70 protein-coding genes, 1 riboswitch and 2 other annotated features (1 of these 73 running past the window's edge) are annotated in these 56165 nt (G+C 39.8%); of the genes, 48 read left to right on the top strand and 22 right to left on the bottom strand.

Features of this window, described 5'->3' with window-relative positions:
• The 9 genes from rocF to KC820_RS07095 all read left to right on the top strand — a co-directional run.
• Window positions 1-733 (top strand): arginase (gene rocF / locus KC820_RS07055; RefSeq protein WP_212369672.1); only part of this gene is annotated, 733 nt, incomplete at its 5' end.
• Window positions 734-916: 183 nt separating this feature from the next.
• Window positions 917-1495 carry an RNA polymerase sigma factor SigW gene (sigW, locus tag KC820_RS07060; protein ID WP_212369673.1) on the top strand — a complete coding sequence of 193 codons (579 nt, stop codon included), beginning with the start codon at window positions 917-919 and terminating at the stop codon, window positions 1493-1495.
• 4 nt (window positions 1496-1499) lie between these two features.
• The gene (locus KC820_RS07065; protein ID WP_212369675.1) at window positions 1500-2114 is read left to right on the top strand and encodes a hypothetical protein; all 615 of its coding nucleotides are present in this window, start codon (window positions 1500-1502) and stop codon (window positions 2112-2114) included.
• A 162-nt stretch (window positions 2115-2276) separates the two neighbouring features.
• Window positions 2277-3098 (top strand): diadenylate cyclase CdaA, encoded by an 822-nt coding sequence (gene cdaA, locus KC820_RS07070; RefSeq protein ID WP_212369677.1) that lies wholly within the window; start codon window positions 2277-2279, stop codon window positions 3096-3098.
• Window positions 3091-4332 (top strand): CdaR family protein, encoded by a 1242-nt coding sequence (locus KC820_RS07075; protein WP_212369678.1) that lies wholly within the window; start codon window positions 3091-3093, stop codon window positions 4330-4332. Before cdaA ends, KC820_RS07075 begins: the two co-directional genes overlap by 8 nt.
• A 22-nt stretch (window positions 4333-4354) precedes the next feature.
• Window positions 4355-5701: a phosphoglucosamine mutase gene (gene glmM / locus KC820_RS07080; protein ID WP_212369680.1), complete on the top strand. Its 1347-nt coding sequence runs from the start codon at window positions 4355-4357 to the stop codon at window positions 5699-5701.
• A gap of 384 nt (window positions 5702-6085) precedes the next feature.
• Window positions 6086-7888, top strand: coding sequence for a glutamine--fructose-6-phosphate transaminase (isomerizing) (gene glmS / locus KC820_RS07085; protein WP_212369682.1), 1803 nt, complete (start codon window positions 6086-6088; stop codon window positions 7886-7888).
• A 197-nt stretch (window positions 7889-8085) separates the two neighbouring features.
• Window positions 8086-9507: a sodium:solute symporter family protein gene (locus KC820_RS07090; RefSeq protein ID WP_212369685.1), complete on the top strand. Its 1422-nt coding sequence runs from the start codon at window positions 8086-8088 to the stop codon at window positions 9505-9507.
• A 359-nt stretch (window positions 9508-9866) separates the two neighbouring features.
• Window positions 9867-10925: an RNA polymerase sigma factor gene (locus tag KC820_RS07095; protein WP_212369688.1), complete on the top strand. Its 1059-nt coding sequence runs from the start codon at window positions 9867-9869 to the stop codon at window positions 10923-10925.
• An 11-nt stretch (window positions 10926-10936) separates the two neighbouring features.
• Here the strand turns inward: KC820_RS07095 and KC820_RS07100 are convergent, their stop codons facing one another.
• A complete protein-coding gene (locus KC820_RS07100; protein WP_212369692.1) occupies window positions 10937-11401 on the bottom strand; it encodes a hypothetical protein in 465 nt (154 codons plus the stop codon).
• 92 nt (window positions 11402-11493) lie between these two features.
• On the opposite strand from KC820_RS07100, the gene KC820_RS07105 reads away from it, so the two are divergent.
• The 15 genes from KC820_RS07105 (at window position 11494) to KC820_RS13200 (ending at window position 22702) form a co-directional block, all read left to right on the top strand.
• Window positions 11494-12255 carry a polysaccharide deacetylase family protein gene (locus KC820_RS07105; protein WP_212369694.1) on the top strand — a complete coding sequence of 254 codons (762 nt, stop codon included), beginning with the start codon at window positions 11494-11496 and terminating at the stop codon, window positions 12253-12255.
• Between the two features lie 82 nt (window positions 12256-12337).
• A complete protein-coding gene (locus KC820_RS07110; RefSeq protein WP_212369699.1) occupies window positions 12338-12775 on the top strand; it encodes a GNAT family N-acetyltransferase in 438 nt (145 codons plus the stop codon).
• A gap of 123 nt (window positions 12776-12898) precedes the next feature.
• Window positions 12899-14020 carry a winged helix-turn-helix domain-containing protein gene (locus KC820_RS07115; protein WP_212369702.1) on the top strand — a complete coding sequence of 374 codons (1122 nt, stop codon included), beginning with the start codon at window positions 12899-12901 and terminating at the stop codon, window positions 14018-14020.
• Window positions 14021-14069: 49 nt separating this feature from the next.
• Complete coding sequence (locus tag KC820_RS07120) at window positions 14070-14576, top strand: MFS transporter (protein ID WP_212369705.1); 507 nt, start codon at window positions 14070-14072, stop codon at window positions 14574-14576.
• Window positions 14577-15374: an MFS transporter gene (locus KC820_RS07125; RefSeq protein ID WP_212369708.1), complete on the top strand. Its 798-nt coding sequence runs from the start codon at window positions 14577-14579 to the stop codon at window positions 15372-15374. It abuts the gene before it with no gap.
• Window positions 15375-15765: 391 nt separating this feature from the next.
• A complete protein-coding gene (locus tag KC820_RS07130) occupies window positions 15766-16302 on the top strand; it encodes a hypothetical protein (protein WP_212369713.1) in 537 nt (178 codons plus the stop codon).
• Window positions 16303-16349: 47 nt separating this feature from the next.
• Window positions 16350-17360: a hypothetical protein gene (locus KC820_RS07135; RefSeq protein WP_212369715.1), complete on the top strand. Its 1011-nt coding sequence runs from the start codon at window positions 16350-16352 to the stop codon at window positions 17358-17360.
• A 221-nt stretch (window positions 17361-17581) separates the two neighbouring features.
• On the top strand, window positions 17582-18715 hold the full coding sequence (locus KC820_RS07140) for an ArsR/SmtB family transcription factor (protein WP_212369718.1): 1134 nt from the start codon (window positions 17582-17584) through the stop codon (window positions 18713-18715).
• Window positions 18716-18733: 18 nt separating this feature from the next.
• Complete coding sequence (locus KC820_RS07145) at window positions 18734-19105, top strand: VOC family protein (RefSeq protein WP_212369720.1); 372 nt, start codon at window positions 18734-18736, stop codon at window positions 19103-19105.
• A gap of 32 nt (window positions 19106-19137) precedes the next feature.
• A complete protein-coding gene (locus KC820_RS07150; protein ID WP_212369722.1) occupies window positions 19138-19335 on the top strand; it encodes a hypothetical protein in 198 nt (65 codons plus the stop codon).
• A 105-nt stretch (window positions 19336-19440) separates the two neighbouring features.
• Entirely contained in the window at window positions 19441-20412 is a 972-nt protein-coding gene (locus tag KC820_RS07155; protein WP_236782562.1) for an alpha/beta hydrolase, read from the top strand.
• Between the two features lie 25 nt (window positions 20413-20437).
• Window positions 20438-21301 (top strand): putative RNA methyltransferase, encoded by an 864-nt coding sequence (locus tag KC820_RS07160; RefSeq protein ID WP_212369727.1) that lies wholly within the window; start codon window positions 20438-20440, stop codon window positions 21299-21301.
• 233 nt (window positions 21302-21534) lie between these two features.
• Window positions 21535-22248: a DUF2306 domain-containing protein gene (locus KC820_RS07165; protein ID WP_212369730.1), complete on the top strand. Its 714-nt coding sequence runs from the start codon at window positions 21535-21537 to the stop codon at window positions 22246-22248.
• 11 nt (window positions 22249-22259) lie between these two features.
• Window positions 22260-22589, top strand: a complete 330-nt coding sequence (locus tag KC820_RS13195) for a GNAT family N-acetyltransferase (protein ID WP_236782567.1) — start codon at window positions 22260-22262, stop codon at window positions 22587-22589.
• Window positions 22487-22702 (top strand): GNAT family N-acetyltransferase, encoded by a 216-nt coding sequence (locus KC820_RS13200; RefSeq protein ID WP_236782563.1) that lies wholly within the window; start codon window positions 22487-22489, stop codon window positions 22700-22702. Before KC820_RS13195 ends, KC820_RS13200 begins: the two co-directional genes overlap by 103 nt.
• A gap of 26 nt (window positions 22703-22728) precedes the next feature.
• Here KC820_RS13200 and KC820_RS07175 read toward each other — a convergent pair whose 3' ends face one another.
• The 3 genes from KC820_RS07175 to guaC all read right to left on the bottom strand — a co-directional run bounded on the left by KC820_RS07175 (window position 22729) and on the right by guaC (window position 24780).
• Entirely contained in the window at window positions 22729-22899 is a 171-nt protein-coding gene (locus tag KC820_RS07175; protein ID WP_212369733.1) for a hypothetical protein, read from the bottom strand.
• A gap of 57 nt (window positions 22900-22956) precedes the next feature.
• Window positions 22957-23544: a Ykof family thiamine-binding protein gene (locus KC820_RS07180; protein WP_212369735.1), complete on the bottom strand. Its 588-nt coding sequence runs from the start codon at window positions 23542-23544 to the stop codon at window positions 22957-22959.
• Between the two features lie 85 nt (window positions 23545-23629).
• A riboswitch (TPP riboswitch) is annotated at window positions 23630-23737 on the bottom strand.
• Between the two features lie 65 nt (window positions 23738-23802).
• Entirely contained in the window at window positions 23803-24780 is a 978-nt protein-coding gene (gene guaC, locus KC820_RS07185; protein WP_336511030.1) for a GMP reductase, read from the bottom strand.
• Window positions 24781-24954: 174 nt separating this feature from the next.
• Here guaC and KC820_RS07190 point away from each other — a divergent pair, with 174 nt between their 5' ends.
• Together KC820_RS07190 and KC820_RS07195 are read left to right on the top strand one after the other, a co-directional pair.
• Complete coding sequence (locus KC820_RS07190) at window positions 24955-25221, top strand: ribbon-helix-helix domain-containing protein (RefSeq protein WP_212369741.1); 267 nt, start codon at window positions 24955-24957, stop codon at window positions 25219-25221.
• Window positions 25202-25618 (top strand): type II toxin-antitoxin system VapC family toxin, encoded by a 417-nt coding sequence (locus KC820_RS07195; RefSeq protein ID WP_212369744.1) that lies wholly within the window; start codon window positions 25202-25204, stop codon window positions 25616-25618. The genes KC820_RS07190 and KC820_RS07195 overlap by 20 nt, the downstream gene beginning before the upstream one ends.
• A gap of 84 nt (window positions 25619-25702) precedes the next feature.
• Here KC820_RS07195 and KC820_RS07200 read toward each other — a convergent pair whose 3' ends face one another.
• Window positions 25703-26962, bottom strand: coding sequence for an MFS transporter (locus KC820_RS07200; protein ID WP_212369747.1), 1260 nt, complete (start codon window positions 26960-26962; stop codon window positions 25703-25705).
• Between the two features lie 191 nt (window positions 26963-27153).
• Here KC820_RS07200 and KC820_RS07205 point away from each other — a divergent pair, with 191 nt between their 5' ends.
• The 5 genes from KC820_RS07205 to KC820_RS07225 all read left to right on the top strand — a co-directional run bounded on the left by KC820_RS07205 (window position 27154) and on the right by KC820_RS07225 (window position 29146).
• Window positions 27154-27726: a thioredoxin family protein gene (locus KC820_RS07205; RefSeq protein WP_212369750.1), complete on the top strand. Its 573-nt coding sequence runs from the start codon at window positions 27154-27156 to the stop codon at window positions 27724-27726.
• 121 nt (window positions 27727-27847) lie between these two features.
• Window positions 27848-28255 carry a hypothetical protein gene (locus KC820_RS07210; RefSeq protein WP_212369753.1) on the top strand — a complete coding sequence of 136 codons (408 nt, stop codon included), beginning with the start codon at window positions 27848-27850 and terminating at the stop codon, window positions 28253-28255.
• Between the two features lie 28 nt (window positions 28256-28283).
• Window positions 28284-28646, top strand: a complete 363-nt coding sequence (locus tag KC820_RS07215) for a CBS domain-containing protein (protein WP_212369755.1) — start codon at window positions 28284-28286, stop codon at window positions 28644-28646.
• A 23-nt stretch (window positions 28647-28669) separates the two neighbouring features.
• Entirely contained in the window at window positions 28670-28876 is a 207-nt protein-coding gene (locus KC820_RS07220; protein WP_212369758.1) for a zinc ribbon domain-containing protein, read from the top strand.
• Between the two features lie 90 nt (window positions 28877-28966).
• Window positions 28967-29146 carry a YozQ family protein gene (locus tag KC820_RS07225; RefSeq protein ID WP_212369760.1) on the top strand — a complete coding sequence of 60 codons (180 nt, stop codon included), beginning with the start codon at window positions 28967-28969 and terminating at the stop codon, window positions 29144-29146.
• Between the two features lie 171 nt (window positions 29147-29317).
• Here KC820_RS07225 and KC820_RS07230 read toward each other — a convergent pair whose 3' ends face one another.
• Together KC820_RS07230 and KC820_RS07235 are read right to left on the bottom strand one after the other, a co-directional pair.
• On the bottom strand, window positions 29318-30085 hold the full coding sequence (locus KC820_RS07230; RefSeq protein WP_212369763.1) for an ABC transporter permease: 768 nt from the start codon (window positions 30083-30085) through the stop codon (window positions 29318-29320).
• Window positions 30082-30807, bottom strand: coding sequence for an ABC transporter ATP-binding protein (locus KC820_RS07235; RefSeq protein ID WP_212369766.1), 726 nt, complete (start codon window positions 30805-30807; stop codon window positions 30082-30084). Before KC820_RS07235 ends, KC820_RS07230 begins: the two co-directional genes overlap by 4 nt.
• A gap of 302 nt (window positions 30808-31109) precedes the next feature.
• On the opposite strand from KC820_RS07235, the gene KC820_RS07240 reads away from it, so the two are divergent.
• Complete coding sequence (locus KC820_RS07240) at window positions 31110-31271, top strand: hypothetical protein (protein WP_212369769.1); 162 nt, start codon at window positions 31110-31112, stop codon at window positions 31269-31271.
• A 42-nt stretch (window positions 31272-31313) separates the two neighbouring features.
• Here the strand turns inward: KC820_RS07240 and trpA are convergent, their stop codons facing one another.
• The 5 genes from trpA to trpD are packed head-to-tail and all read right to left on the bottom strand — an operon-like array spanning window position 31314 to window position 35723.
• Window positions 31314-32099, bottom strand: coding sequence for a tryptophan synthase subunit alpha (gene trpA, locus KC820_RS07245; protein WP_212369772.1), 786 nt, complete (start codon window positions 32097-32099; stop codon window positions 31314-31316).
• Window positions 32092-33297: a tryptophan synthase subunit beta gene (gene trpB / locus KC820_RS07250; protein WP_212369774.1), complete on the bottom strand. Its 1206-nt coding sequence runs from the start codon at window positions 33295-33297 to the stop codon at window positions 32092-32094. The genes trpA and trpB overlap by 8 nt, the downstream gene beginning before the upstream one ends.
• Entirely contained in the window at window positions 33294-33911 is a 618-nt protein-coding gene (locus KC820_RS07255; RefSeq protein ID WP_212369777.1) for a phosphoribosylanthranilate isomerase, read from the bottom strand. The genes trpB and KC820_RS07255 overlap by 4 nt, the downstream gene beginning before the upstream one ends.
• A complete protein-coding gene (gene trpC, locus KC820_RS07260) occupies window positions 33901-34695 on the bottom strand; it encodes an indole-3-glycerol phosphate synthase TrpC (protein WP_212369780.1) in 795 nt (264 codons plus the stop codon). Before trpC ends, KC820_RS07255 begins: the two co-directional genes overlap by 11 nt.
• Before the next feature lie 5 nt (window positions 34696-34700).
• Complete coding sequence (gene trpD / locus KC820_RS07265; protein WP_212369783.1) at window positions 34701-35723, bottom strand: anthranilate phosphoribosyltransferase; 1023 nt, start codon at window positions 35721-35723, stop codon at window positions 34701-34703.
• Window positions 35724-35787: 64 nt separating this feature from the next.
• Window positions 35788-36005: a binding site (T-box leader), on the bottom strand.
• Window positions 36006-36046: 41 nt separating this feature from the next.
• Window positions 36047-36292, bottom strand: a binding site (T-box leader).
• A 336-nt stretch (window positions 36293-36628) separates the two neighbouring features.
• Here trpD and KC820_RS07270 point away from each other — a divergent pair.
• The 4 genes from KC820_RS07270 to KC820_RS07285 all read left to right on the top strand — a co-directional run bounded on the left by KC820_RS07270 (window position 36629) and on the right by KC820_RS07285 (window position 38410).
• Window positions 36629-36859, top strand: coding sequence for a hypothetical protein (locus KC820_RS07270; protein ID WP_212369786.1), 231 nt, complete (start codon window positions 36629-36631; stop codon window positions 36857-36859).
• A gap of 55 nt (window positions 36860-36914) precedes the next feature.
• Entirely contained in the window at window positions 36915-37577 is a 663-nt protein-coding gene (locus tag KC820_RS07275; protein ID WP_212369789.1) for a DUF443 family protein, read from the top strand.
• Between the two features lie 89 nt (window positions 37578-37666).
• Window positions 37667-37978 carry a DUF4176 domain-containing protein gene (locus tag KC820_RS07280; RefSeq protein WP_212369792.1) on the top strand — a complete coding sequence of 104 codons (312 nt, stop codon included), beginning with the start codon at window positions 37667-37669 and terminating at the stop codon, window positions 37976-37978.
• Window positions 37979-38002: 24 nt separating this feature from the next.
• A complete protein-coding gene (locus KC820_RS07285; RefSeq protein ID WP_212369794.1) occupies window positions 38003-38410 on the top strand; it encodes a nucleotidyltransferase substrate binding protein in 408 nt (135 codons plus the stop codon).
• A gap of 103 nt (window positions 38411-38513) precedes the next feature.
• Here KC820_RS07285 and KC820_RS07290 read toward each other — a convergent pair whose 3' ends face one another.
• From KC820_RS07290 to KC820_RS07305, 4 genes are all read right to left on the bottom strand, one after another.
• Window positions 38514-38921 carry a secondary thiamine-phosphate synthase enzyme YjbQ gene (locus tag KC820_RS07290; RefSeq protein WP_212369796.1) on the bottom strand — a complete coding sequence of 136 codons (408 nt, stop codon included), beginning with the start codon at window positions 38919-38921 and terminating at the stop codon, window positions 38514-38516.
• A gap of 294 nt (window positions 38922-39215) precedes the next feature.
• Window positions 39216-39542, bottom strand: a complete 327-nt coding sequence (locus KC820_RS07295) for a TIGR04104 family putative zinc finger protein (protein ID WP_212369799.1) — start codon at window positions 39540-39542, stop codon at window positions 39216-39218.
• A gap of 15 nt (window positions 39543-39557) precedes the next feature.
• Complete coding sequence (csaA, locus tag KC820_RS07300; protein WP_212369802.1) at window positions 39558-39887, bottom strand: chaperone CsaA; 330 nt, start codon at window positions 39885-39887, stop codon at window positions 39558-39560.
• Window positions 39888-39987: 100 nt separating this feature from the next.
• The gene (locus tag KC820_RS07305) at window positions 39988-40452 is read right to left on the bottom strand and encodes a hypothetical protein (protein ID WP_212369805.1); all 465 of its coding nucleotides are present in this window, start codon (window positions 40450-40452) and stop codon (window positions 39988-39990) included.
• 265 nt (window positions 40453-40717) lie between these two features.
• On the opposite strand from KC820_RS07305, the gene trhO reads away from it, so the two are divergent.
• The 3 genes from trhO (at window position 40718) to KC820_RS07320 (ending at window position 42819) form a co-directional block, all read left to right on the top strand.
• The gene (gene trhO / locus KC820_RS07310; RefSeq protein WP_212369808.1) at window positions 40718-41698 is read left to right on the top strand and encodes an oxygen-dependent tRNA uridine(34) hydroxylase TrhO; all 981 of its coding nucleotides are present in this window, start codon (window positions 40718-40720) and stop codon (window positions 41696-41698) included.
• Window positions 41699-41825: 127 nt separating this feature from the next.
• A complete protein-coding gene (locus tag KC820_RS07315; protein ID WP_212369811.1) occupies window positions 41826-42476 on the top strand; it encodes an SDR family oxidoreductase in 651 nt (216 codons plus the stop codon).
• A gap of 193 nt (window positions 42477-42669) precedes the next feature.
• Window positions 42670-42819 (top strand): hypothetical protein, encoded by a 150-nt coding sequence (locus KC820_RS07320; protein WP_212369814.1) that lies wholly within the window; start codon window positions 42670-42672, stop codon window positions 42817-42819.
• A gap of 189 nt (window positions 42820-43008) precedes the next feature.
• On the opposite strand, the gene KC820_RS07325 is transcribed toward KC820_RS07320, so the two are convergent.
• Window positions 43009-43434, bottom strand: a complete 426-nt coding sequence (locus KC820_RS07325; RefSeq protein WP_212369816.1) for a cupin domain-containing protein — start codon at window positions 43432-43434, stop codon at window positions 43009-43011.
• 79 nt (window positions 43435-43513) lie between these two features.
• Window positions 43514-43909: an ion channel gene (locus KC820_RS07330; protein ID WP_212369819.1), complete on the bottom strand. Its 396-nt coding sequence runs from the start codon at window positions 43907-43909 to the stop codon at window positions 43514-43516.
• Between the two features lie 146 nt (window positions 43910-44055).
• Between KC820_RS07330 and KC820_RS07335 the strand changes: the two genes are divergently transcribed.
• From KC820_RS07335 to KC820_RS07360, 6 genes are all read left to right on the top strand, one after another.
• Entirely contained in the window at window positions 44056-44691 is a 636-nt protein-coding gene (locus KC820_RS07335; protein WP_212369822.1) for a TetR/AcrR family transcriptional regulator, read from the top strand.
• Between the two features lie 13 nt (window positions 44692-44704).
• The gene (locus KC820_RS07340; RefSeq protein ID WP_212369824.1) at window positions 44705-45604 is read left to right on the top strand and encodes an ABC transporter ATP-binding protein; all 900 of its coding nucleotides are present in this window, start codon (window positions 44705-44707) and stop codon (window positions 45602-45604) included.
• Window positions 45601-47199 (top strand): ABC transporter permease, encoded by a 1599-nt coding sequence (locus KC820_RS07345; protein ID WP_212369827.1) that lies wholly within the window; start codon window positions 45601-45603, stop codon window positions 47197-47199. The genes KC820_RS07340 and KC820_RS07345 overlap by 4 nt, the downstream gene beginning before the upstream one ends.
• A gap of 88 nt (window positions 47200-47287) precedes the next feature.
• Window positions 47288-48163 (top strand): SDR family oxidoreductase, encoded by an 876-nt coding sequence (locus KC820_RS07350; protein ID WP_236782564.1) that lies wholly within the window; start codon window positions 47288-47290, stop codon window positions 48161-48163.
• 126 nt (window positions 48164-48289) lie between these two features.
• Entirely contained in the window at window positions 48290-48616 is a 327-nt protein-coding gene (locus tag KC820_RS07355; RefSeq protein ID WP_144088918.1) for a PadR family transcriptional regulator, read from the top strand.
• On the top strand, window positions 48613-49305 hold the full coding sequence (locus KC820_RS07360; RefSeq protein WP_144088919.1) for a DUF1129 family protein: 693 nt from the start codon (window positions 48613-48615) through the stop codon (window positions 49303-49305). The genes KC820_RS07355 and KC820_RS07360 overlap by 4 nt, the downstream gene beginning before the upstream one ends.
• A 504-nt stretch (window positions 49306-49809) precedes the next feature.
• Here KC820_RS07360 and KC820_RS07365 read toward each other — a convergent pair.
• The 3 genes from KC820_RS07365 to KC820_RS07375 all read right to left on the bottom strand — a co-directional run bounded on the left by KC820_RS07365 (window position 49810) and on the right by KC820_RS07375 (window position 52608).
• A complete protein-coding gene (locus tag KC820_RS07365; protein WP_236782565.1) occupies window positions 49810-50739 on the bottom strand; it encodes a mechanosensitive ion channel family protein in 930 nt (309 codons plus the stop codon).
• A gap of 336 nt (window positions 50740-51075) precedes the next feature.
• Window positions 51076-52014 carry a hypothetical protein gene (locus KC820_RS07370; protein ID WP_212369830.1) on the bottom strand — a complete coding sequence of 313 codons (939 nt, stop codon included), beginning with the start codon at window positions 52012-52014 and terminating at the stop codon, window positions 51076-51078.
• 189 nt (window positions 52015-52203) lie between these two features.
• Window positions 52204-52608 carry a FixH family protein gene (locus tag KC820_RS07375; RefSeq protein ID WP_212369833.1) on the bottom strand — a complete coding sequence of 135 codons (405 nt, stop codon included), beginning with the start codon at window positions 52606-52608 and terminating at the stop codon, window positions 52204-52206.
• 334 nt (window positions 52609-52942) lie between these two features.
• Between KC820_RS07375 and KC820_RS07380 the strand changes: the two genes are divergently transcribed.
• A complete protein-coding gene (locus KC820_RS07380; protein ID WP_212369836.1) occupies window positions 52943-54364 on the top strand; it encodes an amidase in 1422 nt (473 codons plus the stop codon).
• 51 nt (window positions 54365-54415) lie between these two features.
• On the opposite strand, the gene KC820_RS07385 is transcribed toward KC820_RS07380, so the two are convergent.
• On the bottom strand, window positions 54416-54865 hold the full coding sequence (locus KC820_RS07385) for a YaiI/YqxD family protein (RefSeq protein WP_212369839.1): 450 nt from the start codon (window positions 54863-54865) through the stop codon (window positions 54416-54418).
• Between the two features lie 174 nt (window positions 54866-55039).
• Between KC820_RS07385 and KC820_RS07390 the strand changes: the two genes are divergently transcribed.
• Window positions 55040-55420, top strand: coding sequence for a GntR family transcriptional regulator (locus KC820_RS07390; RefSeq protein ID WP_212369842.1), 381 nt, complete (start codon window positions 55040-55042; stop codon window positions 55418-55420).
• Window positions 55417-56165, top strand: partial view of an ABC transporter ATP-binding protein gene (locus tag KC820_RS07395; RefSeq protein WP_212369845.1) — the 5' portion only. 148 nt of this gene lie beyond the right edge of the window; 749 of the gene's 897 nt are visible here — the first part of the coding sequence; it begins with the start codon at window positions 55417-55419; its stop codon lies off the right edge, out of view. The genes KC820_RS07390 and KC820_RS07395 overlap by 4 nt, the downstream gene beginning before the upstream one ends.

The following is a 56165-nucleotide window of genomic DNA, read 5'->3' on the forward strand; positions in this document are numbered from 1 at the left end:
CCAAACTACAGATCACGTTTCAAATTTGAAAAATCTAGATGAGATTGCATCTGCTAATGAACTGGCGGCTAATAAGGTTTCAGAAATTATCGAAGACGGTCAGTTTCCACTCATATTAGGTGGGGACCACAGTATGGCAATCGGAACAATTGCTGGAGTGCAGAAGCATTATAATAATCTTGGTGTTATTTGGTATGATGCACATGCTGATTTTAATACGGAGGAAACTTCACCTTCAGGAAATATCCATGGCATGTCACTTGCTGTTAACTTAGGCATGGGGCATGAAAAGTTGACTTCAATTTTACAAAACAACCCAAAGATTAAACCTGAAAATGTAATTATTATTGGTGCTCGTTCAATCGATTCTGGTGAAAGAGAATTGATTAAAGAAAAAGGAATTAAAGTGTACACAGCACATGAAGTTGAACAACAAGGGATTGAATCAATTATAAAGGAAACCTTGAATGACTTATCGACTCGTACAGACGGAATTCATTTGAGCTTCGATGTCGACTCGTTGGATCCAATTTATGTTCCTGGAACTGGGACACCGGTTGAAGGTGGCTTATCAATAAGAGAATCACATTATGCATTAAGATTGTTGAATGAATCTGAGAAAATCGTTTCAGCGGAATTCGTTGAAGTGAATCCGTTATTGGACGTTAAAAACCAAACGGCTGAGCGAACGGTTGAACTGATTGGTTCGTTATTAGGTGAAAGATATATATAATACACTTTAAGTTAAGGACTACCTGAGTTTGAGCAGGTAGTTCTTTTATTATTCGATGTATTCACAACGCAGTCGGTAGCATGTAAACTTAAAGAAGTACATATTTTAAAACAACTGAATCTTAAATGATTAGTCAAACGTATTACTATTATCTAGCCAACGTGGCGAACAGAGGTCATATTAATGGAGAATGAAATTAATCAAATCGTCAAACAGGTGAAAAAGGGCAATAAGGATGCCTTCGGGGTTATTATCGATACGTATGAAAGGCGGATTTACCAGCATTGTTACCGCTTATTAGGTAGCTTTCATGAGGCTGAGGAAGTAACCCAAGAAGCTTTCGTTAAAGCTTATACAAAAATCCATACATTTAAAAACAAGCAAAGCTTTGCACCGTGGATTTATCGAATTGCGACGAACACTGCAGTTGATTGGATGCGAAAGAAAAAGCCGCTATACATACTAGATCAACCAATGGCTGTCGGCGAAAACATAACATATTTAGATCACATAGAAAATACATCAGAAACACCGGAAGAGACCGTTGAACAGAAAGAAAATCAGGACGAGATGCAGCAATACTTATTACAGTTACCAAGTAAGTACCGCGTTGTACTTGTATTGCGTTATATGGATGAATTTTCGTTAAAAGAAATCTCAGAAACGCTTGATTTACCTACAGGAACAATTAAAACTCATTTACACCGGGGAAGAGAAGCACTACGAAAGTTAATGCATGGACAATCGAAAGGAGGTCAGTGACGAGATGGCTTGTACACATGGATATCAAGAAAAAATCCATCAATATATCGATCAAGAAATGAGCTACAATGAGGAGCTCTCATTGAAAAACCATTTAATGAATTGTGATTTTTGTTTACAACATTTTAGAGAATTGAAAGATGTTGAAAAACAACTAAAAAACTCACCTGCCGTCTCGCAGCCTTCAACATTCAAACAAGACATTATTGACCGTCTGCCGAAAGAATCGAAATCAACAAAATTTGTCAAAACGATTAAAGAACACCCTTTTATTACAGCTTGTGCCGTGTTTTTGGTTATGTTAATGACATCGGCATTCATTGAATTCCAATCCGATCAAGATGTATATGTTTCAAGCTATGAAGGAATTCAGGTAGAAGGGAACAGAGTGATTGTTCCAGAAGGTAAAGTGATTCATGGAGATCTGACGATTGAAAATGCAATCGTTGAAATTAAAGGGCATGTCAATGGAAATGTGACACTTGTAAATAGTGAGCTTGCTCGAGCTAATAACAATATCAGTGGAGAAATTGTACAAGTGAATCGTTTTTTGAAGTGGGCAGCAATCCGTTTTTCGCGGCAAGTCTCTGAGTTCTTTCAGCAATTCAGCTATCAATGAAACACATAGTAAATATACTCAAACGTCCTTTTTCTTATTTGAAGAAATTGGACGTTTTCATATTTAATCTAACGGAAAATGTAAATGAGGGACATAGTTATGCTATAATAAAAGGTACATTTGAGAGAACGGTAAACTGATATTGATGAAGGAAGTGTGGGCATGAGCTGGGAAGAATTTAACCTCCTCGATATTTTGCGAATCGTTGTGGACATTGCCCTCGTTTGGTTTGTTATCTATAAATTATTTTCCGTGATTCGTGGAACGAAAGCGGTTCAATTATTACAAGGGATATTCGTCATATTAGCCATTTGGTTATTGAGTTCATTTTTCGAACTCCAAACCGTGCAATGGTTAGTCTACCAAGCGATTGATTGGGGTTTCTTAGCAGTCATTATTTTATTTCAGCCAGAAATCCGGCGAGCTTTGGAACAATTGGGAAGAGGAAGTTTGTTTTCTCGATATTCGCAATCCGAGGAAAAAACGATTCAAGATTCAATTGAAGCAATTATTAAATCCTGTAATTATATGAGTAAAAGAAGAATTGGCGCATTAATGTCTATTGAGCGCGAGACGGGCCTGAATGATTACATTGAAACGGGAATTCCAGTAGGCGGGAAGCTGACAAGTGAACTGCTAACCAATATTTTTATTCCGAATGCGCCGTTACATGATGGAGCTGTCGTTATTCGAAATGATGAAATCGTCGCCGCCGCATGTTATTTACCATTAAGTGAAAGTCCATTCATTTCTAAAGAATTAGGTACAAGACATAGAGCGGCAATGGGAATAAGTGAAGTGACCGATGCCTTAACGATTATTGTATCTGAAGAGACAGGTCATATTTCTTGCTCAAAAAATGGCGAGCTTCACCGCCAATTGGATGAAGAAAAACTACGTAAGATCCTTGTGAAAGAACTGAATGTGTTGGAAAACTCCTCAACATCCAAGTCGTGGAATTGGAGGGGGAAATCAAATGGATAAATGGTTGAAAAGCCCATGGTTTACAAGAGTTGTTTCACTGTTTTTAGCCATCTTGTTATACGTTACTGTAGCGATTGATGAAGCGAACTCACAAACGCCAAGTAACACGCTTTTACCTTCTTCTTCAACCGATGTGACAACAATCAATGATATCCCTTTGCAAGTATCAATGAATGACGAAAAATACGTTGTACGGGGTGTTCCTGAAACGGTTGATATTTCAATAGAAGGACCTAAAAGTGTTGTCATGCAGACAGCGAGACAGCGCGATTTTGATGTTTACATTGATCTGAATGAATATGAAGCAGGTGTACATAATGTCGACCTGCAGCATAATGGGTTGTCGAATCAGTTAACGGTATATGTTGAACCGGAGACTGTCGAAGTCATTTTAGAAGAAAGAGCAACGGAGACCTTTCCATTGGAAAAAGAGTACATTGGTCAAGGAGATGCTGATATAACAGAAGTGTTTGCTGAAGAGCCAACAATTGAGCCAAAGGAAGTCGAAGTGACTGGTTCAAAATCAGAAATAGATAAAATCGCAACTGTGAGAGCTTTAATCAATTTTAATGAATTAGAGGCGGAAGGTGAAGTCACGAACATTCCGATTCGTGTGTACGATAACCAAGGAAATGAACTGAATGTATTTGTGACACCTACAAATGCATCCGTAAAAGCAGATGTGTCTGTGCGTGACCGTCGTTATCCGATACAATACGAAAAAATTGGGGAACTGGATGATGGCCTTGTATTAGAGTCGATTAATATTCACCCAGTTTCAGCAACACTGCATGCCAAAGAAGAACGATTAGATCAAATAAGCGCATTGGATCCATTGGAAATAGATTTATCTGAAATTACCGAATCGACCACCATCGAAATGGATGTTCCAAGACCATCCGACACAACAAAAATTGAACCGGAAACTGTTGAAGTTGAAATTAACGTATCTGAAGCACAAGAAAAAGTATTTGAAGAGATGGAAATTGAAATTGAAGATGCACCAGAAGATGCAACAATTACATTTGTTGATCGCGATGAGCCAGTTATTGATATAACAGCGATTGGTACGAAAGAAGACTTGGAAAAATTAGAGCGAAAAGATGTACGAGCTTGGATCAACGTCAGTGAGTATGTCGAAGGCGAAGTATTTGCAGAAATAAAATTAGAAGGACCAGAAAACATTCGTTTACGCACAGAAGAAGAAAGAATACGTATACAAATCGAACAATAGTTCAGATGAAGGAGTGAACAATATGGGAAAGTATTTTGGTACGGATGGAGTTAGAGGAGTTGCAAACAAAGATTTAACACCAGAACTGGCCTTTAAGTTAGGTCGTTATGGCGCTCATATATTAACAAAGGATGCGACAGAAAAACCGCGTATTTTAGTAGGGAAAGATACACGAATTTCAGGTGAAATGCTTGAGAGTGCACTGATTGCTGGAATCCTATCAGCAGGCGTAGACGTCATGCGCTTAGGCGTCATCTCTACACCAGGAGTTGCTTATTTAACAAAGGCTTCCGGAGCACAAGCAGGAGTCATGATCTCTGCTTCGCATAATCCGGTAGAAGACAATGGAATTAAGTTCTTTGGAGCAAGTGGATATAAATTAAGTGATGAAAACGAAGAGGCTATTGAACAATTAATTGACGGAGAGGACGAGCTTGAACGTCCAGTTGCTGGTGACGTTGGTCAAATCATCGATTATTTTGAAGGCGCTCAGAAATATATCCAACATTTGAAGGACACGGTTGATGTTGACTTTGATGACGTCAAGGTTGTACTTGATTGTGCACACGGCGCTACCTCATGGATTGCCTCTCACTTATTCGGCGATCTTGAAGCGGACATCCAATCGATTGGTGCAGCACCGAATGGACTGAATATTAATGATGGCTATGGATCAACGAGTCCTGAAAACTTACAGAAAGCTGTACTCGATCAAGGTGCAGATATCGGACTTGCTTTTGACGGTGATGGTGACCGGTTGATTGCTGTCGATGAAAAAGGAAATATTATTGATGGCGACCGAATCATGTACATTTGCGGGAAGCATATGAAAGAAAAAGGTCAGTTGAATAACGACACGGTTGTAACGACAATCATGAGTAATATTGGTCTATATCGAGCGTTTGATGAAATCGGCATTACATCGGATAAAACAGCTGTAGGCGACCGTTATGTCATGGAGGAAATGGTGAAACAAGGCCATAACTTTGGTGGGGAACAATCTGGACACCTTATCTTCCTAGACCATAATACGACTGGTGACGGCATGCTTTCAGGGCTGCAATTGATTAATGTCATGGTGGAAAAAGAAAAATCATTATCCGAGTTAGCTAGTGAGATTGAAATTTTCCCACAGGTTTTGAAAAACGTTCGTGTATTGGATAAAAACGAAGTACTGACAAGTAACGTCATTCAAGAAGAGATTGATCTCGTTGAGGAAAATCTTGGAGATAAAGGCCGAGTACTTGTTCGACCTTCTGGTACAGAGCCTGTCGTTCGTGTTATGGTGGAAGCTCCGACAAAAGAAGAATGTGAAAAAGCAGTCGATCAAGTTGTCGAAGCAATTGAGAAAACGTTTGGCTTAAAATAACATAGGTTATAAGAGAGTGTAGAGTTAAAAAACTCTATACTCTTTTTTAACTTTCTGTTGACGAATCGATTGAATGTATTTAAAATGATAACGTTACACTTATTTGGAAAAAGCAAGGAGGGTAGAAGAGAAAGTTATAATTAAAGCGCCTGGACTATTTTCTGTACGGTTACGAAAATAGTTGACGAGGAGGAGGTTAATCGATGTTTTCGGCGGATGCCTCCCGGTTGCCCATCTCAACTGCTATGTTTGTGGTTAAAGCATGAAGGTGACTTCATGTACAAAGCTGCAGACTAGATGGACATAACAAACACGAGAAAGGGGCAAACGAATGCCCCACATAAAAGGATATTTGTTTGCCTCTTTCCATTGGAGGTAAATAGTATGTGCGGAATTGTTGGATATATCGGGGAAAATGATGCAAAAGGAATTTTATTGAATGGCTTAGAAAAACTTGAATATCGGGGGTATGATTCAGCTGGTATTGCTGTTCAATCGACTAACGATCTCAAGCTTTTCAAAGTAAAAGGTCGGATTGCGACACTTCGGGAAGCGGTCGATGAGACCTTTGATGCAACAGTCGGAATCGGTCATACACGTTGGGCGACCCATGGTGAACCAAGTGAGACGAACGCCCATCCCCATGTGAGTCAATCAGGTCGTTATATACTTGTACACAATGGGGTTATCGAAAACTATCAGGAATTGAAAAATGACTATCTAGCTGACATTGATCTTGTCAGTGAAACAGACACAGAAGTCATTGTGCAGTTAATCGAGCAATTAGCGGATGAAACAGGATCAACCATTGAAGCATTCCGGAAAACGATTGCTCTATTGGATGGATCCTATGCGATTGCTTTACTGGATAAAGAAGACAAAGAAACAATTTATGTGGCGAAAAATAAAAGCCCGCTACTCGTTGGATTAGGAGAAGGATTCAATGTCGTCTCCAGTGACTCCATGGCAATGCTTCAAGTCACCGATCAATTCGTGGAATTAATGGACGAAGAGCTTGTCATTGTTCAAGAAGATCAAGTGACGATTCAAAAGCTCGATGGCACAAACGTTAACCGCGAGCCATTTGAAGTAGATATGGATCTGGATGATATTGAAAAAGGAACCTATCCACATTTTATGCTGAAAGAAATCGACGAACAGCCTTTTGTCATGCGTAAAATCATTCAGGAGTATCAAAATGAGTCCGATCAAATCAAACTCGATGAAGGTGTTCGAAATGCCATGAAAGCATGCGACCGTGTGTATATCATCGCAGCGGGAACGAGCTATCATGCAGGACTTATTGGAAAAGAGATGCTTGAGAAAGTAGCAGAAGTACCGACAGAAGTGCATATAGCCAGCGAATTTTCCTATAATATGCCATTGCTGTCTGAGAAACCATTATTCATCTTTATTTCGCAAAGTGGAGAAACAGCAGATTTACGCGCCGTGTTAGTGGAGATTAAAAAACTAGGACATCCATCCATTACGATGACGAATGTACCCGGATCAACCCTTTCTCGTGAAGCCACTCACACGCTGCATTTACTCGCAGGACCGGAAATTGCTGTCGCATCCACTAAAGCCTATACGGCTCAACTGGCTGTACTCACAATACTTGCTGTCGACACAGCACAGGCAAAGGGAATCGAGTTGGGCTTTGACCCATTGAAAGAACTAGCCATTGTCGGTAACGCAATGGAGGCCCTATGCGATCAAAAAGACCAATTTGAAAAAATTGCTTATCAATTTTTATATACGACACGAAACTGTTTCTTCATTGGACGCGGAATGGATTACCACGTGGCCTTGGAAGGAGCACTGAAGCTGAAGGAGATTTCGTATATCCAAGCAGAAGGCTTCGCAGGCGGTGAACTGAAACACGGAACGATTGCATTAATTGAAGAAGGCACACCAGTTATTGCCCTATCCACGCAAGAACACGTGAATAACTTAATTCGCAGTAACGTTCAAGAAGTGGAAGCAAGAGGCGCAAACGTGTGCATGATAACAAGAGAAGGATTGGAACGTCCAGGAGATGATGTCGTCATCCAAGATGTGCATCCATTGCTCGCACCACTTGTCACGGTTTTACCACTTCAGCTAATGGCTTATTATGCAGCACTTCATCGTAACTGTGACGTTGATAAGCCGAGGAATTTGGCTAAGAGCGTGACGGTGGAGTAGAGAATCGATTAGATTATTCTTGTTGAAATCTCAGTAATTCAATGAACAAAGTTTGAATTTTATCTATGAAGATCACAGTTTAATAAGCTATAATAATAAGGGTTCCCGTGAAAATGGGAACTCTTTCTTTTTTTAGCATTCAATTTTGAAAAAGTCTCTAAACCTATCGTAATTGAATTCAATCAAGGGGTGTCTAAATGTTCAACGGAGAAGAACGAATCATATTAACTGTAACTGTTTTCGTTTACTTTATCTTTTTATTTGTATTGGCCTTATATATGAACCGGAAAACGAAAACGTATGAAGATTATAATGTTGCCGGGAGATCAGTAGGTCTATTTCCGATCATGTTAACGTTTATTGGAACTGGTGTTGGTGGATCAACCTTATTAGGTTATATGGAGAATGGTTATCGTTTAGGCATGGGCGAGCAGTGGATCAATATCACCATGCTCTTTTCTATCATAATTTTTGCTTCATTCTTATTGAAACGAGTGAGGAAGCTTGGCGAAGTACATAACATGGTCACGTTGGGTGACTATACGGCTTTGCGCTATGGTGAAAAGGCTCGTATTCCTACGGTGATTAGTGTCTTGTTTTCCTATTGTGCGATGACAGGCATGCAGTTTGTCGCAATCGGGACCATTTTAAATTTAATCATCGGGCTTGATATGACACTCGGTATTGTCCTTGGTTGGCTTATTTTAACCTTGAAAACATACTTAGGTGGGCTGAAAGCGGTCATTTGGCAGGATGTTTTTCACGGGACCATTCAGACATTGGGTATTGTCATCTTGTTTGTGGTAGTGGTAGTAGCTGCAGGCGGTTGGGAGCTGATTGCTGAGAATGCCCGTTCAATGAATGAAGAAAGCATGATCAGTATCTTAAATATCGAAACAAGCGAGATCTTCGTTTATCTCTTGACGTTGGGTGTTTATCAATTTATTCGCCAGGACCTTTGGCAGCGTGTTTGGGCAGCGAAGAGTATGGAAACAGCGAGAAACGGTTATTGGATTTCAATGATTATCGCCATTGGTTTAGCTGCGTTGGTTGTTGCCATTGGGGTATTCAGTCGTTACGGGTTAAATCTAGAAGGTGTTGACCCAGCACTCATTTATTATGGTGTCATCGGGGAGTTATTTCCTTTCTCTCTAGTAGTTGTGATGATTGTTGTGCTTTTGGCAACGGTCATATCGAGTGCAGACTCGTTCTTTATCGCAGGCTCATCTTCCATCGCGAATGATTTAATCAGACCGAACGTAAAACAATCCGATAACAAGAAGATGTTAGCCTATAGTAAGATTTCTGTGTTAATTGTATCGGTTATTGCTCTTGTATTTTCTTTGGCGATTCCGGGATTAGTGAACCTCATGGTAACAGGGACTGCCATGTCAGTTTCCGGATTGCTCGCACCGGTTTTGTTTGGACTGTTCTGGAAAAGAGTAACGAAGCTTGCGGGGCTTGCTTCCATGTGGGGTGGACTGCTTACGGCCGTCATCTGGCAGGTTTTAGGACATCCTTTTGGCTTGCATCCTATTTTTATCGGGTTACCTATATCTATAGGCATATTGTTGGTTGTTACGTTCTTTACCAAAAATAAACAACAAGTTGTTTTTTAAAGATGTGTTTGAGTCATAAGATCCAATCCTATTGGAGTTTCCGGAAGAAATTTTAACTGAACGGTTACATACGTTTGTTGATGATTCTTGGGCAATAAATACTGCTACAGGCTGGTGTCGGTGTTTGGATGTGTTTGGCCAGATCGTCATGGGTAATCCGATTAATTGGCAAGATAACTCAGCTAGGTACGTGAGGTCTATCGTGAAGCGTTTAGTAAGTGACAAACAATTTAAGCAGCAGTGGAGTCGAGCTATCTATGACAGGTAGCTCTTCTTTTTTTACTTTTGTATAAATAAGAATTAGTTGTAACTTATGGTGGACTTATCCGTCTTTACCGTTGATGAAAGGGGGGGGAAGCATGGATGGTCAATTATTAGAGAAAATCTATCAACAATATAAGCCGTTAATCTACAATTATTTTTATCGCTCGACATTACAGCATCATCTTTCAGAGGAGCTAACACAAGAGACATTCCTTAAAGCATTCAAATCCATAAAACGGTTCAAAATGGAGTCTAGCTTAAAGACATGGTTATTTGTCATAGGAAGAAATACCTATTTAGATTCCATACGAAAGAAACAAAGTAAAGAAGAAATTATAGACCCGACAGAAATTTCACTTCCAGACCATTCTGATGCTTATTCCTCACTCGATGAAAAACTGATGATCAGAAAAGTATTGCTTATGCTGTCAGAAAAGGCGCGAACCTACATAATTCTAAGGGATTACTACTCATTTGATGAAGAATTGAAGAAAAGGTTAAAGAAACAGAAGTTTATCAGAAATATGAAGATCATTTCAATTCTTGTAGTAGCTATCATTGTTAGTTATTTTTTGTTTTTTCGATTTAGTTTCTTGATCGAAAGTACCAATGTAAAGACACCTAGTTTTGAACAGGACTTCGAGAAAATACAGGAGAAATTAACTATAAGTGATGAGGCTGGAATTACAAATTTGTCTCTTAGATTTAATTCAACAGGACAAATGGAAGATTTCCGAACGAGGGTCGTAGACTTTTCTGAAGAGTCACTTGATATTTATGATATAACCTTTTCTCCAAGAATTGAAGGATTTCATATGTATAGAGTAAAACACGACCGTGTCGACGATCCGACGTTCATTTCAAGTTCAGATGCCCAACTACCGGCGAAAAAGGCATTTACAGCTTTGGATCGAATAGACTATGACAGTCTATTAACAGATGATGCAGGTAATCGTTACTTGCTTAGCACAGATGCTCGAATGAAAGATGTGCAGGTGATCCAAGATGTTCATCCAGAGTGGCAATATTTTTTCCTTGAAGATCAACAAATTGAAGAGCTGGAACATGGCCAACGGTTCGATGATGTATTTAGTTTTAACTTGCATACTGATTTAGTAAACGAACGTCCAATACGTAGTTATTTATTCCGGTGATGCATCAACATTTAAACTATAAGTGTTAAGCCAAGAATCATTTTGGGTAGGAGAAGAACTCTCGACGGAGGTGGAGCTGGAATTTCCGGAATAACTCCGTTGAGGACAGCTATCGCCGGAGTTAGAGCTGGGATTTCCGATATAACTCCGTTGAGGACGACTCTCGCCGGAGTTAGAGCTGGGATTTTCGTTATAACTCCGTTGAGGACGGCTTTCGACGGAGATGGAGCTGGGATTTTCGTTATAACTCCATTGAGGACAGCTGTCGCCGGAGTTAGAGCTGGGATTTTCGATATAACTCCGTTGAGGACAGCTGTCGCCGGAGTTAGAGCTGGGATTTTCGATGTAACTCCGTTGAGGACAGCTATCGACGGAGTTGTAGCTGGGATTTCCGGAATAACTCCGTTGAGGACAGCTTTCGATGGAGTTAGAGCTGGGATTTTCGGAATAACTCCGTTGAGAGAGATAATCTCCAAAACAAAACTGATTCATCGCGCATGTGTAACTACCACCCAACATCCCTCATATAGTAAAAAATATATGGGTACATGTGGAGGTTAGTATATAGATGTTTACACGATATGGTGATTTTTGGTTGAATAGGAATAATGGAAATATTCAACAAAGCCAGCCAGAAGGAGGAGGCGAAAATGTTGGCAGAGAGCCTAATTTAATTGCAAATTCACTTTTGCAACGTGAATATCCAAATATTGTTGTTTTGAGAGGATCACTGGATGACAATAAAGTGGCTTTAAGTTTTGATGATGGTCCGGATATTCGATTTACGCCGCAAGTGCTGGATGTACTTGGTCAATATCAGGTGAAAGCTACATTCTTTTTAATGGGCGCAAGGGCCGCAGAGCACTCTGATATCGTCAGAAGAATGTACGGTGAAGGTCATGCGATCGGAAATCATACGTATTGGCACCCGAATTTAACGGAGGAGAGCTTAGGCAGAGTTCAATGGGAAGTGGCCACAACGGAAGAAACCATTGAGCAAATTCTTGGCTTCCGCCCAAGGTTATTCAGACCGCCGTACGGTGCTTTGAATCGAGAGATTGTCGAATTGCTGGGCAACATGGGCAATACCGTGGTTCTCTGGAACGTCGATTCTTTAGATTGGAGGCAATTGGGGGCTGAAATCATTGCAGACAACGTATTAGCCCAGGCGACACCGGGTTCCATCATCCTTATGCATGATGGTGGTGATTGGACAATGGATTTATCAGGTACCGTCAATGCTTTACATGAAATCATCCCACGTCTCCAACAAGAAGGAATGGAATTTGTTACAATTCCGGAGTTAATCGGTGTCAGTGAGGAAAAGTGAATAAATTTGTGAATAGATCTTATTTTGAGATTGAGGCATTTAAGGTAAAATGATAGTTAAAGATTAGAAAGGAACCAATACAATGAATCGAACAAACATTCAAGAGCTTCAATCTCAAAAAGAGATCGTCGAAGCATACCCGATTATGAAACAATTACGAAGTCACCTTGATCAGGAGACCTACGTAGGACTAGTTTCAGAAGCACAACAAAAAGATCGCTACAGAATGTACGCACTCAACCAAAACGAGAAAATTGTTGCAGTCGTTGGGTTTAAGCCTATGATTACCTTATATTATGGTAGATTCATTTGGGTCTGCGACTTAGTAACAGACGATCATCAACGTTCAAAAGGTTATGGTGAGTTATTATTGGAATTCGTTCATGATTGGGCTAAAGAGCATCATTACGAAAGCGTTGCATTGTCTTCAGGATTACAACGAACAAAGGCCCACCACTTTTATGATCACAAAATGGGTTATGATAAGGTGAGTTATGTATTTAAAACCGATTTGAAATGAGGGATCACCAAATCGTCTAATGAAAGTTTCTGTTTTTTATTATGTTGCGCGTACCTTGCCTTCTCTTTTTTAAAACTACCCCATTCATTAGGTTTCGCGCACTTTACGTTGGAGGCATAGAACATGATATTTTCGGATGATGGCTATACCGTTTTGGTCGATGGTGTAAAAGTAGAATTGCTTCGAAAGGAATTCTTATTGTTGAAATTTTTATATATGAATAATGGACGCGCATTTTCGCGAGAAGAGCTTTTGGATGCCATTTGGCCGCACGAGTTTCCGACAGACCGTACGGTGGATGATCATATTTATCGTCTTAGAAAGAAACTTAGTTCGTTTCAAGATATAGGAACAATCAGAACAATCAAGGGGCTTGGGTACCGATTAGAACTAAAAGAACCAGTTGAAGAAACACCAACACCTGTCCCGGAAGAAATTGAAAAGCAGGCGAATGAGCTGTTCGATACTTATTATAAATATGGTCAAGGGAAGGCGTTAAGGGAACTCCTTACGAATAAAGTGCTAGGTTTGGCGTTGAATGAAAAACAAGAAACGGTGTTGCTGTGGCTTTCTAGTGATTTTAGGTCATTGCTGGATCGACTTTCCGATTCAGGCAATGCGTTCGTTCCACTATTACTTTATGGTTTTGTTGAACCCAACACAGAAAAAGTGATTGACATACATAATAAAGTTCTTGATCAAGTTAGGATCGATGAGAAGGAACGAATGGATATTTCTTGTTTCAGTCTGTCGTTATGGTATATGAAGTTCGGGCGTCCAGAAACTTCATTGCAGCTCGTTCAACAGGAAATCGATGGAATTAGAGACATCCATCACGGTTTTTTCCCATTTTTAAATGTGATGAAGTCGGCCATTCTGTTCTACCAAAATAAATTGGATGAAGCCAAGCGATCGATTGAAAATACGGAGATTCTTTTGCGTCAGTTGCCATACTTACGTGAAACAAGTGCTTTACGCTTATTGCAAGGGCTGTTGTTGATTCGTGATGGAGACGAAAAAGCAGGTCGGGAGAAGATTGAAGAAGGCAGGGGTTTGATTCGCCAATCCGGTCATACGTATTATTTGTTATTTATTTATCAATTGCTAAAACTCTTGTTGCCTAACTCGGGTGCAAGCAAAGAAACGATCCAATTCTATGATCAGGCAGGGGAACGATACATAGAGGAAACGGAACTTGAACAATTAAAACCGAAAATTGAATCTCAGCTATTTTCGCTCATTTGATATTCCTCTGACATTCATCACTTATCCTTACCGATAGGAGAGTGATGACATGAAAAATCAAGAAATCGATCAATCGATATGGAATAATAAAATGTATCTTCTATTATTTAGTTCATATACCATTTCTACGCTTGGTAAGTTCTTTGATATGCTTGCTGTGATGCTGATGTTCAGTTATGTGTGGCAGGCAGAGCCGTGGCTGATTTCATTGAATCCCGTTGCTTATGCGGTTCCATATGCATTGTTCAGCCAATTTTCCGGTATTTTTGTGGACCGGGGTAAAAAAGTAAAGATTATACTGGTGGCGGATCTGTTGACGGCTGTCTGTACGATCTCAATGATTTTCACCTTTAATCTCTGGATGATGCTGGGAATCATCTTTGTGCGTGCGACCATTTCTACCGTACATTTTCCTGCTCAGCAAGCCCTTGTAAAGCAAGTTGTACATGAAGACTTGTTGATGAAGGCGGTGACTCTGAATGGAACGGTCAATCAATTGTCCAAAGTGATTGGTCCGTTTGTCGGTGCATCGATTGCTGCCGCATTTTCTCCATGATTGAGTTTTGCCATCTATGCGGTTTTTTTATTGATTTCAGTGGGGATTCTTCTGCTCGTTCGCCATATCGATCGGGAGGATTCCAATAGGTTTTTAGAGAATGGAGATGTAGAGCCAGAAACTTATTGGAAGAGTTGGCGGAGTAATTGGCGCTCGATCTTCCAATCGAAACCACTATGGGTCAGTTTTACGTTTTCGTTGATCGCATTTTTGGCCATCCAACTGATCGATGCTCAATTTGTCGTTTTGACGCGAGAGCTGTTCCCTCTTCATCCGTCGATTTTCGGATGGTTGATTTCGGTCGTTGGCTTGGGTGCGGTTACCATTCTATTGTTTTTGAATCGATTAACGGAAATTAAACGTTACAGCCTGTTTCTCGGAAGTGCAGTTTTTCTGATCGGAAGCGGAATTTTCGCAATGGGAATGATGTGGATGGACACGGAAATATGGATGATCCTTCTGGCAGGATTAATCATTGGGGTGGGAACCGGAATATTCAGTGTCGTTTTTAGCTATATTCTTCAGGTAGAAAGTCCTGAAGGGAAGGTCGGTCAATTGTCTGGCATGTATGAATCGCTTACCGGCATCATTTTAATCGTCGCTCCAGTCACAGGTGGTTTCCTAGTTCAGCTCTTTGGCGTATTCACGATTTTCCAAGTCGTCGGAGCGGTGACATTCGGGATTGGACTGATTGGCTTGGTCTTTCAGAAATGGTTGTGGGGGAGTTGGCGAAGAGGGAGGAGAAAAAATGGTAAAGGTGGCTTAATAAAAAATCTTACTAAAGGGCCCTCTTGTTAGACCGGTTTCAATCATTGTAGTCCATCTCTTAACTTTATTAATCCTACTTATATCTTTTTAGGGTACTGTCTAATTTCAATTTAGTTTAATTTTTGTCTAACTTGTTTCGGATTCCCTATATAGATTGCTTGCAATGTGTATTCGCAAAAAATATATAGCTGGAATAAAACACTAATATAAATGTTGTTTATATAGATAATTTGAAATATTCAAAGGATAATGTTAATATAAGGAATATAAGGTATTAAAGAGAAAAATGAATGTGAAACATTGTAGCCATAGTGAATATTTCTTTATTGTTTAAATTGCAAATGAAGTTTTATAGCCCAAGTAGTTTTTTATCGAATCTAGTTGGTTATCAATCAGTGATAGAAAGGAGGGGAGAATTATTATGAGTAAAATATTAAAAATTCTATTTTTGTCAAGTTTCATTTCAATCAGCTTTGGCTTCAGTACAGTTTCTGCATCGGATTTCAGTAAAGATAATCAATCAACAAAATACTATTGGGATGCCGTGCCATACTTGGCTACAGAAACTGAATTAAACTATGAAGAGAGAGTTGGTACACAGGCAATATGGTATGATGACTGGGGGAAGGGTACGCTAAATTTAACGGCGTCTAATAATGGGATTGCCGGAGAAGCTCAACCCACGGCTTATCCAGTTTCTAGAATAACAGCTAATGCTCAAACTGAAAGAGATGATGCTCTTGGTACATCTTCTGTTGTTGTGATACTAATGAGAGATGGACAGGAAATTGATAGAGACGGTAGTACTCCGCCATTTGCTAAAACTGCTTCTGCCTCTGCTGTTGCTTATCCTGGTATTGTACCGGTTGGAACAGAATATAGAGCTCATGGGACACATACGATAACTAAACCCTATGGACACTCAGTTGGGTATACTGGTGACAGTTTAAGCTATTAAAAAAAGAGGCTATTCTCGGCCTCTTTTTTACTTTGGGGAGGGATATAGTGAAAAAAGGTATCTTGATTATATTTTTTTTAATAGCTATTGCGTTACTGTATAGTTGCAATAACGAAGACACAAGTGATATCTCGTTTACCATCCAAGAGGAAACTCATAAGGATGAAAACATACTTATCCAACCCACAGATCTAGAAGAGCTTGGGTTTAAACCTCATTACAAAATACAAATTGAAGTTGAAGATGAATTTTCCTCTTCAGTAAATTTGCTGGGTGAAGAATTGGAATATCTTCGTCCTGTGGAGCACACTGCAACATTTGATTTAATTGTAGATATAGATAGCCCGGTAAATAAAAATTTCAGACTCATGATTTGGGATAGTGATCGTTTTCTTCCAATACAAGTTAATGATGAGGAAGACGATACAAAGATATATTATGATATAGATTTACCATCAGGAAACCATTCAATTTCTCTAACTAATCTAATCGAGTTTGAAGAGAATTTTGATTTTAAAGAGATTGCATTTATTTTTTTAGATAAAGACGCGCCGGTCGATACGAATCTTCGGTATAGTCCAATACGGATGCATATAAGTAATTCAGATAACTTGTCACTGGTAGAAACAGATAACAAAGATACATATGAAGAAGATTCTTCGTTGTTAGAGCCAAGTGATCTCACAAGTGAACGAGCTGCATTAGAATTGGCGATTTTAGATCATAATAAAAAGAAGTTAAATACAATTGGAATCACTGATCAGAGTCACTATATATCCATTGAGCAAGTGAATACTGACGTGATGGAGAAAGTGGTATTTTTTAATATTGAAGGTGAGGTTTATGAAGAATTTACAACTAAACATCCGATAGGAAAAAAGGCCATCATCCCAATACCTGATGAGATTATTGATAACATAGGCGAAACAGATTATTACGTATTGATTGATCATAATTTTGGAAAGAGCGGATTAAAAAAGATAAAAAATATAATGCAGGGTAGCGCAGAACCATTTGCTAATTATTCTTATATCTACAAAATTGGGGCTGCTGATTAGGAAATCTAAATAAATGCTTTTTGTTATTGAACCACACACTTAATACGGTTCGGCTAAGATGTCATCATCTTGGCCGATTTTTTAGCTTACCCGTCTCAAGACTACTTCTGTCTCATCCTGCCTCCATTATTACCACTATTCTATTGCAAAAAACAATTAAGTCGTTTATCATTTAGTATAACTAATATTTAAATATTGCATAATTGAATGAAGGTGACTGAATGGAAAGAAATTTATTAATCCCAACTTATCCGAAAACAAAATTACGGATGACTGAGTCTGTTGGCGTAAGTGTATTAACGAATATCCAACTACTCGATTATTGTTTAAATAATTCGGCTGTTGAATCGAAATGGGTAAAGGACTTTGCAAAAGCATTACCTGAGAATTTAAAAAAAGATCTTCGCGTTTTGAGGACTATTTTTGCTCATGGTGTTATTCTTCGTGATTATTATTTAAAGCATCAAACTTCGATCAATCAAGATTGGGATGATTTTAGAGAGTGGTGGGAAACGTTTTCCGAAACAGATGTATTGGAACTTGTTATATACGGCATTCAAGAAAATATGGCCTATTATGAAAAATATTTGCCAAGCGATCCTTCAGTCGATGAAAAACTACAAGAAATCAGTTTAGAGTCAGAACAACTAAAAGTTCTTTCCAATCGGGAAAAAGCAATTTCAATCGTATTGGAAAGCTGGTTGGTGAAGGATTTTGAAGAATTAGCTCCTCTATTTAATGATTTAAAAGGGATCAAAGAACGGATCATCCGCCTACTGGATGGAGTTTGGAATTCAGGGTTTCAGGCTTGTTGGCAATCCAGTAAGAGTCGTATTGTTGGATGGAAAGAAAATCAGCTCTCAAAGCTGTCTAATCCTTATGGTATGAATGAAGAAGCCATTTTTGACATAACAGGTTTATACCCGGATACCATGGAAAAAGAAGAGATGAATCGAGTACATGAATTAACGTTCATACCCGTTCCGAATATGGGAAGATTATTGTCTTTTCTCAAGTTCAATCGTCATGGTTTTCTCATATTTGAACCAACGTCGACGAACGATTATGCATCCGCTGAGAAGAATAATTCAGCAGAGGTTAATCTCGCGTTTGAGGGGCTAGGGGATTCAACAAGACTGCAGATCATTCATCTATTGGCCAAAAACGATGAAATGTTCGCTCAGCAAATTGTGAATGAATTGAATCTCAAACAAAGTTCGGTTTCTCGTCATTTGAATTATTTGCACAAAACAAACCTCGTTTCCGTCAGGCAAGAAGGAAACACAAAGTATTATTCAATCAATCAAAATGAAATCAAAAAAGTGATTTACGTATTGGAAAACCTGTTGAAGTAATTGAATGGAGGATGCCATATGTCAAAATTTCATTTAGATAGAGTAAACACGGTCATCATACCTGTAAAGGATTTGAATGAATCGATCCAATTTTACGAGGAAGTACTTCAGTTACGTAAAGGATATGTTGATGAAAGCATGGCATATTTCTCTTTTGGCTCGGATGGGAATGAAACAACGATACTGCTTCATGTCATCGATCAACCTGAACCAGTCGAAAAAGGGATTGTGATCGAGTTATCGGTAGATAATGTGGTATCAGCCATTACATCCATTAAAGAAGCAGGCGGACTAGTCGCACAGGAACCGATTGATCGCGATTGGGGAGTGAAGGAAGCTATCATTACTGATCCAAATGGATATAAATTATGGATCTCTCAACCTATTTAATGAAGATTTCTAGAAGCGGAGGAATAAAAATGATGATTACAAAACCGATTCCAGAGCATACAGAAGCGATTTGCGAAATTTGTTCAGTGGGCTGGCGGCAAACGGTTCAAGGTATTTATGATGAAGAATACCAAGCAAAAAATGTTGCCTCAGTGAAGTCATTCATGTGGCAAGCGTCGCGATCATCTATCTTGTTTTGTTTTCGTTCATCGCGGTCAGATACAAAGTAAAAGAGGATTTGAGATAACACATTTGTTTATCGAAAAGGGGAATTCGTACCACCATCGAATAAGAATAGTAAGAGTGTCTATAAGCTTTCGATGGGTGGGGAGAAAATGAGTGAAAAAGACTTCCAACTGAAAGAGTATGTCCAAATCGATGGACATCAGCATGGTATGATTATTGAGGGTCAAAATAAAGAAAATCCAGTGGTTTTATTTTTACATGGTGGTCCAGGGTTTCCGGCGTATCCAATGATCAAAGCATCTAGGTTGGAGTGGACGAAGTTCGTAACCATATGTTATTGGGATCAACGGGGAGCAGGCATGTCGTTCAATTCAAAAACCCAAGGGCCGTTGACAGTTGAGCGATATATCAAGGATACGCTTGCGATCACTGAATATGTGAAAGAAAAGTTGAACAAGGAAAAGATCTATTTGATGGGTCATTCATGGGGATCCTTTCTTGGGAGTCTTGTCGCATGTAAATACCCTGAGCATTATAGCGCTTATATCGGAATGGGACAGTTGGGTAGATTTAAGGAATCCAATCAGGAAACCATACAATTTTTGCTCGAAACGGCGATTACGAGAGGGGATCAAAAGGCAGAAAAAATGGTCGGAGACATCGTTTTTGATGAAAATTTTTATGTGAACCGAGATTACCAGAAGGTGTTGAGTCGTTATTTAATGAAATATGGCGGTGGAATGAAGCGGAAAAATTACTCGATGTCCCAAGTGTTAAAAGAGGTTTTCAGGTGCAAACCGTATACATGGAAAGAGAAATTCAATATACCGCGTGGAAGTTTGCTATCCTACCAAGCTGTTGGAGAAACGTTGGCGAAAACAGATTTAGCAAAACGAACACCGCGATTTGAGATTCCGGTGTACATCTTACAAGGAGCTTACGATTATCAGACTACCTGCAATGAAGCTAAACGGTTCTATGAAAACATCGAGGCACCTGACAAACAGTTCTTCTTGTTTGAAGATTGTGCCCATACGCCATTCGTTGAGGACCAAAATCGTTTCATAGATATACTGATCAATAGAATTTTGGTGGAGCCGAGTGCGGTTGTGGGAAGTTAATTTTAAGTAAGAAAGGAATCATTCAATGACATCCAAAGAAAAGAGTGCGCAGTTGATCGACCGACATGCTCATAAGCTTCGATGCCCAATTTGCCACGGATCGTTGCAGGTCGTTGAATTAAGAATAATTGTTTGTGGAAATAACCATTCTTTTGACCTGGCGAAACAAGGGTATGTTAATTTTCTCAGTCGGCCAGTCACGAGTCAATATAATCGAGAACTTTTTCTCTCTAGACAAAAGATAATTACCGAATCCGATTTGTATCAATCCTTACATGCTGAAATTGTAGATATTTTGAAACGTAGGATGGCTGATTTGGACATTATCCTAGATGCCGGATGTGGAGAGGGTTCTCATTTACAACAGATTGTGAACGAGTTGGATGGACCAGTCGCAGGAGTGGGGTTAGATATCTCCAAAGAAGGTGTAAAATTGGCTGCTGGTTCATACAAGTCGTCTATTTGGTTTGTCGGGGACCTTGCCAACTTACCGATGGCTGACCAATCGAACGATGTCATCTTAAATATCCTTTCGCCGGCAAACTATGAAGAATTCAAAAGAGTTCTGAAGCCGGATGGAATCGTCATGAAGGTAGTTCCTCGAGACCATTATCTCCGTGAACTTCGGCAAGCCGTCGGCAAAGAAAATGAGACATCGGATTCTACGGTTTCATTGTTCAAGCAACATTTTAATCTAGTAGACCATATTGAACTAAACGAGAAAATCAAGTTGGATCAAACACAGCTGAATGATTTGGTTAAAATGGCTCCGCTCGCTTGGAATGCCTCTCCGGAACAAGTTCATCAATTTACAAGTCAAGAAACCGCTGATATCACAGTTGATTTGGATCTGTTAGTTGGCAGAATAAAACTGCCACCTCGCGGGTAGCCGTGCAATAATCAGTCCAAGCCGTGCAAATATCTCGGGATGCCGCGCAATTATGACGTTAAGCCGTGCAATCTTCTCGAGTAGCCGCGCAATTATCTTGCGAAGCCGTGCAAATCTTCCCGATAGCCGTGCAATCATCATGTTTACCACCTACCCATCCATAAACAGTCATGATATGCTAGAAATATTATTATTTGAAAAGTTAATAAATTTTACAGAAAGAAGGAAATCAAATGACGGTTTTATTTGATTTGGCGCTCTGGCTCCATGTGATTGGTGGCTTTACAGCGATTTTGGTACTTTGGGTGCCGATTTTGACTCGGAAAGGGAGGAAGTTACATAGACAATCTGGCTGGTTATTTGTGTTTTCGATGGCAACCGTTTCCCTGACGGCCATTTACATGGCGGTTTATCGGTTGCTCTGGACACCTGGAGTAGAAGCGGATGTTCTTTCGTTTTCGTGGTTTCTAATTTTTATTGCGATCTTGAGTGGGGCAACCGTCTGGTATGGCCTTCGTGTTCTGCGGTTCAAACGAAGAAAGGAGTCTCATCGAAAAGCAATCGACTTGCTGTTTCCAATTGCTTTACTCGTATCAAGTGTTGGCATTATGGTTTATGGCTGGGTTGTCGGGATTCCTCTACTACAATATTTCCCGATCGTAGGGCTTTTCCTAGGATTAACCCAACTGATGTATTGGTGGAGAGTCCCTACCTATCGCTCACACTGGGTCGTTGAGCATATCGTTGGGATGCTTTCATGCTCGATTGCGGCCATTACCGCATTTGTTGTTTTTGGTGCGCCTCGATTGCTGGAAATTGAGTCTGTCAGCTTATTGATTTGGTTTCTCCCGACCATTGTTTTCACACCATTGATCATAATTTTCACGAATTATTACGGTAGGAAATATGCTGGAGGAGGAACGGGGCCGAAAAAGAAGATCGGTTAGGAGTGAAAGAATTGATTAGGGAAGCAAAACAAGAGGATGTTGCCGATTTGGCACGATTGATGGGTGAATTAGGTTATCCGACGACAAAAGATGAAATGCAGAATCGATTTGAAAAAATAAATTCTGATTCTTCTTATAACACGCAAGTAATTGAAGCGGATGGAAACATCGTTGGGATGATTGGTATGATTCTAGGCTATCATTATGAAAAAACGATAATTACATACGAATCGTTGCTATGGTTGTCGATTCAAAGTTTAGAAAGCAAGGCTTCGGCGGAAAACTCATCGAAAAAGCAGAGGAATGGGCGAGAGAAAAAGGTGCTAGTAAAATCGTTTTGAATAGTGGAAATCGAAACGAGAGAACCGATGCCCACTTGTTTTATGAACGGAAAGGTTTTGAAGGAAAAGCGACTGGGTTTTATAAGGAAATCGCGTTTCATCAAAAAGACTAGCTTCAACGTTGATGTTTAAATTTTTTTTATGAAACTCCCTTATCTACGATGTTAAAATGTCGACCTTTCAGTGTTGATTGGTGAGCCTTCAGTGTTAAAATGTCAATCTTCAATGTTGATTCACCGACCTTCAATGTTAATTCGGCTAGCTTCGATGTTAAATGACAAAGCTTCAACGTTAATTCGTTAACCTTCAATGCTCTTCTCCACAAAAAGAGCGTCAAATCACCTCACGCGATTTGACGCCCTACACATTACCGATTCGAAGGGCTGTTAGCTGAAATCGTAAAGGTCATCGTAACATGTGAGACGACTTGTTGAACCTTATCAAAAGCCTCTTCCATCGCACGGAAAATATCATTGACCTGACCATCCAACCGGGTTGCATAATGTGTCGGCGTGACGGTAACCCCGCGTTCGTTCGACAAATCAATCTGTTCGGTGATTTTCTCCATATATTCCTCCGTTCCCATTGGGTACAATGCGAATTTACACCCGGCCTCTTGATCGATTCCTTCAGATTGCTTTTTATTCATCGGTTCGTCGGTTTCATCCATATAGACATGGCCAGCCGTATCTCCTGGGCATCCGATTGAAAATGTTCCACTCATCGCGACATGTTTGCCAGTTTTTGCGGCATGCAGATAAATGGCATGGGCGACATCGAATACGTGAACCATTTTCCCGCGAATACACGTGCTTACGTCATCGGTATCCTTCCATACCTTCGATGTGTCGGTTTCATCCAGTGCGGACAGAATGACGTCGACAAAGTCATCACTCATCGGAAATAATGTAAGTTGACATCCTGCAATTCGGCTGTTTCCACATTCGTTGGTCATGCTCAATCCCTCCAAAAAAATTTAATAAAATAAAAAACTGCACTCCACAGGGAATGCAGTTGTATACACGAATAAATAGAAACTTATTCAACCAACTACACTTCCCCACGCTAGTATTATCTAGTTCGGGTGATAAGGGTCTGGCAATTTCCATCTCAGCCATCTCAAAAGGACAGCTCCCCTAGTGTTTGTACGTATTCAATTTTCAGGATTCTATTTTTATCGTAAAAGATTTATTAATTTCTGTAAAGGGTTCTCTTATCGATCGCCATTAAAGATTGTGTTTTTGACGACAACATAATCGACATCCCGAATGGCTTCCAACGTTTTCCCGCCAGCATAAGAAATGGAGGATTGAAGGTCTTGCTCTATTTCGTTCAATGTGTCCTGTAAGTTTCCCTTATATTCTACGAGCATTTTCTTTCCTTCGATGTTCTTCTTCTCGCCTTTCTGATATTCAGACGCCGAACCAAAGTACTCTTTATAACGTTTCCCGTCGAGTTCCACGGTTTCACCGGGAGATTCTTCATGTCCTGCAAATAGTGAACCGACCATGACCATCGTTGCGCCAAAGCGAATGGATTTGGCGATGTCACCATGCGTACGGATGCCACCATCTGCAATCAATGGCTTCGTAGCAGCCTCTGCGCACCATTGCAGTGCTGCCAATTGCCAGCCACCTGTGCCGAAACCCGTTTTGATTTTCGTTGTACATGCTTTGCCAGGTCCGATTCCGACTTTTGTAGCATCAGCTCCAGCTGCTTCTAAATCGCGAACAGCATCCGGTGTACCGACGTTTCCTGCAATGACAAAGCTATTTGGTAGGTGCTTTTTGATATGTTTAATCATTTCGATAACGGCATTCGAATGGCCGTGTGCAATATCAATCGTTATAAAATCGGGTGTGACTTGATTGTCTGCGAGGTTTTCAATAAATCCATACTCGTCATCTTTCACGCCGACACTAATTGAAGCAATTAGCCCGCGGGTGTGCATATCTTTGATGAAGTCATTGCGTGTTTCAGGTTCGAAACGATGCATGACATAAAAATAATCATTTTCGGCTAAAAAGATCGCCACTTTTTCATCGATCACTGTCTGCATATTTGCGGGTACGACTGGTAACTTAAATTGATACTTACCTAAGCTTACCGTCGGATTGCATTCAGAGCGGCTCATCACGATACACTTTTTCGGAATCAGCTGAATATCTTCATAGTCGAATACGTTATTCATCATTATTCTCCTTTGAAAACGAACATTATTTTATTATTAACATGAATTGTTCGTCCAATAAGTAATTTACGCTAGTTTCGGTTCAAAGTCAATAGAGAAAAATGCGAGAGTAGAGCTATTTTACTTCACCCTCCTACACACTTATTGTATAATAGGTGTGTAGGAGGGTTCGCGATGGATAATTCAATGAAAAGAAAACAGTTTCATTTAACACATGAAGATGAACGCTTACTAAAAGTACTTGCCTCCGACAAAGGTTGTTCGGAAGCAGAAATCGTTCGGGATGCGATTCGTGAATATGCCTTAAGAGAAAAGCCGGTAAGAAATCCACTACTTGAGATGGCTGAAGAAGCAGAGCGTTATTCGATAGACTCAGCCGGGGACACTTCTGTTAAACATGATGGTTATTTGGTGGAAATTTATGAAAATGAGAAAAAATAAGTGTTTAATCGATACAAGTGCATTGATCGCTTTGAATGATGTGAGCGATCAATATCATGATCAAGCCAAACAACTTGCTTCCTCACTAACTGGACAAGAACTCATCGTCACGGATGCAATCCTCACAGAAACCTACACACTTCTAAGATATCGAATGGGCTATAAAGTGGCTCACCATTTTTTGAAAACGGTGTTAGAAGAAGATGAATTTATGGTTGCTGAAGTTACACCGTCGCTTCGATCATCGGCACTTCAGCTATTAACCAAATTCAACGATCAAAAAATCTCCTACTGTGATGCATTAAGTGTCGTGATCATGAAGGAATTAGGTATTCGGAAGATTTTTTCATTCGATCGTCATTTCGAGATAATGGGAATGAATGGAATCGATTCATAACGAAAGTCAATAGGGATGTTTTTCAAGAACACACAAAGAAACCATGCAGCTTAACAAATCCGCTGCATGGCTTTTTTACATATGTTAGGCAGTTTGTTCTTTCCGAGGGTCTGGTACAAACAAAAGAATGATAAAGCCGATGATGAATAAAATGACTAAGCTGAAGACACCGTAGGCCGAGTTTCCTGTCAATTGGGTCATTCCCCCAACGAGAAACGGTCCCGATACGGCGGCAAAACGTCCGAATACGTTATAAAATCCAAAGAATGAGTTGGATTTTTCTTTCGGAACCATTTGGGCGAAAAAGGACCGACTGAGTGCTTGAATCCCACCTTGTGCTGATGCAACGAGCATGGCTAGAATCCAAAAGTCTACGACGGTATCCAAGAACATGGCGTACACACAAACGATGATATAAATAAAAATACCGACATAAATCATTTGCTTAGCACCAAATTTACGGGCAAGGCGACCGAATAACATGGCAAATGGCGCCGCAACGACTTGGACAGCGAGTAAAGCAACAATCAAATCCGTTGTCCCTAAACCGACATCTGTGCCATAAGCGGTTGACATCGAAATGATGGTTCCAACCCCATCAATATAAAAGAAGTAAGCAATCAAAAAGAGCAAGATTGCTTTATGTTGTTTGATTTCCAAAAAAGTTTTCTTCAATTCTTTGAAGCTGTTCGCGACAATTCGTGGTTTGCGTTCAATCCAGTGCTTTTGACGAACATTTTTTAACAAAGGAATCGTAAATAGAATCCACCAAATTGCCGTGATCAAAAACGCAATTTTACTGGCATTACCGACGGAAAGCGGAAGAATTTCTTGCTGGCTTAAAATGATCACAGAAATCGAGAGGATGAATGGAATGACACTGCCTATGTAACCAACAGCAAATCCTTTGGCAGATAGGTCATCCATCTTGTCCCTTTCCGTCACATCAACCAAGTAAGCGTCGTAAAAAAGATTCGCTCCACGTGCTCCGATGGCTGTCAGTGTGTAAATGATCAGTAAGAGTAGCCACTGGTCTTCGGGCACAAGTACTAAGCCGATTGTGGATAACGAACCGAGTAAAAAGAAGAAAGTGAAAAATTTACGTTTCATATCTTTGAAATCGGCAACTGAACCGAGAATAGGTCCCAGCATGGCCAGGATAAATGTTGCAATGGAGATCGTGTACCCTAAATAGGCGGTTGAATCCGCGGCACTGACACCAGCTTCATTAGCCACTGCTTTATAATAAATCGGAAAGATGGCTGTTGTGATGACGACTGAATAGGCGGAATTTGCCATGTCATACATCATCCAGCTCTTTTCAGGCTTCGTATGCTTGCTCAATCCTCGTCCCCCCTAAAAATGAATGGTTAATTCTAATGTATCTTAATTTCCAAAAATAAGAAACAAAATTCAGAAATATTTACAGGGAATTTAGAATGTTCCTCTATCAAGCGAACTAGTTGCCTAGATTAATCGGCATGGGTCATACTGAATATATCTCGAAAACTACCGAAAGAAAGAGGTTGAATCCGATGAAAACTGAGCAGGAGTACTTTGAAGAAGGACAAACGATTCAGGAATATATGGACAACATGAGTAAACTGAAAGAAGAAAGCTTTCAAGTGTATGAAAACTTTAAACTTCCGGATGATGGCTTTGCTGAACAATTAAAAGATTTTCCAGTTCACTTTTTGATTATCACGGAAGATTGGTGTGGCGATGCGATGATGATTAATCCGGTCATTCGTAAACTGGCTGAAGCGGCGGAAAAAGAGACGCGCGTTGTGTATCGGGATGAAGATACGGATTTGATCGATCGTCATTTAACCAATGGTTCACGCTCGATTCCGATTGTTTTGATTTTGAATGATCAAGGTGAGTTGGTGGGCGAATGGGGGCCGCGTGCTCCGGAAGTTCAACAAATCGTCGATGAATTTCGTGACAGCCTTCCTGACAAAGAGGATCCTGATTTTAAAGAGAAACAAAAAGAAATGATTCAAGAACTGACACGCAGGTACAAAGAAGAGCCTGAGCTTTGGCATTATGTGTATGAAAATTTCAAGGGGACCCTTTTGGTGTTGGATGCAAAAGGCGAGGTTGAATAATTTGAGTGGACAGGAGCTATCGTTTTTAAACGGTAGCTCTTTTTCGAATTTTGGTAAGTCGGACGAAAGAAGTCCGAAGTGAAGTAGGATTTTTTCATCATAAAGGCGAAGAGTATATAGAATGGATATCAATAAAGAAAGAGGTGAAAACATGCCGGATAATTCCGATCGTTATCTTGCATCATTCAATCGGATTGAAAAAGCATTACGCACGCAATTCGGAAGCGATGAATACCAAACATTTAGCTTCATGGTCAAAGAATCATCGAAAAAGAATGCCGTCGTAAAGCGCTATGAAAATGATTTACGTGAATTTGCCGATTTACGTAACGCGATTGTACATAATTCAACGAATCCTGCTTTTACGATCGCCGAACCGCATGACTCGACCGTGGAAAAAATCAAGATGATTGAAGAAGAGATTATTCACCCACGAAAAGTGTTCCCGACATTTCAAAAAGAAGTGGTGATTTTTCAAGCAGGACCTAGCCACGCTTCGTTACCGAAAGTGGCAGCACTAATGCATTGATCTTTGTTGCGATCTTAAGCTTGATTCATTGGCGACGATTTTACAAACCATTCGCGAACAAGAATTTACCCAATTTCCGGTATATGATGGTGAAAAATTCATTGGCCTTCTTTCCGAAAGTGGGGTCACCAACTGGCTATCGAGGAATGTGGAAGATGAGATTGTTTCTTTGGTGGAGACAAAACTGCATCAAGTCATCTCGTATGAGGAAGAACAGCATAATTATGAATTTGTCGATCGCGAAATGTCTGTTTATGATGCAAAGGAAATCTTTAAAGACAACCTGGAAGAAGGTATAAAAATTGATGCCTTATTGGTCACCGAAAATGGTAAAGAAGAGGAAGGTTTATTAGGAATCGTGACAAGATGGGATTTTTTACGAATACAATAAATAACTAAGGGGGAATATTTCTTATGAAATCAGAAGGATGTATTAAATGCGGAAGTACCGATGCAGCCACAAAAGAAATCGCAACAAGCGGGGCAGGGCTATCGAAATTATTTGATGTGCAGCATAATAAATTTCAAGTTGTTTACTGTAAGAATTGCGGCTACTCCGAGTTATACAACAGAAACACTTCCACTGCAGGGAACATCGTTGACTTGTTTTTCGGTGGATAAGATTTCGATTAAAGGATGGATTAAAAGGGAACACGTATAGCATGCGATTCAATTTTCTGTTCACTAACAAAAAATGAATGGAGGCTAAACATGTCCGAAAAGAAATATAACAAAAAAGATAGCGAGAAAATCGCTGAAAAAAATTACGATCCATCCTATGACCAATCGGATGATTCACAGTTTAAGGAAGGACTAGCTGAAACACGCGAGCAGGTTTCTGATGATTATAGCGATGGAACAATTGATCGGAAAAAAGATCAAAAAGACTAAAATAGGAAGGCATGTCAATTTGGAGTGCGATTGATATGCCTTTTTTTATGTCTTATGGATTGTTCAAAAAAATTATAAGGCTAAGTTTCACAGGTTTATTAAATTATAGAGATAAAAGTCGTAAGATGAGTTCTCACGGCCATATCTGAGGTAAATGATGTCGTCATCAGCTTAGGAATCGGTCTTGATTTTTTCCTCGAGCAATTGCATACGTTCATTAAAGAGCGTCGGATAAGACAGGAAGCCAAGCAATGCACTAGTAATTACGGCAGTCGTCAGTAACAAGAATAAAATTAAAAGCTGAAATAAAACGGCTTGAACAGGGTCAGCGCCGGCAATGATTTGTCCGCTCATCATTCCGGGAAGTTGAACGAGCCCGATCGTTTTTTGGCTTTCAATTGTTGGGATAATACTTGCTTGAATCGACGTTTTCAATTGTCGTTGAACAGCTTGTTTCGGCGTTCCGCCAAGAGATAAAATCAGCTCGGTTTCATTGCGTTTGTCATCCATTTCGGCCGTAAACCGATTTAAAAATAAAATTCCAAGCACCATCGAGTTTCCAATGACCATTCCACTGATGGGAATCACATACTGAGCTGTTGGTGGAGTAATCCCCAATCCGATCAGAACACTTTGCGTTAATACCTCGACAAAAATGAATGTCCCCACCAATTTCCAAGTGATACCTTGAATGCTGGTTCCTTTTTTTCTGGCGTTTTGGGTGGCTGCAACAATCATTAAGCCGACCATGAGCCAAATGTAAATGGAGCTTTCCGAGTCGAAGACGAACTGCAAAATATAACCAACCGCAAGTAGTTGGATGATGGAGCGTATCGTCGCAATGATTGTATCTTTCTCAAGCCCAAGATTTAACGTTTTAGATAGAATTAATGGAATTAAAACAAATATGAGTGAAAAAGCTAATGTTAGATAACTCATTGAAATTCGCTCCTTACAAATGCTTTGACCCGTTCATCGTTCGGTTGATTTAGAAATTCGCTCTTTCCTGTCTCAATCACTTCGCCGTCCATCATCACCCAGCTGTAATCACCGATGTTTAAAGCCTGACGTAAGTTATGGGTAATCCAGACAATCGTCGTTTTATATTCTTCATTAATTCGTTTGATCAATGATTCGACTTCTTGTTGAGAAACGGTGTCGAGTGAAGAAGTTATCTCATCGAGCAGCAGGACACTTGGACGATTCACAAGTGAGCGTGCGATCGAGATGCGTTGTTTTTGTCCGCCGGATAAGCTGTTACTATTTTTATCCAAGAAAGAAGCGGGTAGGCCGACCATATCCAACAGTCTTGATGCTTCTTCATCGGTTAATGTCTTGTCCTGTAATTTCAACGGAATAGCCAAATTTTCTCTGACCGTCCCTTTTAGCATCGTCACGCCTTGCATGACCATACCGACTTTTTTCCGGAGATCGACGGGGTTGTATTCATCAATTGGCTGATCATGAATGTAAATTCGTCCTTTAGTCGGTGAAATCAGCCCATTGCACAGCCGGATTAACGTCGTTTTTCCAGCTCCGGAAGGTCCGACAAGTGTTGTGATTTCCCCTTGATTAAATCCGTGATTAATATCTTTCAAAATTTTCGTGTCATCAATCGTGTAATCAACATGATCGAATCGAATAGCCTGTTTTGGTTCCATTTTTTCAGCACTTCCTTTTTTGCAACATCTATTCTTATCTTAAATGAGCGTTTCCATTTCGCAAAATAATTAAGCACGGAATAGTTATAAAGATGCACGGAATAGTTCGAAAAAACCACGGAATCAACTCGATTTAGGACGGAATCATTGGATAAAAGCACGGTATGCCCGGGTAGCAAGACGGAATGAGTCCATTAAAGCGCTTAATTACCCCAAATTCCATCCCATCTATTGTCATACATAGCCTTTGTTTTAGCATCACAAACTATAGATGAATTATAAGGGAAAGGTGTGATAAGAAAATGAAAAACGTCGATTGGTTACCGATCGTTGCATCCATCGGAATTGGAGCGGCTGCCTATAGTATGATGACAGGCAGAGGAGGCCAACTTCAACAAATGATTCCAGGTATCAACAATATGATGGGACAAGGACAGCAAGGAAGTCATTCCTCGAAACATTAGTGGAAAATAAAAGAGCTGTCGCGGTATGACAGCTCTTTTCACCTATACATGTGCAGTTTTTGCTGATTGGATCAACGTCTGGATCTCTTCCTCGTTTCCTTGATGGAGAAGGTCGACAATTTTACTGCCGACGATGACACCATCGCAATACGCGGTTAGCTCCCGCACGTGTTCGGGAGAGGAGACACCGAAACCGGCAAACACGGGTTTATCTGTTTGTTGCTTGATGTTCGTTAAATGGTTGCCCAATTGGTCACCAAACCTATTTTGTACACCTGTTATGCCGTTAATCGTTACGGCATATAAAAATCCTTCCGTCTGCTCGGCAATTTTAGCCAAACGATCCGGTGTACTGGTCAGCGTGGCTAATCGGATAAAGGCAATCTCGTGTTCTTTTAGTGCGTTCGAAACAAGGTCGGATTCTTCCAAGGGAACATCCGGAACAATCACACCATCCACGCCACTCGCCTCACAATCTTCGGCAAATCGTTTAGGACCGTAAGTAAAAACAGGGTTGATATAGGTCATCAACACAATCGGTATATCACGCGATTCTTTAAAACGTTTTAATTCATCCAACACTTTTTTTAACGTGACACCACTCGTTAATGCACGTTGGCCAGCCGCTTGAATGGTTGGTCCGTCAGCGACAGGGTCTGAGAATGGAATACCTAACTCAATGATGGTAGCTCCTGCGTTGGCCAATAATCGAATTTGTGATTCCAGTTGATCTAGTCCGCCATCGCCGGCCATGATATAAGGAACAAATGCTTTATCACCTTTATCCAAAACCCGCTGAATTGCCGTATCAATTGAAAATTTACCCATGAAAGCCACCTCCCAAATGAGCTTTTACCGCTTCGACATCTTTATCGCCACGACCGGATAAACAGGCGACAACAGTATGATCACTCGACAATGACTCTGCCAACTTCATCGTATAAGCGATTGCGTGTGAGCTTTCGAGTGCAGGAAGAATCCCTTCCGTTTTCGACAATAACTGTAAAGCTTCCAATGCTTCATCGTCTGTGATTGATGAGTAAGTGACCCGGTTGGATGCATGTAAATAGCTATGCTCCGGTCCGATACCTGGATAGTCTAAACCTGCGGAGATCGAATGTGCTTCTTGGATCTGTCCGTCTTGATCTTGCAGTAAATAAGTCAAGGTTCCGTGTAAGATGCCAGCAGATCCGCCTGTTAATGTAGCTGCATGCTTTCCGGTTTCAATGCCTGAGCCTCCTGCTTCAACTCCGTATAACTGAACGTCTTCTTCCTCTACAAAGGGTGCGAACATGCCCATTGCATTACTACCACCACCGACACAGGCAACAACAGCATCCGGCAGTCTTCCTTCCTGTGTCACGATTTGTTCTTTCGTTTCATCACCGATCACGCGTTGAAAATCCCGGACAATTTGTGGGAAGGGATGTGGTCCCACAACAGAGCCAATAATATAATGAGTATCGGTTACATTGCTCACCCAATAACGCAATGCTTCATTGACGGCATCTTTCAACGTCCCACTCCCTTGATCAACGCTTTTGACGGTCGCACCTAATAACTCCATCCGAAAAACATTTAGCTTCTGTCGTTCAATATCTTCTTTTCCCATGAAAATGACACAATCTAAATCGAGTAAAGCACACACGGTAGCCGTTGCGACACCGTGCTGACCAGCTCCTGTTTCAGCAACGACTTTCCGTTTACCCATCCGTTTAGTTAACAGCGCTTGGCCGAGTGCATTGTTAATTTTGTGTGCACCGGTATGGTTTAGGTCTTCACGCTTTAAATAGATTTTTGGTCCGCCAAGTGATTCAGAGAGTCTTTCGGCATAATATAAAGGTGTTTCTCTACCGACATATTGGCGTAAATAATGATCTAACTCCTGTTGAAAAGCTGGATCTTGTTTGGCTTGTTGATAGGCTTCTTCTAATTCGAGAACTGCGGGCATTAATGTTTCTGGAACAAATCTTCCACCAAAATCACCATAATATCCTTGAGCGTTCGGTTGTTCAGTCGTAATCATATTTTCATCTCCTTACTTTTTGCTTGCGCCACAAAGGCATGAATTTTTGAAACATCTTTTCTTCCGCCTGTTTCAACACCGCTTGATACATCGACTCCAAAAGGTTTCGCCGTTTTGATTGCTTCCTGTACATTGCCTGGGTGCAGTCCGCCAGCTAAAATAATCTGACTATGGCGCGGAGTTCTTTGATTCAAAATCTGCCAATCAAACGATTGACCCGAACCACCACGATATTTTCCTCCAGGATGGTCCACTAACGAATAAGCAACGTCATACATAGAAATTCGTTCTAGATCATGTAGTTCACGGATTGAAAAAGCCTTGATGACCGGATTATCGATTTGTTCACATTCCGTCGGCGTTTCGTCCCCATGTAATTGGATCATGTCTAAACCCGCGAAAGCAGCGATTTGATTGATTTCTTCAGGCGATTCATTGACAAACACACCTACTTTTTTGATCGTTTGCGGTAAAGAATCGGTTATTTCTTTGACGACCTCTGGTTCCACCCGTCGTGAGCTCTCTGCAAAAACGAATCCGATAAAATCGGCGCCAGAAGCGGCTACGGCTAAAGCTGTCTCTTTATCTTGAACACCGCAAATTTTAACGATCATGCAAGCTCACCTCGTTTATCGGGATACGTAGTTCATCAAATGTTTGTTTTAAATTACTGGACTGCATCATCGTTTCGCCAACAAGAATTCCACGGACACCTGCTTGTTGAACACGCTCAACGTCTGCTGTAGTTTTTATCCCACTTTCGCTAATGAGTAGTGTTGCAGGATCCTGAATCTGTTCGGCTAACCGCTCCGTTGTTGCCAAGTCAACGTCAAATGTTTTTAAATCACGATTATTGATTCCGACGATATTCGCGTTTAAATCATTCGCAATTGTCGCTTCTTCCTGGGTATGAATCTCCAATAAAACTTCTAAGCCTAATCCGGTTGCATAGCGATACAGCTGTTCTAAGCGAGCAGGTTTCATAGCCGCAGCGATTAATAAGATCACATCGGCCCCATAGTCGAGTGCACGGTCGATTTGTATTTCATCTAGAATAAAATCTTTGTTTAAAACAGGAATGTTGATGCCCTGTCTGATACGTTGTAAATCACCCATAGTTCCCTTGAAAAAAGGTCGGTCTGTTAAAACAGAAACAGCGTTGGCACCAAACTGTTCATACATTTTCGTATGAGACTCAGGATTCGCATCAACATTAATCAGCCCTTTAGAAGGGGATGCACGCTTGAATTCTGCAATAATACTCATTCGGTCGGATTGCTGAAAAGATTGATATAAAGAAACGGAGGATTTCTTTTGATCCGAACGTCGATGGTAGGACCGTTTTAACTCAGTAATTTCCTGTTGTTTTTTGATTAAAATTTCATCCAAGATATTCATGGTCTTCACGCACCTCGCTTTACTCGTTGACTATACTCAATCAACATTTCTAACTTTTCATTTGCTGCTCCGGAATCGATGCTTTCTTTTGCTGCAAGAATTCCTGCTTCTACGGACGAAACGTTTCCGTTCGCATAGATTCCGAGTCCCGCATTAAGTAACGTCGTATCGCGATAAGCCCCTTTTTTTCCTCGCAAAACACGTTTTAAAATTATTGCGTTATCTCTCGTATCCCCACCACGAATCGCTTCTAGTGGGTATGCAGGTAATCCAACATCTTTTGGATGTAACCGAAAATCGGAAACGGTTTTCCGGTCTAGCAGAGCAAGTTGGTTATAGCCGGCAAGAGAGGCTTCATCCATTCCTCCTGCACCGTGGACGACGATGGCCCGTTTTCTCCCAAGTTGTCGAAGAACTTCAGCCATTTCCGTGACCATATCTGCACGGTTGATCCCAAGAAATTGAGACGAGAGTGCTACTGGGTTGGTCAATGGGCCAATAAGGTTCATGACCGTCGGAATTCGTAAAGTTTTTCGAACCGTCATCAGCTTTTTCATAGCCGGATGGATGGTCGGGGCAAATAAGAAAGTAATGCCATTTTGTTCGAGTAGCTCCTTTGCATGCTGGCCTGACAACGATAAATTGACACCGAGTTCTTCTAACACATCTGCACTGCCCGTTTTACTGGAAACACTACGATTTCCGTGTTTCGCAACGGTCAGTCCGGCACCAGCCATGACGAATGCAGCTGTCGTGCTAATATTGAAGCTCATGGATCCGTCGCCTCCTGTACCGCAGTTGTCGATAATATCCGGTAAGTCGACTGGTAGTTGCAGTGATTTTTCTTGAATCACGGAGGCTAATCCAGCAATCTCTTCTGGGGTTTCACCTTTTACTCGTAAAGCTGATAAAAATGCCGCGCGCTCAATATCTGTAATCTCTTCTGAGAATAATTGCTCTGCTGCGAGCTTCATTTCATTAAAAGATAAGCTTTTCCGTTCTGTGACCATACGTAAATATTCCAACATCGAATCACTCCTTTTTGTCGTTTAAATATAAAAAATCCCTTATGAACACATTTGATATGCGTTCATAAGGGACGATCGAAACCGCGGTGCCACCTTTAGTTGAAGAGAGAATTCTCTTCCAGCTCTGACCCGTTAACGGAGGGGAACCGTTTTTTCCTACTCTTCGCATTTCGGAAAAACGCTCTGAAGTCCATTCAGCTTACTGATCATGCTGGATTTTCACCGACACCAGCTCTCTTTGATGATCTACATAAGCCTACTCATCTTCGTCATTGATTTATCGTTATATGATTATAGAAAACAAAAAGGTTCCCACATCCTAAATAAAGGACGAGGGAACCCGTGGTACCACCTTTGTTAGCTTCAAAAAGCTCACTTAACGACATCCAGCCATTTGCTTGAATGTGTGTCTCAGATAACGACGAGACATTTCGCCAAAGCCTACTTACGCATTCGTTTCGGTTTGGAAGCTCGGAAGGCCATTCATTCATTTCGCACACTGGTTCACACCGACCACCAGCTCTCTGAAGTACAGAAAACGAACTACTCTTCTTCGTCAACGCATTTCATTCATTTGATTATTCAATAGCATAAAACGAATTTTATTCATTGTCAATAAAAATTTTAAGATAAAATATTTATATCGAATATATAATAAGTTAGTTACTTTTTAAAAGTCAAATTATTTGCTGATAGGAAAAAATAATCCTTTAGGTTCATGAAAGTTATGCGCATACTTTAGAGATTGTCAAACTAAATACATAATTCATGCGTTAAAAATAGAAATTAATGTAAGTTATTCGGGTGTTAATTACTAAAACGACCAAAAAAATTTATTCAACTTTTGAAAGTAGGTAAAATGTTCTGTTTTTTAAAAATTGTCAGCTAACAGTTGAATTTAAATCTTGGAATCTTCTAAGGTAGGTACGGTTGCAACTATGGGCTTTAATTGGGCCTATGATGCAAACTTCCTCGGCTTACAAGATGGTCTCGATTGGGCTGGTCAGCAATTGGACCAAGCGGGAGATTTTGTAGCAGACACTTGGACTTCCGCACAGGAAAAAGTTGACGAAGGATTGGAATTTATCGGTGAGAGCCTTAAAAGCGATCTTGATTCGTTAAATCCTTTCACCTAGCATACAATTTTTCATAACAGATTCGCTAAACTATACACAAAGGATTGATGGCATAATGAAATGTACCGTACAGGGCGTCTATATGAATCTAAGATATAGAATCGTAACGATTGATGAAAAAGATTACATCATAGATTTAGGAGATTCTATATGGAAAATTTTATTCCCATTTTTGTATTGGATTCTGCCAAACACGGCTTACCAAGTTAATCATTATGAATTGATCGAAAAAATAAAAGCACCGAAAGTAAAACAGAAATCAACAACCCGTGAAGGGCTGCTTGCAGGATTAATTGGGGTGCTATTAGCTAGTTTCCTACAACCATTGATGCGTTTTTTTGATGTTGAAGGAACAACACTCATCAATTCATCGATCGTATTGATTTCATTTTTGCTTGTTATATTCGTGTATTTCTATATAAATCAAAAGAATCGAAAAAAATTACTTCAAACCGTCAATCTAAAAAAGTATTCGACAATCCGAGTATGGATCAGACCGCAATCATTTAAGTATATGTTCTTTATTTTATTAACCTACTTATTCTTTTTTGGATTTACCTTGTTGATGTGGGGTGGATTTATACAAGTAGCAGCTAATGTTCTTATCCTTATATTTGGCATGTTGTTTTTATTTATTGCGTTATTTACAGGACTTTTAGCAATCGGAGTAGGAGATTACAACGTTAAGATAAAAAGTGATGAAAAAGTAGCTGTGTAAGCTTGATTCATAGAGGAAATGAGCTGTTATCAATAGAATGGACTTATTCGGTCATTTAATGAATGGATGTGAAAGGGAGGAATAAAACGATGTTACCGATTGGCTCAGTAGTTTACTTAAACGAAGGTAGGACCAAAATAATGATTTTGAATAGAGGGCCCATTTTTTCTGCCGAAACCCCGGACGCAGCAAGAATCATGTATGATTATTCAGGTTGTTTATATCCGCAAGGCCTTGATCCAAACAATGTGTTTTATTTCAACGAAGAGAATATTGACAAGGTTTTATATGAAGGTTATAAAGATGAAGAGGAAGATCGGTTTCAAGAAGTATACCATCATTGGATAGAGGAAAATAAAACATCCATTAAAAAAGGAACGGTCCCAGGACCATTAAGGTAAATAATTGGTGACGAAAGGAAGTATATGTTGGAGGACTACAAAGTAGGTCGATGGAAGGAACTTTTTGAAGCCTTCGAGAAAGCTTTTTTCTTGTTGACGAATGAAGTTGAAAAAGAAATAACGAGTATATCTGAAGCTGCCACTCTCGTTCACTTTCATGAGATGTGCCTGGAACATGCACGAAAAACGTTATACGGTTATTTAGATGCAAAGGGCATATCGGTTAAGACACCAAGGCAAGCGATTAAAGAAAGTTCAAAATTAGGTGTTCTTGCGAATGAGAAATCGTGGAACCGTGCGTTTAATCGGCGCAACCTAGGGTACTTCTTATTTACGGAAAAAGTAGAGAAAGAAATGGTGAAGGATATAAAAGAAGAGTACTATCCAATGTACACAGATTTACAACAAAGAATGAGAGAAGAAATGGAGTGAAGTTCACTTCATATCAAGATGTATGCGTAAAGGCTGGACAAAGCGTTGCTCTTTGTCCGAGCCTTTTTCTATTTGTCGTTTTTTTACGACTATTGGTGCTAATTCAGTCGCTTCGTTCATTGATCTTTACGTAAAAGTTTCTATTCCGTGGCCCATCAAATTCACAGAAGTAAATTCCTTGCCATGTACCTAATAAGATTTCTCGGTTATCGATAATAATGAATTGTGAAGTGCCGACTGTGCTCGTTTTCATATGTGCCGCGGTATTCCCTTCAGCATGTCGATCGAGTTCATGTGCCCATGGGAATATTTCATCAAAGCGTCTCAGCATATCCGTTTTAACATCTGGGTCGGCATTTTCGTTAATTGTAATGCCGGCAGTTGTGTGAGCAGAGTATACAACTGCACTTCCGTTAATTACTTGTTCTTCTATAATGAAATCTTGCACTAGTTTGGTAATGTCGACCATCTCGCTATGATGCTCTGTTTGAATGGAAAATTTTCGTAACATCGTCAAACTCCTTTCAAAATGGTGATTGTACACATATGCATAAGCCGTGTCTATGTAAACCTAACGATGCATTGAAGGAAAGCTCCTTTTCCAAAATCGTTAGGTTTTTTGGTTTATTAAATTAAAGATAGAATTAAACTGATCACTACAATAGCACCAATAATCATTAAAATCGTACGTAACATACCATCACCATCCTTTTGTAGAATGCTCACAAGTCAATCCCCTCAATCAATGAAGTGTAAACATCTTTTCGCAAGGAAATGGGGTGGTGAAGTTTAGTTACTATTCCTTTCAATTTTGTTTTTTGAGTGGTTCTGTGAAATGGTCTTCTTCTTCATCAGCCAACCGCACAAAATATGGGTAGAGGGTAATGTATGTAAGAAGTAGCAGTCCCCATAGAAGAAAAATCAACACCGGCGAAAGGCTGGTTAACGGTAATAGAATAGGAAGAAGCAAAGGTGATGTAAAAATCATAAGTCTACAACGGGAGTTTTTCGTGATAAATTGACTTGATTGGCATTTTGGACAAGGAATGCGAGTATCCAAGCGGAGTGAGGCTTGCCATGTTTCTTTCCATGTCCATTTTTGTTTACAGACCGAACATGCGGGTAAGCGCATACTTAACCCTCCTAACTATAAAACTTTCGTGCCATTCGGAACGTTTTCATCCGGCTTTAACAACACGACATCACCCTGCTCAGGTACACCTCCGATGACAAGCACTTCAGACTTGAACCCAGCGATTCGCAGTGGCTCAAAACCTGTGACGGCAACGACTTGTCGACCGATCATAACATCTGGTGAATAGCGCTTCGTAATTTGTGCAGAAGATTGTTTCGTACCAAGCTCACCAAAATCAATCCATAGCTTGATTGCAGGCTTTCGGGCTTCGTCAAAACTTTCCGCAGCTGTTACTGTTCCGATTCGAATATCTAAAGCGTGGAAATCATTAAAGTCTGGCATGATCAAAAACTCCTTTTGATATGGCTTATTGTCATTATTCTTTATTATAGCAAAAATGATATACAAAAAAACCCAAACCAAAATTGGTATGGGTAAACAACTATTGAATTTCTTCAACGATGACCGGTTTATTTTTTTGTAAGTCGATTAACTTTAGAAGAGCGTTTCTTTTTACGTAAACTGATTTATACAACTGCTTTTCATCATTTGTGAAAATAATGACTCTCTTACCAGGATGGTCAATGATGACATGCAATGTATAGGAATCGATATCAATCTCCTTCAATAACCGGTCCATTTCTATAAATTCCTCAAGATTACTAGGCTCAGAAGCTTCGGTGAGCTCTACTTCGGTTGCCGGTTGAAAATCTGATTGATCGACAGACTCTTGAGTACCGTTTTGATTCGGTTGGGACTCGTTAGATTCGTTAGACGCACTCTTTTCCTGCTCTGCTTCAGTCTCTTTATCTTTTGCAGTAACTTCGGAGTCTGTTGGTTGATCATCACTACAGGCTACCAACGCAATAATCATGGTCAGTAGCAAAACGATTAGCTTCTGATTCATCTTTTCTCTCCTTTACTGTCTATGGCTGTAAATTAATCATAAATGTGTTATTGTCTTGTTTACCCGAATATAGCCCTCGTATCACCATTGTAAAGAAATTTTAATTTAATAGAGCGAAGGGGATGTCGGTAATGTTGCGATGGACATTGATTTATGGTACAATATCTGATTGGAAGGAAGATATTTATTTTTATAAACATATACTTCATATGCTTATGAAAGACATCTTTCCATTAAAAAATTATCATTGCAAGGTGGTTTTGACATGGAAAAAGAAGCATATCGTGTTTTGCTTTACTACAAGTATGTAACAATTGAAAATCCAGAGGAATACGTTGATGAACATTTGACGTTCTGTAAGGATTTAGGGTTAAAAGGAAGAATTTTAATTGCGGAGGAAGGTATTAACGGTACCGTTTCCGGTACAGTTGAACAAACGCAAAAGTATATGGATACGATGCATGCCGACCCGCGATTCAAAGATATGGTTTTTAAAATTGATGAATCTGATGGGCATGCATTCAAAAAGATGCATGTAAGACATCGCGACGAGCTCGTAACACTTCGACTTGGTGAAGAAGACACTGACCCAACCGAAGAAACAGCTGAATTTCTAGAACCAAAGGAATTTTACGAAGAGTTACAACGAGATGATGTCGTTGTCTTAGACGCAAGAAATGATTATGAATATGATCTCGGACACTTCCGTGGAGCAATACGCCCGGATATTCGCTCGTTCCGTGAATTGCCTGAATGGGTCCGCGAAAATAAAGATAAGCTTGAAGGAAAACGTGTACTGACTTATTGTACAGGCGGTATTCGTTGTGAAAAATTCACTGGATGGCTGAAAAAGGAAGGCATTGATGATGTTGGTCAATTACACGGTGGAATTGTCACTTATGGACAAGACCCTGAGGTAAAGGGAGAGCTGTGGGATGGCCAATGTTACGTATTTGATGAGCGAATCAGTGTGCCGATTAACCAAGTGAAACATGTCGTGGTCGGTCGTGATTATTTCACTGGAGAGCCATGTGAACGCTATGTAAACTGTGCCAATCCTGAATGTAATGAACAAATCATTATGTCTGAAGAAAGTGAACATTTCTATATGAGAAGCTGTTCACATGAATGCCGTGTGCATCCAAGGAACCGTTACGCCATTGAGCATAAAATGACGGACGAAGAAATTGATGAAAAGCTTCAAGCAATAGAAGAACAAAAACATGCAAAGAAACAAGCCCAATAGTATTTATATAGCAACCGAATCACCAATAGGTGGTTCGGTTTTTTGAATATGAGGGAAGGGAATTAAGTAGTAGTACCTAAAATTTAATTGAGGATAGAATTCCATTTAGAGAAAGGAGTATGTAACTATGAAAACGCTTGTCGTTGGAGCGAATGGGCAGATTGGTAGGCATGTAACGCAATTGCTCAAAGAAGCAGGGAACCATGAAGCTGTTGCGATGATTCGAAGCGAAGAGCAAAAAGACTATTTTGAGTCAAAAGGTATACAAACGACCGTAGCAGACCTACTCGATTCAGTAGAGTCATTGAAACAAACTGTTGAAGGATTTGATGCAATCATTTTCACAGCCGGTTCGGGACCAAAAACAGGAGCAGATATGACATTAAGAGTCGATTTGGATGGCGCGACTAAAATGATTAAGGCAGCGGAAGTTGCGGGCGTTAACAGATTTTTAATGGTCAGTGCTTTTCAAGCAAATAATCGAGAAAATTGGAATGAAAAAATCGCTCATTACTATGTAGCAAAGCATTTTGCTGACGAAGAGCTAAAACGAAGTAAGTTGGCTTATACAATCGTAAAGCCTGGAGGACTTATTAATGATCCAGGTACGGCTAAAATTAAGATAGGTAGTAAGGATATCATTGAACGAGGTACGGTGTCCCGTGAAGATGTCGCACGCGTGCTTGTAGCTTGTTTGGATAAGAAGTCGACTGAATATAAAAGTTTTGATTTAATATCTGGTGATCAAGGAGTCGAGGATGCTCTCGATCAGTTGTAAAGAAGTGATGATTGTGACTTAGATAAAAGTGTCAATCCTCAATTAGTCAAGTCAACTCGTTCTGGGTTATAGATTAAGAGAGATTCCACAATAAACGCAATTGTCTTCAATGTAATGCGGAATAGTTCATCTAGTAATTAACACTGAAGGAAAGCAAATTAATGTTGAAGGACCACGATTTAATGTTGAAGAATTGCAAATTAATGTTGAAGAACCGCAGATTAATGTTGAAGAACTTCAAATTAATGTTGAAGGAGCACCGATTAATGTTGAAGAGCCGCAAATTAATGTTGAAGAAATATACAATAACACTGAAGAAGTGCGAATTAATACTGAACGTTGAATACTAACCTATCCGGGCCGTTTGAATAACGCGAACTGAATAACCACCTCATTCAAACAAAATGCTAATTTTAGGGAGTTGGAACCATGACTGTGAAAAGCGAAGTGTTTTAACGAAGCGAAAAATAACACCCGTACGATAAACTCTAATCATCGTACGGGTGTTTTGCAATCTCACTATCGAAAAAATCTACTCGTGATTATGGTGCTCTTCAGCTTCCATACCAATCGCTCTTGTTTCATGAACGGTACCGTGTGGATGTTCTGGCGGTGCATAAATGGAATATAGTTTTAAGGGCTTGTCCCCTTTGTTGGTGACATTATGCCACTTGCCTGCAGGTACAAGAACGACATCATCATGTCCTACTTTTTTCTCAAAATCTAGATTGTCTTTGCTGTCACCCATTTGGCAAAGGCCTTCGCCTTCTTCGATGCGTAAGAATTGGTCGATGTGATTGTGGACTTCCAATCCGATGTCCTCACCGACAGCGATACTCATTAACGTTACCTGTAGATTTTTCCCTGTCCAAAGCGCTGTCCGATAGTTCTCGTTTTGTTTCGTGGCTTCCTCAATATCTGTCACGAATGGGTTTGCTCCATAATCTTTTAACTCCATATAAATCCTCCTTATTTATAATGATTATAATTAAAACCTAACTATAATTAATGTACATTAATTATTGAAAAGATACAATTTATTTGGACTCTTTTTGGCCCAATGCCGTCAAAAAATAAGCCGTAGGTAATAAAAATCCGAGCGAGGCTTGAATTAATGAAAAGAAGCGACTAATCCCAACAGGTACATAATCGCCATACCCGACTGATAGCATGGTAACACCACTATAATATAGTGTATTCCAGAAAGTCGTTTCAACTGGTTCATTCGTCGAATTTTTCATTAATGATGTACCCTGTAGACCGATAGCATAATAAAGAAGTGCAAATGCTACAGTGATAATAGATAATACGAAAAATAGTTTAATGAACAATGCTAAATGAAAATAACTTTTTTTATACGATTTATTGGTGAAAAAGTAAAACAGATTAACAACTATTACTAATAATGCGATTACGATGAGGATTGTCGTCATGGTCGGCCACCCCCTAAGTAAATAGTTCACTAAAAGATGGATTGTTAAACCACAAAAACAACCCTTGACCAGAGTGGTCTATATATGGTAACTTTGATAGACCGTAGTGGTCGAATTAGAAAACATCTCAACTTGGAGGGTTAAACTTGCACGAAAAATTTGAGCAATTAGATTCAGATAAAAAATCAAAAATTATAAAAGCGGCTTTAGAAGAATTTAGCGCCTATGATTTTCAGCATGCCTCGACCAACCGGATTGTTAAAAAAGCGGGAATTGGAAAAGGTATGCTGTTTTATTATTTTAATAGCAAAAAAGACTTATACACTTACTTAATGCACTATTGTTTAGATCGAATTTATTCACAAATGGTTATCGAACTGGAAACAGCCATCCAGGAAGCGAAGGGTGACTTCATTGAACGATATTATGTCACCGCGCGTCTAAAAAGTGAATATATGGGTGAAGAGCCGCATGTATTTAATTTCATGAGTACGCTTATTTTACAAGATTTCGCCGAACTGCCGAATGACATTCAGAAGAAGATTAATCTATTACGACAGCAAGCCTATGACCTTTTATATAAAGATATTGATCTTTCATTATTCAAAGATGATATAAATCCAGAAAAAGCATTGAACCTAGTTCGATGGTCACTTGATGGATACCAACAAGAGCTTGAACAAAAATTGAAAGGTAAACAGATTCATTCGATGAACTTGAAAGAATATTGGGATGAGTTTTATGAGTATTTGAATTTGCTGAAAAAAGTATATTACCAATAAGGGGGTTACGAGGATGGAAAATGTAGTAGATATTAAGCGTTTAACGAAGAGATTCGGAGATTTTACTGCACTGAATCAAGTGAATTTTTCCGTTAAAAAAGGAGAGGTTTTTGGCTTTATCGGTCCGAATGGAGCGGGGAAATCGACGACGATTCGTATTTTACTGGGAATTTTAAAAGCAACTGAAGGTCAAGCTACGATTTTCGGAAAGGATGTTTGGAGCGATTCGATGAAGATTCACCGCCGAATTGCTTATGTGCCAGGTGATGTCAATTTATGGCCCAATTTAACCGGAGGAGAAGTCATCGATTTGTTTACTAAGCTGCGTGGCGGACGTCAGACGAAACAGCGTGAAGAATTACTGGAACGCTATAAACTTGATCCAACTAAAAAATGTCGTACTTACTCAAAGGGAAACCGACAAAAAGTCGCCCTCGTTTCAGCGTTGTTGTCTGAAGCAGATTTGTATATTTTTGATGAACCGACATCAGGATTGGATCCATTAATGGAGCAGACTTTTCAAGAAGATGTGCGGAATTTACGACAAGAAGGAAAGAGCGTATTATTGTCCAGTCATATTTTATCTGAAGTCGAAAAGCTTTGCGATCGAGTTGGGATTATACGAGATGGAACAATTATTGAACAAGGTAGTTTAGAAGAATTGCGTCACTTAACACGTCACCAAGTTTTGCTAGAAACGACTTCGAATCTTGAGGGCTTGAGCGATGTCGATGGTGTACATGACGTGAATCAAGACGGGAATACGTATCGTTTTCAAGTAAATGCTGAGCAGATGGACCAAGTAATTAAGTTTGCGAGCCAATATCCGATTCAAAAGTTTGAAAGCGCGCCGCCTACTTTGGAAGACCTGTTTATGCGTCATTATGAAGGAACTGATGAGGTGGTTGAATGAGTGAGTTATTCACACGTTCTTTTCAATTGTTTAAATTAACGATTCGACGTGATCGTTTACGTGCTTCCATCTGGATTTTTGCGTTAACATTTTTCACATTGATCATCCCGAGTTCCTTTCAAAGTCTCTATCCTGATCAACAGGACCGTGATGCAATGGCTGTGACAATGGAAAATCCTGCGATGGTTGCGATGGTCGGCAGAGGGGATTTGGACAATTATACCATTGGTGCTATGTCTGCACATCAAATGGTATTGATTACTGCAGTGTTTGTAGGGATTATGAGTATTCTGCTGTTTGTACGACATACTCGTACGGATGAAGAGGAAGGTCGGGTTGAGTTGATTCGTGCCTTGCCGGTAGGACGGTTAGCAACAATCCATGCAGCGACGATGTACGTTGTGCTTGTAAATGTCGTTCTTGCTGCACTAGTTGCAATTGGTTTCATGGTACAGCCGATTGAAAGTATTGGGATAGAAGGGTCACTTCTTTATGGAGCCACACTCGGGGGAACGGGCATCTGTTTTGTGGCTGTTGCGAGTTTATTTACTCAGCTATCTGATAGTTCTCGCGGAGCTACTGGTTGGTCGATTGGTCTTTTACTATTTTTCTACGTTCTCCGTGCAATCGGTGATATCGGGAATGAAACATTGTCGTTACTTTCCCCGCTCGGTTGGACAACACAAACAATGATTTTTACGGAAAATCATTGGTGGCCCATCTTATTAATGGGGGCATTTTCCTTTGTAATCCTATTGCTTGCTTACCGGTTGAATGCAAAAAGGGATTTAGAGGCAGGGTTATTTCCTTCTAAACCTGGGAATGCCCATGCAGCTAACAATCTGCTGAGTCCTTTTGGTTTAGCATTCCGCTTGCAACGAACAGCTTTTATTTCCTGGGCTGTTGGTATGCTCTTATTAGGAATCTCATATGGATCTGTGTTAGGTGACTTGGATTCATTTTTCCAAGGAAATGAAATGATAGAAAAAATTCTTGTTCAAGAAAAAGGATATTCGATTGCAGACCAGTTTATTTCGATTATCATGACAGTTATGGCAATGATTGCTACGATTCCTGCACTGATCTCAATGAACAAATTATACAGTGAAGAAAAGAAATCTAGGTTAGAATTGCTTTATGCAAAGCCTGTCTCCCGAAAAACAATGATGGCCAGTTACTTATCGGTCGCAGTCATCAATGCGTTCGTGTCTGTTGTTCTTTCAGGAATTGGCTTATGGGCAGCAGGTTCAATGGTTATGGATAATCCTGTTTCATTAGGAACGATAATCGGTGCATCAATCGCATATATTCCTGCCATGTTCGTCATGATTGGCTTATCCGCCTTATTAATTGGTTTGAAGCCGAATGTGCTATCCCTTACGTGGGTTTACTTAGTCTATTCATTCATCGTCGTTTATATGGGGAATCTATTTCAATTAGATGAATGGTTTAGTAACGTAACGCCATTCGGACATGTCTCACAACTTCCTGTTGACGAGTTTGAAGTCATACCGTTTTTGGGATTATCAGGGGTAGTCGTTATCTTTGTTATCGCCGGACTTAGCTTTTATTCCAAACGAGATATTCAAGGCTAATTCTAATGATAGCTGGACGGTGAGATTGATTCTTATCGAAAATGGGTAAAATATTTATGTATCTTATTTTCGATAAAGGAGAGATTACATGTCTGGTATGGAAAAACAAAATGGAAAAATGACACCTCCAGCTCAGAAACAATCTCGTCAACCGGGCTTTGAAAGTGAAATGACCCCAGAGCCTGAATACATTCGTGAAGGCTATAAAGGTAGCGATAAACTGAAAGATAAGGTAGCTATTGTAACTGGAGGAGATAGCGGAATCGGTAGAGCTGTCAGTCTCCACTTTGCCATTGAAGGTGCAAAGGTCGTTGTCGTATATTACGACGAAGATGAAGATGCGCACAAAACAAAGGAATTGATAGAGAAAGATGGCGGCGAATGCTTACTGATTGCTGGGGATATCGGAAAAGAAAAATTCTCCAAGCAAATTGTCGATGAGACGCTTAATCAGTTTGGGAAAATCGATATCCTCGTCAACAATGCTGGTGAACAGCATGTTCAAGAAGACTTCATGGATATAACAAGTGACCAACTAAAGCGCACGTTCGAAACGAATTTCTTTGGAATGATCTATTTAACGCAAGCTGTCATGCCACACTTGAAAGAAGGGAGCAGTATCATTAATACGTCTTCCATCACAGCGTATGAAGGGAATCCGATGTTAATTGATTACTCAGCTACTAAAGGAGCGATTACCTCCTTTACCCGCTCCCTTTCTCAAAATATTGTCGGAAAAGGCATTCGGGTGAACGGGGTCGCACCAGGACCTATTTGGACACCATTAATCCCAGCATCATTTTCTGAAAAACACGTTGACAACTTCGGTGGAAGCCAACCGATGAAGCGGCCAGGCCAACCGTCTGAACTGGCACCAGCTTATGTTTATCTAGCAAGTGATGATTCCTCGTATGTCTCCGGTCAGATGATACACGTAAATGGTGGTGCTATCTTGAACGGGTAGTTATTCGGGAAGAAGAATCCGATTGATGTGTCGGGTTCTTTTTTTTAATCTGCTATCTTGTATTGCAATATACCGAAAGATATACTATCATGTATTACAAGATAGATAAAAAAGGATTTGATACTTGTGTCCATGCGAAGTCAGTTATTAAAAGGAGTTTTAGAAGGTTGTCTGTTAGCCGTTATTTCCAATGAAACGGTCTACGGATATGAACTTTCGAAAAAACTGCAAGATCAAGGTTTGGAGGTTAGTGAAGGATCCATTTATCCAATTCTTTTGAGATTACAAAAAGATGATCTGATTTTTGGCAAGATGGAGAAATCACCGAGCGGACCGAACCGAAAATATTATTACATCACTGACAAAGGTCGAGAAGCACTAGTAGAGTTTCTATACAACTGGGAAGCCATTAAAAAGCCAGTCGATCAATTAATGGGGAGGAAAAAGGGATGAATTCTCAAGAATTAATTAAACTGAATAACGAAAAACGAGAAATGTTGAATGAAGAAAACGAAAAATATTATGAAGACATGCTGGTCTACCTTCGTTTATCATTTCTAAAATCGGAACAGGAAACTGAGGAGTTATTAAATGAGCTTCTTGATCATTTGTTGGAAGCTCAAGAAGAAGGCAAAGAATTCACTGAGGTGTTCGGTGACAATCCGAAACAGTATGCGAATGAGTTGCTTGGAGAAATACCGAAATCAATGACAAAAGAACGGTTCAATCTATTTTTGCTAGGAAGTTTTTCATTTTTTGCGTCCGTGCTCATATTTAACGGATTAATTGATACGATTATGTATTATATTTTTGGTAAAGGAAGCCCGATGGATGAAATCTTTCTTGGCACGGCCATCGTCAAATCCACACTCTCCTTGTTCATAGCATTCTTCTTTTTATTTGTCATTACTGAATATTTAAAGTGGTCAACATTTAAGGACCTCAATAAGTACTTGGATTTCTTTTATTTATGGTTAATTAGCGTTTTTAGTATTGGAGTTTTCTTTATACCAATTTACTTTATGCCTAATTTTGGTGAATCATTTGAAGTTCCGGTTTATAGTTATTTAATTTTAGGACTCATGTTAGGACTTATCGTCTATAGCATATTTAAATTTAATGGAAAAAGTAAAAAAGCGTAGCGAGACTCACATTATGGGTAGGGTAGGAATCTGATAAAGTATAGTAGAGGCGCTATAAATACTTGAACGAGTAGAAAAATATGTCGCAAAGTCGAATAGAAGCGCTCTATCCTCCCGAGTGAGCATAAAAAGAGATCGCAAAGTCGAATAGAAGTGTTCTATCCTCCCGAGGGATCCTAAAAAGAGATCGCAAAGTTGAATAGAAGCGCTCTATCCTCCCGAGGGATTATAAAAAGAGATCGCAAAGTCGAATAGAAGCGCTCTATTCTCCCGAGTGATCATAAAAAGAGATTGAAAAGTCGAATAGAAGTGTTCTATCCTCCCGAGTGATCCTAAAAAGAGATCGCAAAGTTGAATAGAAGCGCTCTATCCTCCCGAGTGATTATAAAAAGAAGCTGGAAAGTCTTATAGGGCATCCTATACCCTCGAGCGGGGGAGAAAAGTCGCTCTGGCTAAGAATGCATATCAAAAAAAGCACCAGCCGGTCAGCTGGTGCTTCATACATTAATTTTCCCCTTTGTTTGAAGGGACTCTTTTCACTTTTAATGGGTTCCTTTTTACAAGGCCTTCTTCTTCTACACGCAAAGATTGTGCTGGAACAGCGACCTTGATGTTTTCTTTGCTGAGGATTTCAAGGATTTTGAAGTTGATTTCTTCTTGAATAGATAAGAAATCTCCCCAGTCAGTCGTTTTCGTAAAGAAGTACAACATAACATTTAAACTATCGGTTTCGTACCGAGTAAAATTCACAAAAATTGTTTCTGGATGAATATCTGGGTGGTTCTCTACATAGCTGCGAATTTGTTTGATCGAATGTTCAAGTTTTTCTTTCGGTGTGTGGGAGCTGATTTTCAGATCATAACTAATTTGTCGTTTGCCCATCTTACTCCAGTTCGTAATCGGTTCATTCGAGAGAGTTGCGTTTGGTATGATGACGACTGAGTCGGCAAAAGTACGTATAGCCGTGCTTCGAAATGTAATATCTTCAACGGTCCCTTCGACACTCGGCGTCATAATCCAATCTCCTAGTGTAAAAGGTTTTTCCGTAATGATGACAACCCCACCGAATAAGTTTTTAATGACTTCTTGAGCCGCAAGCGCAAAGGCTAAACCACCGAGACCTAACCCAGCGACGAATCCATTGACATCGTACCCAAACACTTGTGCAATAATCGAGATACTAATCGCAACGATGACGAAACGGAGTACTTTCGTCAGGAAGGGAACGAGAATTTCATCGATTTTGTTATCTGAATACTCGTTGATTTTTTTAAATACCTCAGATGTTCCCGATGATAAGTTCCATAATCCCCACGTGATTAGAACGATAATTGATGCACTGATTAATCGTTTAAATACATAATGTGTTTCATCGAAATAAGGGAAATATTCTAATGCCACATAAGTTCCGATGATGACAATGAGCCAACGCATCGGTTTCTCAAAGGCATACAATATATTGTTAAATAGCGATGTAGGACTTTGATTCGCTATTTTTAGTATAAGTTTGAATATATATTTGGTAAAAATCTTCCGAAACAAAGAAAATACTATAAAAATTCCGATCGTGATTGCGATAGACTTTAGCACATCGAAATCATCCAATTGCTTTAAAAATGACCAATCAATCAAGGTGAAGTCTCCTTTTCAATCAAAATTCATATTATTAGTTTGTTCGATACATAGGTATACGTCAAACGTTTTTCCGAAGATCACGGTATAAAAATGCCTCAAAAGCCAATCGGCTCTCGAGGCACCCGTTCAGTCTTACTAGAAACCTTGCATTTGGAACATTTGAAGTTCTTCTGGAGTAATGATTTCTTCTTCTTCAGGATTGATCGAAAATTCGACATCTCCATTAATGTTTTTGTATGTTGTATCAAGCGTTAACCCAATACGCATGTCTTCACCGTTTTCACTTACTTCTACATCAGCAACGAATGTTTGATTTTTGATTAAATCGTCGTCGATTGTCAATTGAAGTTCAGATTTGTGAATGGTCGTTTGCTCTGCAGCTTCTTCTAGATCAGCTCTCATTTGTTCGATTTCTTCTCCGCTCAGTGCATCACCAGACAATTCACCACTTTTTTCAATTAAGCTAATTAAGTCTTCTTTTGTTAATTGAATCGTGTATACATCGTCATCTTTTGAAAAATCATCTTCATTCTTTTCATTGATGATATCCGTAATGATTTTTTGTGCTTGTGCCGACAATTCTTCTGGATCCAATTGTTCTTCAGTACCTTGTGCTTGTTCTAGTTCAGCTAAATCAACTTCTAGTAATTTTCCATTCAACTCCTGTGGTAATGGAAACATCATGCCAAAGTTTTCAACTAAGCTGTCCGTACGGATGTAAATTTTCTCACTTTCTAAATCTTGTAAGAAAGGTACACTCAAGTTGATCGACATTGGCGCCATTTGGCCACTTAAGTTAAATGTCACTTGTTGCTTTCCAGCCTCTTTATCATAGATACTATCGAAGCTAATTTCCATATCATTGATCATCTGTAAGTATGGATCAACAGTTGGGTCGCTAAAGTTTCCTTCCAAATTAATGTCTACATTACTGACCGATTCAAAGCTAGTCGCCTCAACTGTATTTTTAAATGCTTCAACGACTTGTTCTTTCTCACTTTTATCGTCACCACCATTACATGCAGCTAAAAACAAGACTGACAGTAATAGCAAAGCTCCTACAATTCTTTTCATGAAAATTGACCCCCTTAATATTCCTATATAAATATAGTAGCATATTTTTCTGCAAAAAACTTTTGAATGTAAATAAATTATTTTGCAACACCGAAATTATAAACTACGGTTATATTTGTATGCGAACAGCAAAGGGGGTATGCCTGTCACGGACCACTATTCTTCATCCGATAATATATTTAAACCTTGCTATTCCGTATCACCAACGTCAATCTTCATTTTTGTTTGAACATGTTCATCTTTCGCATCAACGCGTGCTTGTACATAATAGAGACCATCTCGATCAAAATGAAATCCAGCGGTATAAATACCCTCTCCCTGATGTTCGCCTTTCACGACTTCACGGTCACCTTCACCATCCGCCATCCATATTTCGAACATCATTTGTTCTGTTTCTTTTAATGGCTTACCTTCATAATAGATTTGGGATTTTAAGTTATGTTGGCCAACATTCATTTCGTTGTCCATTTGAATCTCAATAATCACTTTATTCATTGGTGTAATTTCATCTTCACTAGCAACTTGGTCATCTCCACATGCGGTAAATAACAAAAGAGAGGCAATCCAGAAAACTACCTGTAAAATTTTATTCATCGATCTTCAACCTCCTATCTGGAGATTTACCCTAAACGTCAGAACCCAACCATTAATACAAAGAATTTTGCATTTCGTTTGTTTTTAGATAAGATTAATAATTAGAAGGCATTTAAGGCATTCGAGGAGGAATCGATCTGGTGAAAGACCATGAACATATGGATGGCCGAAAAAAGTCTGGGAAAATGCGAAGGATAGATAACCCTTGGTTGGATTTTTTGTTTAATTTTGCCGATATCTTTCTTTATCTACCACGTTTGGTTAGTTCGTTTTTTCGTAATTTTTGGTGAGCAAGTTACCGTGTTGAAGAAAGTAAAAAAGGAGAGAGGAACTATTGAAACACTTTGAAGAACTATTAGAAAAAGATGCGCTTGGACAAAAAGAGCTTCTGGATGCAAACGAAATTACCGCAGCAGAATTAACCGACTTTTACATACAACAAATACAAACTTACAACCCGACGTTGAATGCGGTCGTCCATGAAATGTTTGATGAAGCGAAAGAACAAGTTAAACATGTTGATCTAGCTGCAAGCCCTGTTGCCGGATTGCCTTTTTTAATTAAAGATTTGAATGCGGTTAAAAATCAGCCGTTAACAAGTGGCTCGAAGCTTCATGAAGATGTGATCGCACCAGAGAATGATGAGCTCGTGGATCGTTATGAGAAAGCGGGGCTTGTGTTTTTAGGAAAAACGAATACACCGGAATTTGGATTTTTGCCAACGACGGAGCCGACTTTATTTGGACCGACGAAGAATCCGTGGGCGTTAGATCGATCACCAGGTGGTTCCAGTGGTGGCACGTCAGCTGCAGTAGCGGCTGGACTCGTTCCTTTTGCACATGGAAATGATGGAGGAGGGTCATTGCGGATTCCAGCTTCTGCAACCGGCTTATTTGGATTCAAACCGAGCCGAGGTAGACTGCCATACCCACCATACATTAACCATTTTCCGATCAACCATGCGATTACCCGTTCGGTTCGTGATAGTGCAGCTTTATTGGATGTTTTAAATGGTGGTGTGCCGCGATCTTTGTATCCTTCTTTCAAGAAGCGCACAGATTTTGCGGAAAAATCACAGCATTCTCCGGGCAGGCTTAAAATTGCCGTCACTTATGATGCAGGTGGAAAAGTAGAGCTTGATGCTGAGACAAGAAAGAATCTCGACCAATCCGTTCAATTAATGAAAGACTTGGGCCATGAAGTTGTCGAAGCAACACCGGCTTACGACTATGAAGGAGTAGCCCATGCATTCATTAATATTTGGTTGTCGACAGGTTCAGTCATGATTAAACATATGGGACAAATGGTTGGTAAAGAAGTCACGCGTGACAATGTCGAACCGCTTTCCTATGAAATTATGAAGTACGGCCAAAATATTTCGGCGGCTGAATATGAAGAAGCGCGGGTGTTTGCTGCGATTGAATCCGAAAAGATTATGTCTTTTTTCCAGGAATATGATGTTTGGATGACACCGACGATGAATCAGCTTCCGAAGAAAACAGGTGAAGAGAAAGACGTGACAGAAGCATATGGACCGATGCTCGAGAACATGTTGAACTACAATCCGTTCATGCCACTTGCTAATGCTACTGGACAACCAGCGATGAGTGTTCCGACACATTGGACAGAGGAAGGAATACCAGTAGGAACACACTTCTTTGGACGCTTAGGAGAAGATGAATTATTATTCCAGCTGGCGCATCAAATTGAAAAAGAACAACCGTGGTTCCATAAATACAAAGAAATTAAACTATAAGTTAACTCTACCTCTTGCTTGAACAGACTGTTCGGGCGAGAGGTTTTTTATTTATTCGACCGCTTCTTTTACGATGCGAACTAATTTTTCGCGAAATATTTCTCTTTCTTCGCCGGTGAACGGTTTAGGTCCTTTAAATCGTTGACCGCTTTTTCGTGCTTGTTGATTTAAATAGCGTGAAGTCAACAACCGGTCAATATTTTCATGAGTATATAAAAAGCCCTTATGATGCATCGCAGAACATCCTTTTGAAAGCACTAAAGAAGCTAACCCATAATCTTGAGTGATGACTAGATCTCCGGCATTTGCCAATTGCATCACTTTATAATCGGCCGCTTCACTTTCTGAATCAACATACACTGTTTCAACAAAACTTGGATACCGTTCAGCCGAAAAATGGGCGTAACTCATGACGAGTAAAACCCCTAACCCAAACTCACCCGCAACTTCAATGACCTCGTTTTTAACTGGACTCGCATCTGCATCAACGATTATTTTCATGGTTTTTCTCCTTCCATTCCGACTAAAGCGTATATACGATACTTCTTTTAATATTGAACGATTCAAAAGTCGTTGACAAGATGAATCCATCCATATATAGTTATAATATACCTAGTGCATTAGTGCAGTAATGTACTGATTCTAAATTAGATACATAAAGTGAGGTGGGAGGATTTGTTAGATCATGCAAGCAATAAGCCGATTTATATTCAAATTGCTGAATGGTTGGAGAATGAAGTTTTATCTGGGCGTGTAGAGGCTGGTGAAAAAATTTATTCACAATATCAGCTTGCCGATCGTTTCAATATCAATCCTGCCACCGCAGCAAAGGGACTGAAGTTGCTTGCTGAGGAAGAGATTGTTCATAAGCGAAGAGGTCTCGGGATGTTTGTTGAGGAAAAAGCAGTAAACATCATTAGAGAAAAGCGTAAAAATAAAACGTTGAAGCGAATGCTTCGTGAGATTGTTAAAGAGGCAAATTACTTGGATGTTTCGATGGATGAGTTAAGTGAAATGTTACGGAGAATTCATGAAGAAGAGGGGGAAGAAGAATGACGGTAATAGATGTTCGGGGATTAACAAAACAATACGGTGGGCTACATGCATTGAATGCGATCAATTTTTCCATTGAAGAAAATAAAATTATTGGCTTAATCGGAAGAAATGGTGCGGGAAAATCAACGTTGCTGAAATGTTTAGCTGGCTATTATCATCCGACTGATGGACAAGTGCGTGTCCTCGGTGAAGATCCGTTTGATAGCTTGTTCGTTTCGGAGAATTTAATCTTTGTTGATGACGAAATGAGCTTTTCTTCAGAAATTACTCTAGCGGATATTTTACAAACCGCTGCTCGTTTTTATCCGAATTGGAATCAGACACTAGCTCAACGATTATTCGACTATTTTTCTTTTCGACCGAATCAACTGCATAGTGAGTTGTCAAAGGGAAAGATAAGTACATTCAATATGATTATCGGTTTATGTGCTCGGACGAAAATTACGATTTTCGACGAACCGACAACAGGGATGGATTATTCTGTTCGTAAAGATTTTTACCGTGCATTATTGAAAGATTATATAAAGCATCCTCGGACAATTATTTTATCCAGTCATTTATTGAATGAATTAGAGACAGTGTTGGAAACGATTTTATTGATCGATGAAGGTAGATTTGTCATCCAGGAATCGGTCGATCAGTTGAAAGAGAAAAGTTACGGGTTAACGGGTAGCGAGGAATCACTCAGTCATTTGCCTGGTGATGTCCAGATTTTACATGAGGAAGAATTGAGCGGAAATCAAGT

The sequence above is a fragment of the Allobacillus saliphilus genome (assembly GCF_018138385.1).
GTDB lineage: Bacteria > Bacillota > Bacilli > Bacillales > Alkalibacillaceae > Allobacillus > Allobacillus saliphilus.

Coding starts and splice junctions, on each gene's coding strand:
- sigW (WP_212369673.1), top strand. CDS start 917: ATGGAGAATGAAATTAATCAAATCGTCAAACAGGTGAAAAAGGGCAAT.
- KC820_RS07065 (WP_212369675.1), top strand. CDS start 1,500: ATGGCTTGTACACATGGATATCAAGAAAAAATCCATCAATATATCGAT.
- cdaA (WP_212369677.1), top strand. CDS start 2,277: ATGAGCTGGGAAGAATTTAACCTCCTCGATATTTTGCGAATCGTTGTG.
- KC820_RS07075 (WP_212369678.1), top strand. CDS start 3,091: ATGGATAAATGGTTGAAAAGCCCATGGTTTACAAGAGTTGTTTCACTG.
- glmM (WP_212369680.1), top strand. CDS start 4,355: ATGGGAAAGTATTTTGGTACGGATGGAGTTAGAGGAGTTGCAAACAAA.
- glmS (WP_212369682.1), top strand. CDS start 6,086: ATGTGCGGAATTGTTGGATATATCGGGGAAAATGATGCAAAAGGAATT.
- KC820_RS07090 (WP_212369685.1), top strand. CDS start 8,086: ATGTTCAACGGAGAAGAACGAATCATATTAACTGTAACTGTTTTCGTT.
- KC820_RS07095 (WP_212369688.1), top strand. CDS start 9,867: ATGGATGGTCAATTATTAGAGAAAATCTATCAACAATATAAGCCGTTA.
- KC820_RS07105 (WP_212369694.1), top strand. CDS start 11,494: ATGTTTACACGATATGGTGATTTTTGGTTGAATAGGAATAATGGAAAT.
- KC820_RS07110 (WP_212369699.1), top strand. CDS start 12,338: ATGAATCGAACAAACATTCAAGAGCTTCAATCTCAAAAAGAGATCGTC.
- KC820_RS07115 (WP_212369702.1), top strand. CDS start 12,899: ATGATATTTTCGGATGATGGCTATACCGTTTTGGTCGATGGTGTAAAA.
- KC820_RS07120 (WP_212369705.1), top strand. CDS start 14,070: ATGAAAAATCAAGAAATCGATCAATCGATATGGAATAATAAAATGTAT.
- KC820_RS07130 (WP_212369713.1), top strand. CDS start 15,766: ATGAGTAAAATATTAAAAATTCTATTTTTGTCAAGTTTCATTTCAATC.
- KC820_RS07140 (WP_212369718.1), top strand. CDS start 17,582: ATGGAAAGAAATTTATTAATCCCAACTTATCCGAAAACAAAATTACGG.
- KC820_RS07145 (WP_212369720.1), top strand. CDS start 18,734: ATGTCAAAATTTCATTTAGATAGAGTAAACACGGTCATCATACCTGTA.
- KC820_RS07150 (WP_212369722.1), top strand. CDS start 19,138: ATGATTACAAAACCGATTCCAGAGCATACAGAAGCGATTTGCGAAATT.
- KC820_RS07155 (WP_236782562.1), top strand. CDS start 19,441: ATGAGTGAAAAAGACTTCCAACTGAAAGAGTATGTCCAAATCGATGGA.
- KC820_RS07160 (WP_212369727.1), top strand. CDS start 20,438: ATGACATCCAAAGAAAAGAGTGCGCAGTTGATCGACCGACATGCTCAT.
- KC820_RS07165 (WP_212369730.1), top strand. CDS start 21,535: ATGACGGTTTTATTTGATTTGGCGCTCTGGCTCCATGTGATTGGTGGC.
- KC820_RS13200 (WP_236782563.1), top strand. CDS start 22,487: ATGGTTGTCGATTCAAAGTTTAGAAAGCAAGGCTTCGGCGGAAAACTC.
- KC820_RS07180 (WP_212369735.1), bottom strand. CDS start 23,544: ATGACCAACGAATGTGGAAACAGCCGAATTGCAGGATGTCAACTTACA.
- guaC (WP_336511030.1), bottom strand. CDS start 24,780: ATGAATAACGTATTCGACTATGAAGATATTCAGCTGATTCCGAAAAAG.
- KC820_RS07190 (WP_212369741.1), top strand. CDS start 24,955: ATGGATAATTCAATGAAAAGAAAACAGTTTCATTTAACACATGAAGAT.
- KC820_RS07195 (WP_212369744.1), top strand. CDS start 25,202: ATGAAAATGAGAAAAAATAAGTGTTTAATCGATACAAGTGCATTGATC.
- KC820_RS07205 (WP_212369750.1), top strand. CDS start 27,154: ATGAAAACTGAGCAGGAGTACTTTGAAGAAGGACAAACGATTCAGGAA.
- KC820_RS07210 (WP_212369753.1), top strand. CDS start 27,848: ATGGATATCAATAAAGAAAGAGGTGAAAACATGCCGGATAATTCCGAT.
- KC820_RS07220 (WP_212369758.1), top strand. CDS start 28,670: ATGAAATCAGAAGGATGTATTAAATGCGGAAGTACCGATGCAGCCACA.
- KC820_RS07225 (WP_212369760.1), top strand. CDS start 28,967: ATGTCCGAAAAGAAATATAACAAAAAAGATAGCGAGAAAATCGCTGAA.
- KC820_RS07230 (WP_212369763.1), bottom strand. CDS start 30,085: ATGAGTTATCTAACATTAGCTTTTTCACTCATATTTGTTTTAATTCCA.
- KC820_RS07235 (WP_212369766.1), bottom strand. CDS start 30,807: ATGGAACCAAAACAGGCTATTCGATTCGATCATGTTGATTACACGATT.
- KC820_RS07240 (WP_212369769.1), top strand. CDS start 31,110: ATGAAAAACGTCGATTGGTTACCGATCGTTGCATCCATCGGAATTGGA.
- trpA (WP_212369772.1), bottom strand. CDS start 32,099: ATGGGTAAATTTTCAATTGATACGGCAATTCAGCGGGTTTTGGATAAA.
- trpB (WP_212369774.1), bottom strand. CDS start 33,297: ATGATTACGACTGAACAACCGAACGCTCAAGGATATTATGGTGATTTT.
- KC820_RS07255 (WP_212369777.1), bottom strand. CDS start 33,911: ATGATCGTTAAAATTTGCGGTGTTCAAGATAAAGAGACAGCTTTAGCC.
- trpC (WP_212369780.1), bottom strand. CDS start 34,695: ATGAATATCTTGGATGAAATTTTAATCAAAAAACAACAGGAAATTACT.
- trpD (WP_212369783.1), bottom strand. CDS start 35,723: ATGTTGGAATATTTACGTATGGTCACAGAACGGAAAAGCTTATCTTTT.
- KC820_RS07275 (WP_212369789.1), top strand. CDS start 36,915: ATGAAATGTACCGTACAGGGCGTCTATATGAATCTAAGATATAGAATC.
- KC820_RS07280 (WP_212369792.1), top strand. CDS start 37,667: ATGTTACCGATTGGCTCAGTAGTTTACTTAAACGAAGGTAGGACCAAA.
- KC820_RS07285 (WP_212369794.1), top strand. CDS start 38,003: ATGTTGGAGGACTACAAAGTAGGTCGATGGAAGGAACTTTTTGAAGCC.
- KC820_RS07290 (WP_212369796.1), bottom strand. CDS start 38,921: ATGTTACGAAAATTTTCCATTCAAACAGAGCATCATAGCGAGATGGTC.
- KC820_RS07295 (WP_212369799.1), bottom strand. CDS start 39,542: ATGCGCTTACCCGCATGTTCGGTCTGTAAACAAAAATGGACATGGAAA.
- csaA (WP_212369802.1), bottom strand. CDS start 39,887: ATGCCAGACTTTAATGATTTCCACGCTTTAGATATTCGAATCGGAACA.
- KC820_RS07305 (WP_212369805.1), bottom strand. CDS start 40,452: ATGAATCAGAAGCTAATCGTTTTGCTACTGACCATGATTATTGCGTTG.
- trhO (WP_212369808.1), top strand. CDS start 40,718: ATGGAAAAAGAAGCATATCGTGTTTTGCTTTACTACAAGTATGTAACA.
- KC820_RS07315 (WP_212369811.1), top strand. CDS start 41,826: ATGAAAACGCTTGTCGTTGGAGCGAATGGGCAGATTGGTAGGCATGTA.
- KC820_RS07325 (WP_212369816.1), bottom strand. CDS start 43,434: ATGGAGTTAAAAGATTATGGAGCAAACCCATTCGTGACAGATATTGAG.
- KC820_RS07330 (WP_212369819.1), bottom strand. CDS start 43,909: ATGACGACAATCCTCATCGTAATCGCATTATTAGTAATAGTTGTTAAT.
- KC820_RS07340 (WP_212369824.1), top strand. CDS start 44,705: ATGGAAAATGTAGTAGATATTAAGCGTTTAACGAAGAGATTCGGAGAT.
- KC820_RS07345 (WP_212369827.1), top strand. CDS start 45,601: ATGAGTGAGTTATTCACACGTTCTTTTCAATTGTTTAAATTAACGATT.
- KC820_RS07350 (WP_236782564.1), top strand. CDS start 47,288: ATGTCTGGTATGGAAAAACAAAATGGAAAAATGACACCTCCAGCTCAG.
- KC820_RS07360 (WP_144088919.1), top strand. CDS start 48,613: ATGAATTCTCAAGAATTAATTAAACTGAATAACGAAAAACGAGAAATG.
- KC820_RS07365 (WP_236782565.1), bottom strand. CDS start 50,739: ATGCGTTGGCTCATTGTCATCATCGGAACTTATGTGGCATTAGAATAT.
- KC820_RS07370 (WP_212369830.1), bottom strand. CDS start 52,014: ATGAAAAGAATTGTAGGAGCTTTGCTATTACTGTCAGTCTTGTTTTTA.
- KC820_RS07375 (WP_212369833.1), bottom strand. CDS start 52,608: ATGAATAAAATTTTACAGGTAGTTTTCTGGATTGCCTCTCTTTTGTTA.
- KC820_RS07385 (WP_212369839.1), bottom strand. CDS start 54,865: ATGAAAATAATCGTTGATGCAGATGCGAGTCCAGTTAAAAACGAGGTC.